The organism is Streptomyces sp. NPDC050164, assembly GCF_044459945.1.
In the GTDB taxonomy this organism is placed as follows: domain Bacteria; phylum Actinomycetota; class Actinomycetes; order Streptomycetales; family Streptomycetaceae; genus Streptomyces; species Streptomyces coeruleorubidus_A.
The window spans coordinates 57,672-113,402 of sequence record NZ_JBITJK010000019.1 but is presented as its reverse complement, the minus strand read 5'-3'; the positions used below and the strand labels follow the sequence as shown (position 1 = coordinate 113,402).

The 55,731-nt window shown below is 71.9% G+C and carries 55 protein-coding genes and 1 pseudogene (2 of these 56 running past the window's edge); 22 read left to right on the top strand and 34 right to left on the bottom strand.

The features are described 5' to 3' along the window. Nucleotides 1–138, bottom strand: partial view of a sensor histidine kinase gene (locus ACIBNA_RS24560; protein WP_399167280.1) — the start only. It extends 1,053 nt beyond the left edge of the window; the window shows 138 of its 1,191 coding nt (coding positions 1–138); its start codon is at nt 136–138; its stop codon lies beyond the left edge, outside the window. Between the two features lie 118 nt (nt 139–256). Here ACIBNA_RS24560 and ACIBNA_RS24555 point away from each other — a divergent pair, with 118 nt between their 5' ends. Next, nucleotides 257–1,261, top strand: a complete 1,005-nt coding sequence (locus ACIBNA_RS24555) for an SAM-dependent methyltransferase (RefSeq protein WP_399167279.1) — start codon at nt 257–259, stop codon at nt 1,259–1,261. Between the two features lie 18 nt (nt 1,262–1,279). Here ACIBNA_RS24555 and ACIBNA_RS24550 read toward each other — a convergent pair whose 3' ends face one another. Beyond that, nucleotides 1,280–2,431 (bottom strand): NADH-quinone oxidoreductase subunit D, encoded by a 1,152-nt coding sequence (locus tag ACIBNA_RS24550; protein ID WP_399167278.1) that lies wholly within the window; start codon nt 2,429–2,431, stop codon nt 1,280–1,282. A 31-nt stretch (nt 2,432–2,462) separates the two neighbouring features. On the opposite strand from ACIBNA_RS24550, the gene ACIBNA_RS24545 reads away from it, so the two are divergent. Further along, nucleotides 2,463–3,029: a PH domain-containing protein gene (locus tag ACIBNA_RS24545; RefSeq protein WP_399167277.1), complete on the top strand. Its 567-nt coding sequence runs from the start codon at nt 2,463–2,465 to the stop codon at nt 3,027–3,029. Continuing rightward, nucleotides 3,026–4,360: a PH domain-containing protein gene (locus tag ACIBNA_RS24540; protein WP_399167276.1), complete on the top strand. Its 1,335-nt coding sequence runs from the start codon at nt 3,026–3,028 to the stop codon at nt 4,358–4,360. Before ACIBNA_RS24545 ends, ACIBNA_RS24540 begins: the two co-directional genes overlap by 4 nt. A 70-nt stretch (nt 4,361–4,430) precedes the next feature. On the opposite strand, the gene ACIBNA_RS24535 is transcribed toward ACIBNA_RS24540, so the two are convergent. Together ACIBNA_RS24535 and ACIBNA_RS24530 are read right to left on the bottom strand one after the other, a co-directional pair. Next, nucleotides 4,431–5,615, bottom strand: coding sequence for a hypothetical protein (locus tag ACIBNA_RS24535; protein ID WP_399167275.1), 1,185 nt, complete (start codon nt 5,613–5,615; stop codon nt 4,431–4,433). Between the two features lie 135 nt (nt 5,616–5,750). Continuing rightward, complete coding sequence (locus ACIBNA_RS24530; RefSeq protein ID WP_399167316.1) at nt 5,751–6,869, bottom strand: alpha/beta hydrolase; 1,119 nt, start codon at nt 6,867–6,869, stop codon at nt 5,751–5,753. Nucleotides 6,870–7,109: 240 nt separating this feature from the next. Between ACIBNA_RS24530 and ACIBNA_RS24525 the strand changes: the two genes are divergently transcribed. The 6 genes from ACIBNA_RS24525 to ACIBNA_RS24500 all read left to right on the top strand — a co-directional run bounded on the left by ACIBNA_RS24525 (nt 7,110) and on the right by ACIBNA_RS24500 (nt 12,152). Next, nucleotides 7,110–8,954, top strand: coding sequence for a phosphatidylglycerol lysyltransferase domain-containing protein (locus tag ACIBNA_RS24525; RefSeq protein WP_399167274.1), 1,845 nt, complete (start codon nt 7,110–7,112; stop codon nt 8,952–8,954). A gap of 63 nt (nt 8,955–9,017) precedes the next feature. Next, entirely contained in the window at nt 9,018–9,899 is an 882-nt protein-coding gene (folP, locus tag ACIBNA_RS24520; protein ID WP_399167273.1) for a dihydropteroate synthase, read from the top strand. After that, on the top strand, nt 9,896–10,399 hold the full coding sequence (locus ACIBNA_RS24515) for a nuclear transport factor 2 family protein (RefSeq protein ID WP_399167272.1): 504 nt from the start codon (nt 9,896–9,898) through the stop codon (nt 10,397–10,399). Before folP ends, ACIBNA_RS24515 begins: the two co-directional genes overlap by 4 nt. A 237-nt stretch (nt 10,400–10,636) precedes the next feature. Next, complete coding sequence (gene folB, locus ACIBNA_RS24510; RefSeq protein ID WP_399167271.1) at nt 10,637–10,996, top strand: dihydroneopterin aldolase; 360 nt, start codon at nt 10,637–10,639, stop codon at nt 10,994–10,996. After that, a complete protein-coding gene (gene folK, locus ACIBNA_RS24505) occupies nt 10,993–11,604 on the top strand; it encodes a 2-amino-4-hydroxy-6-hydroxymethyldihydropteridine diphosphokinase (RefSeq protein WP_399167270.1) in 612 nt (203 codons plus the stop codon). Before folB ends, folK begins: the two co-directional genes overlap by 4 nt. A gap of 59 nt (nt 11,605–11,663) precedes the next feature. Beyond that, on the top strand, nt 11,664–12,152 hold the full coding sequence (locus tag ACIBNA_RS24500; protein ID WP_399167269.1) for a DUF3180 domain-containing protein: 489 nt from the start codon (nt 11,664–11,666) through the stop codon (nt 12,150–12,152). Nucleotides 12,153–12,182: 30 nt separating this feature from the next. Here ACIBNA_RS24500 and folE read toward each other — a convergent pair whose 3' ends face one another. The 6 genes from folE to dacB all read right to left on the bottom strand — a co-directional run bounded on the left by folE (nt 12,183) and on the right by dacB (nt 19,944). Further along, a complete protein-coding gene (gene folE / locus ACIBNA_RS24495) occupies nt 12,183–12,788 on the bottom strand; it encodes a GTP cyclohydrolase I FolE (protein WP_399167268.1) in 606 nt (201 codons plus the stop codon). A 127-nt stretch (nt 12,789–12,915) separates the two neighbouring features. After that, complete coding sequence (gene ftsH / locus ACIBNA_RS24490) at nt 12,916–14,958, bottom strand: ATP-dependent zinc metalloprotease FtsH (protein WP_399167267.1); 2,043 nt, start codon at nt 14,956–14,958, stop codon at nt 12,916–12,918. A gap of 186 nt (nt 14,959–15,144) precedes the next feature. Then, nucleotides 15,145–15,705 (bottom strand): hypoxanthine phosphoribosyltransferase, encoded by a 561-nt coding sequence (gene hpt / locus ACIBNA_RS24485; protein ID WP_274249614.1) that lies wholly within the window; start codon nt 15,703–15,705, stop codon nt 15,145–15,147. Nucleotides 15,706–15,764: 59 nt separating this feature from the next. Then, the gene (gene tilS / locus ACIBNA_RS24480; protein WP_399167266.1) at nt 15,765–16,799 is read right to left on the bottom strand and encodes a tRNA lysidine(34) synthetase TilS; all 1,035 of its coding nucleotides are present in this window, start codon (nt 16,797–16,799) and stop codon (nt 15,765–15,767) included. Between the two features lie 196 nt (nt 16,800–16,995). Continuing rightward, entirely contained in the window at nt 16,996–18,123 is a 1,128-nt protein-coding gene (locus tag ACIBNA_RS24475; RefSeq protein WP_399167265.1) for a zinc-dependent metalloprotease, read from the bottom strand. Between the two features lie 240 nt (nt 18,124–18,363). After that, complete coding sequence (dacB, locus tag ACIBNA_RS24470) at nt 18,364–19,944, bottom strand: D-alanyl-D-alanine carboxypeptidase/D-alanyl-D-alanine-endopeptidase (RefSeq protein WP_399167264.1); 1,581 nt, start codon at nt 19,942–19,944, stop codon at nt 18,364–18,366. Nucleotides 19,945–20,023: 79 nt separating this feature from the next. Between dacB and ACIBNA_RS24465 the strand changes: the two genes are divergently transcribed. Beyond that, entirely contained in the window at nt 20,024–20,515 is a 492-nt protein-coding gene (locus ACIBNA_RS24465; RefSeq protein ID WP_010044289.1) for an inorganic diphosphatase, read from the top strand. 123 nt (nt 20,516–20,638) lie between these two features. Beyond that, nucleotides 20,639–22,336 (top strand): threonine/serine exporter ThrE family protein, encoded by a 1,698-nt coding sequence (locus ACIBNA_RS24460; protein ID WP_399167263.1) that lies wholly within the window; start codon nt 20,639–20,641, stop codon nt 22,334–22,336. A gap of 56 nt (nt 22,337–22,392) precedes the next feature. Here ACIBNA_RS24460 and ACIBNA_RS24455 read toward each other — a convergent pair whose 3' ends face one another. Next, a complete protein-coding gene (locus ACIBNA_RS24455) occupies nt 22,393–23,265 on the bottom strand; it encodes a DedA family protein (protein WP_399167262.1) in 873 nt (290 codons plus the stop codon). Between the two features lie 134 nt (nt 23,266–23,399). Here ACIBNA_RS24455 and ACIBNA_RS24450 point away from each other — a divergent pair, with 134 nt between their 5' ends. Further along, entirely contained in the window at nt 23,400–23,774 is a 375-nt protein-coding gene (locus ACIBNA_RS24450) for a YbjQ family protein (protein WP_399167261.1), read from the top strand. 68 nt (nt 23,775–23,842) lie between these two features. On the opposite strand, the gene ACIBNA_RS24445 is transcribed toward ACIBNA_RS24450, so the two are convergent. Beyond that, nucleotides 23,843–24,604 carry a MerR family transcriptional regulator gene (locus ACIBNA_RS24445; RefSeq protein ID WP_399167260.1) on the bottom strand — a complete coding sequence of 254 codons (762 nt, stop codon included), beginning with the start codon at nt 24,602–24,604 and terminating at the stop codon, nt 23,843–23,845. 102 nt (nt 24,605–24,706) lie between these two features. On the opposite strand from ACIBNA_RS24445, the gene ACIBNA_RS24440 reads away from it, so the two are divergent. Continuing rightward, nucleotides 24,707–25,993, top strand: coding sequence for an ion channel protein (locus tag ACIBNA_RS24440; RefSeq protein ID WP_399167259.1), 1,287 nt, complete (start codon nt 24,707–24,709; stop codon nt 25,991–25,993). A 29-nt stretch (nt 25,994–26,022) separates the two neighbouring features. Then, on the top strand, nt 26,023–27,429 hold the full coding sequence (locus ACIBNA_RS24435; protein WP_399167258.1) for a glutamate decarboxylase: 1,407 nt from the start codon (nt 26,023–26,025) through the stop codon (nt 27,427–27,429). Here the strand turns inward: ACIBNA_RS24435 and ACIBNA_RS24430 are convergent. The 6 genes from ACIBNA_RS24430 to ACIBNA_RS24405 all read right to left on the bottom strand — a co-directional run bounded on the left by ACIBNA_RS24430 (nt 27,426) and on the right by ACIBNA_RS24405 (nt 32,878). Then, the gene (locus tag ACIBNA_RS24430) at nt 27,426–28,187 is read right to left on the bottom strand and encodes an ABC transporter permease (protein ID WP_399167257.1); all 762 of its coding nucleotides are present in this window, start codon (nt 28,185–28,187) and stop codon (nt 27,426–27,428) included. The two genes, ACIBNA_RS24435 and ACIBNA_RS24430, sit on opposite strands and share 4 nt — an antisense overlap. Next, entirely contained in the window at nt 28,184–29,134 is a 951-nt protein-coding gene (locus ACIBNA_RS24425) for an ATP-binding cassette domain-containing protein (RefSeq protein WP_399167256.1), read from the bottom strand. Before ACIBNA_RS24425 ends, ACIBNA_RS24430 begins: the two co-directional genes overlap by 4 nt. Nucleotides 29,135–29,207: 73 nt before the next feature. Beyond that, nucleotides 29,208–29,849: a PadR family transcriptional regulator gene (locus ACIBNA_RS24420; RefSeq protein WP_399167255.1), complete on the bottom strand. Its 642-nt coding sequence runs from the start codon at nt 29,847–29,849 to the stop codon at nt 29,208–29,210. Between the two features lie 10 nt (nt 29,850–29,859). Beyond that, on the bottom strand, nt 29,860–30,411 hold the full coding sequence (locus ACIBNA_RS24415; RefSeq protein ID WP_399167254.1) for a DinB family protein: 552 nt from the start codon (nt 30,409–30,411) through the stop codon (nt 29,860–29,862). A 106-nt stretch (nt 30,412–30,517) separates the two neighbouring features. Further along, nucleotides 30,518–31,981 (bottom strand): aldehyde dehydrogenase family protein, encoded by a 1,464-nt coding sequence (locus tag ACIBNA_RS24410; protein WP_399167253.1) that lies wholly within the window; start codon nt 31,979–31,981, stop codon nt 30,518–30,520. 72 nt (nt 31,982–32,053) lie between these two features. Beyond that, entirely contained in the window at nt 32,054–32,878 is an 825-nt protein-coding gene (locus ACIBNA_RS24405; protein ID WP_399167315.1) for a helix-turn-helix domain-containing protein, read from the bottom strand. Between the two features lie 344 nt (nt 32,879–33,222). Between ACIBNA_RS24405 and ACIBNA_RS24400 the strand changes: the two genes are divergently transcribed. Continuing rightward, nucleotides 33,223–33,738 (top strand): ATP-binding protein, encoded by a 516-nt coding sequence (locus tag ACIBNA_RS24400; protein WP_399167252.1) that lies wholly within the window; start codon nt 33,223–33,225, stop codon nt 33,736–33,738. A 95-nt stretch (nt 33,739–33,833) separates the two neighbouring features. Here the strand turns inward: ACIBNA_RS24400 and ACIBNA_RS24395 are convergent, their stop codons facing one another. The 6 genes from ACIBNA_RS24395 to rpmG all read right to left on the bottom strand — a co-directional run bounded on the left by ACIBNA_RS24395 (nt 33,834) and on the right by rpmG (nt 36,629). Next, nucleotides 33,834–34,052, bottom strand: coding sequence for a DUF397 domain-containing protein (locus ACIBNA_RS24395; protein ID WP_050810297.1), 219 nt, complete (start codon nt 34,050–34,052; stop codon nt 33,834–33,836). A gap of 170 nt (nt 34,053–34,222) precedes the next feature. Beyond that, a complete protein-coding gene (locus ACIBNA_RS24390; RefSeq protein ID WP_399167251.1) occupies nt 34,223–34,429 on the bottom strand; it encodes a hypothetical protein in 207 nt (68 codons plus the stop codon). A 319-nt stretch (nt 34,430–34,748) separates the two neighbouring features. Then, the gene (rpsR, locus tag ACIBNA_RS24385; protein ID WP_020271512.1) at nt 34,749–34,982 is read right to left on the bottom strand and encodes a 30S ribosomal protein S18; all 234 of its coding nucleotides are present in this window, start codon (nt 34,980–34,982) and stop codon (nt 34,749–34,751) included. Nucleotides 34,983–34,988: 6 nt separating this feature from the next. Beyond that, nucleotides 34,989–36,209, bottom strand: coding sequence for a CobW family GTP-binding protein (locus ACIBNA_RS24380; RefSeq protein WP_399167250.1), 1,221 nt, complete (start codon nt 36,207–36,209; stop codon nt 34,989–34,991). A gap of 4 nt (nt 36,210–36,213) precedes the next feature. After that, nucleotides 36,214–36,462 carry a type B 50S ribosomal protein L31 gene (locus ACIBNA_RS24375; protein WP_059419097.1) on the bottom strand — a complete coding sequence of 83 codons (249 nt, stop codon included), beginning with the start codon at nt 36,460–36,462 and terminating at the stop codon, nt 36,214–36,216. Between the two features lie 2 nt (nt 36,463–36,464). After that, nucleotides 36,465–36,629: a 50S ribosomal protein L33 gene (gene rpmG / locus ACIBNA_RS24370; protein WP_010044249.1), complete on the bottom strand. Its 165-nt coding sequence runs from the start codon at nt 36,627–36,629 to the stop codon at nt 36,465–36,467. Nucleotides 36,630–36,692: 63 nt separating this feature from the next. On the opposite strand from rpmG, the gene rpmB reads away from it, so the two are divergent. The 4 genes from rpmB to ACIBNA_RS24350 all read left to right on the top strand — a co-directional run bounded on the left by rpmB (nt 36,693) and on the right by ACIBNA_RS24350 (nt 38,637). Continuing rightward, nucleotides 36,693–36,929, top strand: coding sequence for a 50S ribosomal protein L28 (gene rpmB, locus ACIBNA_RS24365; RefSeq protein ID WP_059419095.1), 237 nt, complete (start codon nt 36,693–36,695; stop codon nt 36,927–36,929). Continuing rightward, nucleotides 36,929–37,234 (top strand): 30S ribosomal protein S14, encoded by a 306-nt coding sequence (rpsN, locus tag ACIBNA_RS24360; RefSeq protein WP_279545171.1) that lies wholly within the window; start codon nt 36,929–36,931, stop codon nt 37,232–37,234. Before rpmB ends, rpsN begins: the two co-directional genes overlap by 1 nt. Before the next feature lie 155 nt (nt 37,235–37,389). Next, nucleotides 37,390–37,944: a hypothetical protein gene (locus ACIBNA_RS24355; protein WP_399167249.1), complete on the top strand. Its 555-nt coding sequence runs from the start codon at nt 37,390–37,392 to the stop codon at nt 37,942–37,944. A 144-nt stretch (nt 37,945–38,088) separates the two neighbouring features. After that, nucleotides 38,089–38,637 carry a DUF4232 domain-containing protein gene (locus tag ACIBNA_RS24350; RefSeq protein WP_399167248.1) on the top strand — a complete coding sequence of 183 codons (549 nt, stop codon included), beginning with the start codon at nt 38,089–38,091 and terminating at the stop codon, nt 38,635–38,637. 7 nt (nt 38,638–38,644) lie between these two features. Here the strand turns inward: ACIBNA_RS24350 and ACIBNA_RS24345 are convergent, their stop codons facing one another. Next, a complete protein-coding gene (locus tag ACIBNA_RS24345; RefSeq protein ID WP_399167247.1) occupies nt 38,645–39,745 on the bottom strand; it encodes a DUF2786 domain-containing protein in 1,101 nt (366 codons plus the stop codon). Between the two features lie 139 nt (nt 39,746–39,884). On the opposite strand from ACIBNA_RS24345, the gene ACIBNA_RS24340 reads away from it, so the two are divergent. Together ACIBNA_RS24340 and ACIBNA_RS24335 are read left to right on the top strand one after the other, a co-directional pair. Further along, on the top strand, nt 39,885–40,628 hold the full coding sequence (locus ACIBNA_RS24340) for a Clp protease N-terminal domain-containing protein (protein ID WP_399167246.1): 744 nt from the start codon (nt 39,885–39,887) through the stop codon (nt 40,626–40,628). A gap of 462 nt (nt 40,629–41,090) precedes the next feature. Then, nucleotides 41,091–42,779: a bifunctional 3'-5' exonuclease/DNA polymerase gene (locus ACIBNA_RS24335; RefSeq protein WP_399167245.1), complete on the top strand. Its 1,689-nt coding sequence runs from the start codon at nt 41,091–41,093 to the stop codon at nt 42,777–42,779. A 6-nt stretch (nt 42,780–42,785) separates the two neighbouring features. Here ACIBNA_RS24335 and ACIBNA_RS24330 read toward each other — a convergent pair whose 3' ends face one another. Further along, nucleotides 42,786–45,905 (bottom strand): BTAD domain-containing putative transcriptional regulator, encoded by a 3,120-nt coding sequence (locus ACIBNA_RS24330; protein ID WP_399167244.1) that lies wholly within the window; start codon nt 45,903–45,905, stop codon nt 42,786–42,788. Between the two features lie 426 nt (nt 45,906–46,331). Then, complete coding sequence (locus tag ACIBNA_RS24325) at nt 46,332–47,225, bottom strand: glycosyltransferase family 2 protein (RefSeq protein WP_399167243.1); 894 nt, start codon at nt 47,223–47,225, stop codon at nt 46,332–46,334. Between the two features lie 208 nt (nt 47,226–47,433). On the opposite strand from ACIBNA_RS24325, the gene ACIBNA_RS24320 reads away from it, so the two are divergent. After that, a complete protein-coding gene (locus ACIBNA_RS24320; RefSeq protein WP_399167242.1) occupies nt 47,434–48,315 on the top strand; it encodes a GyrI-like domain-containing protein in 882 nt (293 codons plus the stop codon). A gap of 124 nt (nt 48,316–48,439) precedes the next feature. Here ACIBNA_RS24320 and ACIBNA_RS24315 read toward each other — a convergent pair. The 7 genes and pseudogenes from ACIBNA_RS24315 to ACIBNA_RS24285 all read right to left on the bottom strand — a co-directional run. Beyond that, nucleotides 48,440–49,503, bottom strand: a pseudogene (locus ACIBNA_RS24315) (amino acid permease); the annotation flags it as partial. Between the two features lie 162 nt (nt 49,504–49,665). After that, on the bottom strand, nt 49,666–50,397 hold the full coding sequence (locus ACIBNA_RS24310) for an alpha/beta fold hydrolase (RefSeq protein WP_399167241.1): 732 nt from the start codon (nt 50,395–50,397) through the stop codon (nt 49,666–49,668). Between the two features lie 35 nt (nt 50,398–50,432). Continuing rightward, a complete protein-coding gene (locus ACIBNA_RS24305) occupies nt 50,433–51,146 on the bottom strand; it encodes a maleylpyruvate isomerase family mycothiol-dependent enzyme (protein ID WP_399167240.1) in 714 nt (237 codons plus the stop codon). Beyond that, nucleotides 51,143–51,976, bottom strand: coding sequence for a fumarylacetoacetate hydrolase family protein (locus ACIBNA_RS24300; RefSeq protein ID WP_399167239.1), 834 nt, complete (start codon nt 51,974–51,976; stop codon nt 51,143–51,145). The genes ACIBNA_RS24305 and ACIBNA_RS24300 overlap by 4 nt, the downstream gene beginning before the upstream one ends. Then, nucleotides 51,973–53,061, bottom strand: a complete 1,089-nt coding sequence (locus ACIBNA_RS24295; RefSeq protein WP_399167238.1) for a cupin domain-containing protein — start codon at nt 53,059–53,061, stop codon at nt 51,973–51,975. Before ACIBNA_RS24295 ends, ACIBNA_RS24300 begins: the two co-directional genes overlap by 4 nt. After that, nucleotides 53,051–54,724 carry a (2,3-dihydroxybenzoyl)adenylate synthase gene (locus tag ACIBNA_RS24290; protein WP_399167237.1) on the bottom strand — a complete coding sequence of 558 codons (1,674 nt, stop codon included), beginning with the start codon at nt 54,722–54,724 and terminating at the stop codon, nt 53,051–53,053. The genes ACIBNA_RS24295 and ACIBNA_RS24290 overlap by 11 nt, the downstream gene beginning before the upstream one ends. 11 nt (nt 54,725–54,735) lie before the next feature. Beyond that, nucleotides 54,736–55,731: the final stretch of an acetate--CoA ligase family protein gene (locus ACIBNA_RS24285; protein ID WP_399167236.1), read on the bottom strand. It continues 1,047 nt past the right edge of the window; the window shows 996 of its 2,043 coding nt (coding positions 1,048–2,043); its start codon lies off the right edge, out of view; it ends in the stop codon at nt 54,736–54,738.

Below are 55,731 nucleotides of genomic sequence, written 5' to 3'. Positions count from 1 at the left end.
CGCGAGCGGAACGGCGACGGCCGGGGAGCCGAAGCCGCCCGACGCTCCGCCGACCACGTAAATCCCGAGGAGGACCACGGCCCAGGAGCCGTCGACCCACATCGGGTGCCTGCGGAGGAAGTCATAAAGACGCTGCACGTAACCCAGCGTAGGGAAGGGGGAAAGGTGCAGGGGTCAACCGGAGGACCGATCCGCACCGGGCGCGCGTACTCCGCAAGGTGGAGTTGCGTTCGTTGTGTGCCCTTAGCCTGGCCCGGTGACAGCAGTGACGAGGGGCGAGGGACCCGGGGAACACGAGGGGCGCGGGTGGCGTGCGGCCGCGCGGGAGGCCCTGTACGGGCCGGGCGGCTTCTATCGCCGGGCCGAGGGTCCGGCCGGACACTTCCGGACGTCCGTGCACGCGTCGCCGCTGTTCGCCGGGGCCGTGGCGGGGCTGCTGTGCCGGATCGACGAGGCGCTGGGGCGGCCCGCGACGCTGGACTTCGTCGACATGGCGGCCGGGCGGGGCGAGCTGGCCGGCGGGGTGCTCGCCGCGCTCCCGGCCGACGTGGCGGCCCGCACGCGCGCGTACGCCGTGGAAGTCGCCGAGCGGCCCGAGGGGCTCGATCACCGGATCGAGTGGCTGGCCGAGCCGCCGCAGGGCATCACCGGGCTGCTGTTCGCCAACGAGTGGCTGGACAACGTACCGGTGGACGTCGCGGAGGTGGACGCCGCGGGCGTGGCGCGGCTGGTGCTGGTCAGGGAGGACGGGACCGAGCGGCTCGGGGAGCCGGTCGACGGGGCGCAGGCGCGGTGGCTGGCGCGCTGGTGGCCGCTGTCCGGCGAGGCGGGACTGCGGGCCGAGATCGGCCTGCCCAGGGACGAGGCCTGGGCCGCGGCGGTCGCCACGCTCGACCGGGGGCTCGCCGTCGCCGTGGACTACGCGCACGCGGCGGACACACGGCCGCCGTTCGGGACGCTGACCGGCTTCCGGGAGGGCCGCGAGACGGCGGCCGTGCCGGACGGCTCGTGCGACATCACGGCGCACGTCGCGCTCGACGCGTGCGCGCTGCCCGGCGGGCGCCTGCTCCCGCAGCGCGAGGCGCTGCGCGCCCTGGGCGTGACCGGCGCACGCCCCCCGCTCACGCTGGCGTCCACCGACCCCACCGCCTACGTACGCGCCCTCGCGAGCGCCGGGGAGGCCGCCGAGCTCACCGCGTCGGGCGGGCTGGGCGACTTCGGGTGGCTGGTACAGCCGGTCGGGATCGGGGAGCCGCTCTAGGGGTGTCCGTAAAGTCCCCTACTTGTCGATGTCGCCCACGACGAAGAACATCGAGCCCAGGATCGCCACCATGTCCGCGACCAGCGTCCCCGGCAGCAGCTCCGTCAGCACCTGGATGTTGTTGTACGAGGCCGAGCGCAGCTTCAGCCGGTACGGCGTCTTCTCGCCCTTGCTGACCAGGTAGTAGCCGTTGATGCCGAGCGGGTTCTCGGTCCAGGCGTACGTGTGGCCCTCGGGTGCCTTCAGGACCTTCGGGAGCCGCTGGTTGACCGGCCCGGGCGGCAGCTCGGCGAGCCGGTCGAGGCAGGCGTCGGCCAGGTCCAGCGCGTTGTGCGTCTGCTCCAGGAGGCACTCGAAGCGGGCGAGGCAGTCGCCCTCCTGCCGGGTCACCACCTTCAGGACGTCGCCCAGCTCCCCGTAGGCGAGGTAGGGCTCGTCCCGGCGCAGGTCGAAGTCGACGCCCGAGGCGCGCCCGATCGGCCCGCTGACGCCGTAGGCGTGTACCGCCTCCGGGGCGAGCGTGCCGACACCCCGGGTGCGGCCCCGGAAGATCTCGTTGCCCAGCACCAGGTCGTCGAAGCGGTCCATCCGGGAACGCACGTCGGCGACGGCGCCGCGCGCGCGCGTGGTCCACCCGGCCGGCAGGTCCTCCTTGAGGCCGCCCACGCGGTTGAACATGTAGTGCATCCGCCCGCCGGAGACCTCCTCCATGACGTGCTGGAGTTCCTCGCGCTCCCGGAAGGCGTAGAAGATCGGCGTGATGCCGCCGAGCTCCAGCGGGTACGAGCCGAGGAACATCAGGTGGTTGAGCACCCGGTTCAGCTCGGCGAGCAGCGTGCGCAGCCACACCGCGCGCTCGGGGACCTCCATGCCGAGCATCCGCTCCACGGCGAGGACCACGCCCAGCTCGTTGGAGAAGGCCGACAGCCAGTCGTGGCGGTTGGCGAGCATGATGATCTGGCGGTAGTCGCGCGCCTCGAACAGCTTCTCCGCGCCGCGGTGCATATAGCCGATCACCGGCTCCGCGTGCCTGATGCGCTCACCGTCCAGGACGAGCTTCAGCCGCAGCACGCCGTGCGTGGACGGGTGCTGCGGCCCGATGTTGAGCACCATGTCGGTGCTCTCCGCGGCGCCGCCGATTCCGACCATGGTCTCCGTCGTAGGAGTCATGGACACAGTCTCTCCTACGTACGCTGGCCTCATGGAGACGGGGAGCCCGCAGGACACGGGGCCGGCGGGGACACAGGGCGCGGCGCAGACGCAGGGCGCGGCAGGGACGCAGCGCGAAGCGGGGGCCGTCGAGGACGGGCCGGTGTGGATCGCGCTGCCGCCCGGGCTGCTGAAGATGCGGCGACTGCTGCTGGTGGTGTGGCTGGGGCTGATCAGCCTGGCCGCCGGGCTGGTGCCGGGCCTGCTGGCCGGCCCCGCCTGGGCCGCCTTCGCACTGCCGCCGCTGGCGCTGATGGCCTGGGGCTGGGTGATGATCGGCCGCAACTGGCGCTCCTGGCGGTACGCCGAGCGCGCCGACGACCTGCTGATCAGCCGCGGGGTGCTGTGGCGCGAGGAGACGGTCGTGCCGTACGGGCGGATGCAGCTGGTCGAGGTCACCTCCGGGCCCGTCGAGCGGCATTTCGGGCTGGCCAGTGTGCAGCTGCACACGGCTGCCGCCTGGACCGACGCGACCATCCCCGGCCTGGACCCGGCCGAGGCGGAGCGGCTGCGCGACCGGCTCACCGCGCTGGGCGAGGCCCGATCGGCGGGGCTGTGACGGCGCCCGAGGCCGCCGAGGCCACCGAGGACGACAACGGCATCGCCGAGCGGCGGCTGCACCCCGTCACACCGCTCAGGCGGGCCTGGGCGCCGGTCGCCGTGGTGATCGGCTGGGCGGTGCACGACCCCGACGGGGCGCAGCGCCATCTGACCCGGCTGAACACGACCACGCTGCTGATCGGCCTCGCCGTGATCGTCCCGGCCGCGGCCCTGTACGGCTTCTCCTCCTGGTGGTTCACGCACTTCGCGGTGACCGAGACCGAACTGCGCATCCGTACCGGACTGGTGTTCCGGCGCACCGCGCACATCCGGCTGGAGCGGCTCCAGGCCGTCGACGTCACCCAGCCGCTGCTCGCACGGGTCGCGGGCGTCGCCAAGCTCAAACTCGACGTCATAGGCACCGACAAGAAGGACGAGCTGGCCTTCCTGGGCGCGGACGAGGCGCGGACGCTGCGGGCCGAACTGCTCGCCCGCGCGGCCGGATTCGCGCCCGAGACCGCGCACGAGGTCGGGGAGGCGCCGTCCCGGCAGATGCTGCGGGTGCCGCCCGGCGTGCTCGCCATGTCGCTGGTGCTGAGCGCGGCGACCTGGGGGTCGCTGGCCGCGGCGCTCGTCGTGCCGCCGGTGCTGTGGCTGGCCACGGAGAGCGTGTGGACGGTCCTGGCCGTGGCCCTGCCGCTGCTGGGCGCGGCGGGCGCGAGCAGCGTGGGGCGGTTCGTCGGCGAGTACGACTGGACGGTGGCCGAGTCGCCCGACGGGCTGCGCCTGGACCACGGTCTGCTGGACCGCGCCCACGAGACGGTGCCGCCGGGGCGGGTGCAGACCGTGCGGATCGTGGAGCCGCTGCTGTGGCGGCGGCGCGGCTGGGTGCGCGTGGAGCTGGACGTGGCGGGCTCCTCCAACTCCGTGCTGGTGCCGGTCGCCCCGCGCGAGATCGCGGAGGCCGTCGTCGCGCGCGTGCTGCCCGGGGTGACCGTGCCGGAGCAGGCGGCCCTGTCGCCGTCGCCGCGCCGCGCCCGGTGGTGCGTGCCGGTGTGGTGGCGCGGGTACGGGTTCGCCGTCACGGACGCGGTGTTCGCCGCGCGGTCCGGGCTGCTGCGGCGGAGCCTCGCGCTGGTGCCGCACGCCAAGGTGCAGAGCGTACGGATGACGCAGGGGCCGTGGGAGCGGGCCCGGGGCGTGGCCGACGTGTGTGTGGACACGGGCGCGAACAAGACGGTGCGGGCACGGCTGCGGGACGCGGCCGAAGCGCGTGAACTGCTGCAGGCACAGGCGGAGCGGTCACGGACCGGGCGCAGGGACGCGCGGCCGGACCGCTGGATGGCGTGACCCACCAGACCCACCGGAAAGCCGAAGGCCCCCCGGCCGCGGCCGGGGGGCCTTTTGGGCAGCGTGGACGTCAGGAAACCGCGCTCCGCAGCCCCTGTACGTCGATCTGCTCCGTCTCGTCGTGCGCCGTCAGGTCGATGACCTGGCCGATCCCGCGCGACTCCTCGTCCGCCGGCTTGAACCGGGCCTCGGTCTCGGCCTTGTGCAGCGCGAGGGCCTCCTGGCCGACGACATCGGCCAGGTCCTCGTTCTGCACGGCGTCCAGGGCGGCCCGGGACGTCCCCTGCTTCGTACCGAAGAAGTCGAACCCGCCTTCGGAGACGTGCCGCCGCACCGGCGTCTGCGGCGCCACGGCCACAGCGGTCGGCACGGTGTAGTGCCCCGAGGAGGCAGGCTGCGGGAGTCGCTCGGCCTCGGCCGTGGTGGAAGTGCCGGCGGTCGCGCGCTCGTGCCCGGCGACCGCCTCGGACTGCCCCTGCGCCTCGTCCTCCTGCGGCTGCTCCCGCCGGTCGTCCTTCCGGTCGTCCCGCGCGGGCTCCGCGTCGTCGCCCTTCGGTACGCCGTCGCCGTCGCCGCCCCCGTCCGGGTCCGGGGCCGGGGCGAAGTCGCCGTCGAGCCGGGCGAGCGCCGCCGCGGCACGCAGGAACAGCCGGGATCCCTCCGGCGAGAACACCGCGGGGATCGCCGTCTGCTCCTCCACGGCAAGGGCCGGCGCCTCGGCGCCAGCCGTCTCGTCCGCGTCCGCCGGAGCATCCGCCGTCTGAGCCGCCCCCGCGGGCAGCGCGGCCCGTACCGGAGCCGTCGCCTCTATCTCGAGCACCCGGCGTTCCTCCAGGACGCTCGCGCGCTCGGTCTCGGCGGTGGCGTACCGGCGCAGCAGCGCTGCGTGCTCGCCTCGCAGTCCGGCCAGTTCCGTGCGCTTGGCGCGCAGTCGCTGCTCCAGCTTCACGCGCAGCTCGCGGGACTCCTCGAGGTCGGCCTCCAGTTCGGCGACCCGCTCCTCGAAGCGCCACTCGTCGCTCGCACGCGCGCGCGTGAGGTCGGCGACGCGTTTGCCCGCCTGGGTGTCCCAGCGGCGGAGCACGACCGCGCCGACGACCGCCGTCGCCGCGGCGGCCGCGGCCAGACCGCGGAGCACCATCGGCTCCGTGAACACCCAGGGCCCCAGGGCGCAGACGAGGGAGACGCCTGCGATCGCCGACGGGGGCAGCAGCCTGTGCAAGGGCGGGGAATGGCGGTGACGTCCACGTGGCATGGCCAGAAACTTACCGCGCGTAGGCGAATCATGGTGACCCACCCCGCAAAAACAAAGCCACACCGAAGCGTTCACACGCCATCGGAACTCGGGAAGAAGCGAAATCGGCCCTCGCCCCAATTCCCAAGATCATTTTCAACGGCCGTTCAGCCGCCCGCCGATCCACTCCAGCGTCGCCGGAATCTCGCGCCGCCAGGTGTTGAAGTTGTGCCCGCCGCTTTCCAGGATGATCGACGAGATCCGCGTCCGCCCGGTTGCCTGCACCCGCTCTATGAACCGCAGCGTGTCCTGGTAGTTGGACTCGCCGGACCTGCTGCTGGTGACGAGCAGTGAAGTGTCGGGAGCGGGCCTGTGCTTGAGGTACCACCACAGGTCGGCGCGATTCCGGAGCCCCTTGTCGCCCTGGAAGAGATCGCCCGTGGTGGCGTCGATCGGCGCCTTGTAGTACGCGGACAAGCCCGCCCCGGCGGCATACACACCGGGATGGTGCATGGCGATCTTCAAGGCGCAGTAGCCGCCCGTCGAGTTGCCGATGATGCCCAGCCCGCCCGGCTTTTCCCCCACCCGGTAGTGCGTGCGCAACGCGTCGGGCAGATCCCTGACGAAGAACGACTCGGTCTGCGGACCGCCCGGGACGTCCACGCACTCCGTGTCCCGGGGCGGGGCCACCGTGGGCCGCAGCATCACCAGGATCATCGGCGGCATCCGGCCCTCCCGGGCCAGCTCCAGTGCCGTACGCGGGTAGTGGAGCTTCTCCACCAGCGCCGAGGCCGTGCCCGGGTAACCGGTCAGCACGACGGCCGTGGGGAACGTACGGGTGCGGTACCGCGGCTGGAAGTACTCCGGCGGCAGATAGACGTACGCGGGCGTGGCGATGCGCGTCGTACGCCCCACGATGTCGATCTGCTGGATCCGGCCGCCCGCCCGGGGACTCACCCCGCCCGCCCCCGGCACCCGGCGTGAGCCGACCACCTCCAAGGGGCCGCCGCCCGGCGTGTGGTCGACGACCACGCCCTGGTCCTTCTCCTGCCCGAACAGATCCGCCCAGCTCGCGTAGAAACCGAAGGCCTGGTTGGCGGCGAGGCCCACCGCGGCGAACAGCGCCACCTGCGTGGCGAGCAGCAGGCCGACCCGCCCGCCCACGGCCCGCCAACTCCGCCGGGCCAGCCGCGGCCACAGCCAGACCGTGCCGGCGAACAGCAGCACGGCGGACAGTACCGCCAGCGCCAGCACCTTGTTGCTCGTGAGACCCAAACCCATCGGTGGTTACCCGTCCGCGCTTTCCGTCCGGGGCCTCACACCGCGCTCACACCTTCGCGAGCACTTGTCCCGGACTTTCCTTGACCTTTGAAACTGCTTTGACGAAGGGAGTGAACCTCTCCCCCTGAGACACCGTCCTAGAGGGCGCAATGTCGCCGGATGCCCGAATCGGCACCGGATCCAAGGTCTCTCGCGGAACTATGGGATGCGATGTCTGTCAGGACAGATGAGGAAATGTCGGGCGAGGTTCCGAGTCGTGGAAGCACCGCGGCCGTTACGAGCCGGGTGAGCCGCCTGCGCCACCGGCTGCCCGGACCACGCCCCGAGGCCGTCCCGGTCCTGGTCGGCAGAGCCTGCGCGCTGGTGGGCGTCCTGGACATCGCCGCGGGCGTCTTCCCGCGCTTTAGGCACAGCCGGATGCACGCCATCGCCGAGGTCCTGCCCGGCGCGCTCGGCCCGTTCGCGGCCGCCCTGTCGCTCAGCGCCGGAGTGCTGTTGCTGCTGCTTGCTCACGGCCTCAAGCGCGGCAAGCGCCGGGCCTGGCGGGCGGCCGTTGCCCTGCTGCCCGCCGGTGCCGTGGCGCAGTTCACGTACCGGCACTCGATCGTGGGCGTGCTGATCTCACTGGCCCTGCTGGCGCCCCTGCTGCTCCACCGCGACCAGTTCTCGGCCCTGCCCGACCCGCGCAGCCGCTGGCGGGCGCTCGCCAACTTCGTGCTGATGAGCGCCGGTTCGCTGCTGCTGGGCCTGCTCATCGTCAGCGTCCACGGCGAGCGCATGGTCGGCGACCCGAGCCTGGCCGACCGCATCACCCACGTCATCTACGGACTGTTCGGCTTCGAGGGCCCGGTCGACTACCAGGGCAACACCTCCTGGACGGTCGCCTTCTCGCTCGGCGCCCTCGGCCTGGTCACCGCCGTCACCACCATCTACCTGGCCTTCCGCCCCGAACACCCGGCCGCCCAGCTCACCGAGGAGGACGAGGCCCGGCTGCGCGCCCTGCTGGAGCGGCACGGCGGCCGCGACTCCCTCGGCCACTTCGCGCTGCGACGCGACAAGGCCGTCGTCTTCTCCCCCAGCGGCAAGGCGGCGGTGACGTACCGCGTCGTCTCCGGCGTGATGCTCGCCAGCGGCGACCCGATCGGCGACGTCGAGGCCTGGCCCGGCGCCATCGAACGGTTCATGGACGAGGCCAAGGCCCACTCCTGGACACCGGCCGTCATGGGCTGCTCCGAGACCGGGGGCGAGGTGTGGACCCGCGAGACCGGGCTCGACGCCCTCGAACTGGGCGACGAGGCGGTGGTGGACGTCGCGGATTTCTCCCTGGCCGGCCGCGCGATGCGCAACGTGCGCCAGATGGTCAAACGCATCGAACGCGCCGGTTACGAGACCCGGGTCCGACGTGTCCGTGACGTCGGCGAGGCCGAACTGGAGCGCATCCGGCGCGCCGCCGACGACTGGCGCGGCACCGACACCGAGCGCGGCTTCTCCATGGCCCTGGGCCGCGTCGGCGACCCCTCCGACGGCGACTGCCTCATCGCCACCGCCCACAAGCAGGACGACCACCCGGGCCCCTACGGCGACCTGAAGGCGATCCTGCACTTCGTGCCCTGGGGCACCGACGGCGTCTCCCTGGACCTCATGCGCCGCGACCGCTCGGCCGACCCCGGCATGAACGAACTGCTCATCGTGGCCGCCCTCCAGGCCGCCCCGAAGCTCGGCATCGCCCGCGTCTCCCTCAACTTCGCCATGTTCCGCTCGGCGCTGGCCCGCGGCGAGAAGATCGGCGCCGGCCCGGTGCTGCGCGCCTGGCGCGGGCTGCTGGTGTTCCTCTCCCGCTGGTTCCAGATCGAGTCGCTCTACAAGTTCAACGCCAAGTTCCAGCCGCGCTGGGAGCCCCGCTTCGTCGTCTACCGGGCCTCCGGCGACCTGCCCCGCATCGGCTTCGCCGCCATGCAGGCCGAGGGCTTCGTCAACCTCGCCCTGCCCCTGCCGCGCTTCCTGCGCCGCCGACGCCCGTCGGGCCGCCGCCCGTGCGCCCACGGCACGACGACGGAACGGAGCGTCAGAGCGGCGTGACCTGTCCGGGGCCGACCCGGGCCGCAGCGCCTGACGGCCCCCGCCGGGGCCTACGCTGAACATATGAGCAACCAGAGCGGACGCGGGCGCGTGGCGGGCCTACCGGAATGGGGCCGCTGCGCGGTCATGGGAGTCGTGAACGTCACCCCCGACTCCTTCTCCGACGGCGGCCGCTTCTTCGACACCACGGCCGCCGTCAAGCACGGCCTGGACCTGGTCACCGAGGGCGCGGACCTGGTCGACGTCGGCGGCGAGTCGACCCGCCCAGGCGCCACCCGGGTGGACGAGGCCGAGGAACTCCGCCGTGTCGTCCCCGTCGTGCGCGGCCTGGCCTCCGAGGGCGTCACCGTCTCGGTCGACACCATGCGCGCCTGTGTCGCCGAGCGGGCCCTCGCGGCGGGCGCCGCCCTCGTCAACGACGTCAGCGGCGGCCTCGCCGACCCCCGCATGATCCCGGCCGTCGCCGACGCCGGCGCCCCCTTCGTCGTCATGCACTGGCGCGGCTTCCTCCAGGGCGGCAACGTCCGCGGCGAGTACGCCGACGTCGTCACGGAGGTCGTCGACGAGCTGCACGCGCGTGTGGAGGCCGTTCTGGCGGGCGGTATCGCTCCCGACCGGGTCGTCGTCGACCCCGGACTCGGCTTCTCCAAGGACGCCGAGCACGACCTCGCACTCCTCGCGGGCCTCGACCGGGTCCTCGGCCTCGGCCACCCGCTGCTCGTCGCCGCCTCCCGCAAGCGATTCCTCGGCCGGGTCCTCGCCGGCCCGGACGGCCCGCCCCCGCCCGCACGCGAACGCGACGCCGCCACCGCGGCGGTCTCCGCGCTCGCGGCGCACGCCGGCGCGTGGGCGGTACGCGTGCACGAGGTACGCGCCACGGCGGACGCCGTACGCGTCGCCCACGCCATCGCAGAGGCACGCACCGGCGCAGAAGGAACCCGGTGAGCGCCCCGCACACCGACGTCGAACAGGTCGAGGCCGCCAACACCGCCTTCTACGAGGCACTGGAACGAGGCGACTTCGAGGAACTGGCGTCGCTCTGGCTGACCCCTTCCGACCTGGGCGTCGACGAGACGTACCACGACCCGGCCGACACCGGCGTGGTCTCCTGCGTGCACCCCGGCTGGCCGGTGCTCACCGGCCGCGGCGAGGTCCTCAGGTCGTACGCGCTGATCATGGCGAACACCGACTACATCCAGTTCTTCCTCACCGACGTGCACGTCTCGGTCACCGGCGACACCGCCCTGGTGACCTGCACGGAGAACATCCTCAGCGGCGGCCCCGCCCCGAAGGGCGACGAGGAGCTCGGCCCGCTCGTCGGACAGCTCGTGGTCGCCACGAACGTGTTCCGGCGCACGCCCGTGGGGTGGAAACTCTGGTCGCACCACGCTTCCCCCGTTCTGGCCGAAACCGACGAGGACGAACAGGACGACACTCCCACCTGAGTGGGTACGTGCCAGGAAGTGGTTGGAATCACGAACCCGCGGGTATGGGCGGCTACCAACCCGTGAGCCGCCGGGTTCCCCAGGGGAAACGCCGGATGAATCCTGCCGGGCCCGGCCCGGACCCACGCCCCCGTGGCCCGGCCCCGTCCAGGCTCGCAGGTAGATTCGACTGAGGCCGGTGTGCCGACCGCACACGGCACGGACCGGCCGTGACCGACGATTGCAGGAGTGATTCGCGTGGATCGTGTCGCGCTGCGCGGCCTGAAGGCCCGCGGGCACCACGGTGTGTTCCCGAGGGAACGCGAGGACGGCCAGACCTTCATCGTGGACCTCGTCCTCGGTCTGGACACCCGACCGGCCGCGGCCGACGACGACCTGGCGAAGACCGTGCACTACGGCATCGTGGCCGAGGAGGTCGTGGCCGTCGTCCAGGGCGAGCCCGTCAACCTCATCGAGACGCTCGCCGAGCGCATCGCCCAGGTATGTCTGAAGCACGACGGGGTTCAGCAGGTCGAGGTCTGCGTCCACAAGCCGGACGCCCCGATCACGGTCCCCTTCGACGACGTGACCGTCACCATCACCCGGAGCCGAGTATGACTGCACCCTTCCTTAAGGGTCCCAGCGACCCGACCGTACAGCCGGTACCCGCCTCCGTCGTCGAGAAGGTCGACGCCGCCGACACCACGCTCAGCAATCCGAAACGGGCCGTGGTCGCCCTCGGCTCCAACCTCGGCAACCGCCTGGAGACCCTCCAGGGAGCCATCGACGCCCTGGAGGACACCCCCGGCGTCCGCATCAAGGCCGTCTCCCCGGTCTACGAGACCGAGCCCTGGGGCGTGGAGCCCGGCAGCCAGCCCGCCTACTTCAACGCGGTCGTCGTCCTGAAGACCACCCTCCCGCCGTCCTCGCTGCTGGAGCGCGCACACGCGGTCGAGGAGGCCTTCCACCGCGTCCGGGACGAGCGCTGGGGCCCTCGCACCCTGGACGTCGACATCGTCTCCTACGCCGACGTCGTCTCCGACGACCCGCAGCTCACCCTCCCCCACCCCCGCGCCCACGAGCGCGCCTTCGTCCTGGCCCCCTGGCACGACCTGGACCCCGAGGCGCAGCTGCCCGGCCGCGGCCCGGTCGCCGGTCTGCTGGACTCCGTCACCCGCGAAGGCGTGGCGCCCCGCGCGGACCTGGAACTCCGGCTGCCCGAGTAGCCGTTAAGGTCGAGACGGCTGCACAACCAGGCCGGAGCCGGGGGAACCGAAGGGACACTGTGAAAGAGCTGCGCATCAGGGTGCTGGCCGGCGTCTTCGTCGTGGCAGGCGTGCTGTCCTGGGCGGGCGCCCGCCTGTGGAACTCGGTCGGGACCCTGCCGAGCGTCCCGCTGGCCGCCCCCATCGTCCTGGCTCTGATCACCGTGGTCCTGCTGGCCACGGCGCTCTCGCTCCGCGCCCGCCTGAAGGCCCAGCGCGAGCGGCAGCCCGACGCCAAGGGCGTCGACCCCATGATGGCGGCGCGCGCGGTCGTCTTCGGCCAGGCCAGCGCCCTGGTCGCCGCCCTCGTCGCCGGCATGTACGGCGGCACCGGCGTCTTCCTCCTGGAATCCCTCGACAACCCCGCCCGCCGCGACCAGGCCATCTCCGCCGGCTTCTCCGTCCTCGCGGGCATCGGCGTCATGGCGGCCGCCATCTTCCTGGAGCGTGTCTGCAAACTCCCGGAGGACGACGAACACGACGGCACGGGGGCGGCCCCGACCGTGTGACGCTGGGCGTCAGCGCGCCGTGAATCGGCGTCAGCGCGCCATGATGAGGCTCATCGCCTCGTTGCGCGTCGCCATGTCCCGCAGCTGACCCCGCACGGCCGACGTCAGCGTCTTGGCACCCGGCTTGCGGATCCCGCGCATCGACATGCACATGTGCTCGCACTCCACGACCACGATGACCCCGCGCGGCTCCAGGATCTCCATGAGCGAGTCCGCGATCTGCGTGGTGAGTCGTTCCTGCACCTGCGGACGCCGGGCGTAGACGTCCACGAGCCGGGCCAGCTTGGACAGCCCGGTGATCTTTCCGCTGGTGGCGGGGATGTACCCGACGTGGGCGACGCCCCGGAACGGCACCAGATGATGCTCACAGGTCGAGTACACCTCGATGTCCTTCACGAGGACCATCTCGTCGTGCCCGATGTCGAACGTCGTCGTCAGCACGTCCTCGGGCTTCTGCCACAACCCCGCGAATATCTCCTTGTACGCCCGCGCCACCCGCGCCGGCGTCTCCCGGAGCCCCTCGCGGTCAGGGTCCTCGCCGACCGCGATCAGCAGCTCCCGTACGGCGTTCTCGGCCCGCTTCTCGTCGAACTCGCCGATCTGGCCCTCGCCGTCCAGCGTCACGGGGTCGGTCATCTGGTGCCTCGTTCCTGTGTCCATCAGGGGGCGGCCTGCGCAGATGGCGAAAAGCCGCGCCCCCCAGGCTAAAACCTGGGGGGCGCGGCATCCATTCCGGGCCCGGTGGGGCCGCCGGGAGCTGTGGTCAGCTCTCGGGGCGTTCCTCCGGGGCTCGCTCGGGCGCCGGGGCGGGCTCCGCCGCGGTGCTCTTCGCGGTGGTGATGGCCGGCGTCGCGCCGTTCGCACCGTTCGTCAGGGCCAGCTCCTTGGGGGAGAGGACCGGCGGGCGGGTGGACGGCGTACGGCGGGAGGAGCCGGTCCAGGCGGGCCGCGGCGGGCGCTTGACGATCGGGGCGAAGATCTCGGCGATCTCCTCCTTGCCCAGCGTCTCCTTCTCGAGGAGGGCCAGGACCAGGTTGTCCAGCACGTCGCGGTTCTCGACCAGGATCTCCCACGCCTCGTTGTGCGCGGTCTCGATGAGCTTCTTGACCTCTTCGTCGACCAGCGCCGCGACCTCTTCCGAGTAGTCGCGCTGGTGAGACATCTCACGTCCGAGGAACGGCTCGGTGTTGTCGCCGCCGAACTTGATCGCGCCGAGACGCTCGGTCATGCCGTACTGCGTGACCATCGCCCGGGCCAGGCCCGTGGCCTTCTCGATGTCGTTGGCGGCACCCGTCGTCGGGTCGTGGAAGACGAGCTCCTCGGCCGCGCGGCCGCCCAGCATGTAGGCCAGCTGGTCCAGCATCTCGTTGCGCGTGGTCGAGTACTTGTCCTCGTCCGGCAGCACCATCGTGTAGCCGAGGGCGCGGCCTCTCGACAGGATCGTGATCTTGTGGACGGGATCGGAGTTCGGTGAGGCCGCCGCGACCAGGGCGTGTCCGCCCTCGTGGTACGCGGTGATCTTCTTCTCCTTGTCCGACATGATCCGGGTCCGCTTCTGCGGGCCCGCGACCACACGGTCGATCGCCTCGTCGAGCATGTGGTTGTCGATCAGCTTCTTGTCGCTGCGGGCCGTCAGCAGAGCGGCCTCGTTCAGCACGTTGGCCAGATCGGCACCCGTCATGCCGGGCGTACGGCGGGCCATGGCCGACAGGTCGACGTCGGGCGCGACCGGCTTGCCCTTCTGGTGGACCTTGAGGATCTCCAGACGGCCCTGCATGTCCGGGCGGTCGACGGCGATCTGCCGGTCGAAGCGGCCGGGCCGCAGCAGCGCCGGGTCGAGGATGTCGGGCCGGTTCGTCGCGGCGATGAGGATCACGCCGCCCTTGACGTCGAAGCCGTCCATCTCGACGAGCAGCTGGTTCAGCGTCTGCTCGCGCTCGTCGTGGCCACCGCCGAGGCCGGCGCCGCGGTGGCGGCCGACCGCGTCGATCTCGTCGACGAAGACGATCGCCGGGGCGTTCGCCTTGGCCTGCTCGAACAGGTCACGGACCCGGGAGGCACCGACACCGACGAACATCTCGACGAAGTCGGAACCGGAGATCGAGTAGAACGGCACACCGGCCTCGCCCGCGACGGCACGCGCGAGCAGGGTCTTGCCGGTGCCGGGCGGGCCGTACAGCAGCACACCCTTGGGGATCTTGGCGCCGACGGCCTGGAACTTGGCCGGCTCCTGGAGGAACTCCTTGATCTCGTGGAGCTCCTCGACGGCCTCGTCCGAACCGGCGACGTCGGAGAACGTCGTCTTGGGGGTGTCCTTGGTGATGAGCTTGGCCTTGGACTTCCCGAAGTTCATGACGCGAGAGCCGCCGCCCTGCATCTGGTTCATCAGGAACAGGAAGAGGACCACGATGAGAATCAAGGGGAGCAGGAAAGAGATCAGCATCCCGATGAACGGGTTCTGCTTGGACGGCGAGACCGTGTAGCCGTCCGGGATCTGCTTGTTCTGGTACTTGTTCTGCAGCGTGTTGGCGATGTCCTCGCCCTGGTTGCCGATGTAGCTCGCCTGGATCTTCGAGCTGCCCTCGATCTTTTGGCCGTCCTTGAGCGTGACCTTGATGGTCTCGTCATCGCCGGTGGTGAGCTTGGCCGACTCCACCTTGTTCTGGTTGATCGCCTGGACGACCTGGCCGGTGTCCACCGTCTTGTAGCCGCCGGACGAGCCGACGACCTGCATCAACACGACCACGGCAAGGACGGCCAGCACGATCCACATGACCGGCCCACGGAAGTATCGCTTCACGTCCATCCATACGGAGCGGTGCCGCCCCGTCCCTCCTGCCATAGTGAGTTTGATAAAGGCTGTTCTTCGGACGGTACCCCAGCATTGTCACCTGAAGCCGCGCGGGACGACTGGCGATCCGTCTACGCATGCTCCAACGGCGGGAAGCACGCTGGGGTTCCCGATCACCGTCACGGCACCCCGGCCGGAGTTTCAGCCGCCGTACACGTGGGGCGCGAGCGTACCCACGAACGGGAGGTTGCGGTACTTCTCGGCGTAGTCGAGGCCGTAGCCGACGACGAACTCGTTGGGGATGTCGAACCCGACCCATTCCACGTCGATGGCGACCTTCGCGGCCTCGGGCTTGCGCAGCAGCGTGCACACCTTGAGGGAGGCGGGCTCGCGCGAGCCGAGGTTGGAGATCAGCCAGGACAAGGTCAGGCCGGAGTCGATGATGTCCTCGACGATGAGGACGTGCTTGCCCTTGATGTCGGTGTCGAGGTCCTTGAGGATCCGCACCACACCGGAGGACTGGGTGCCCGCCCCGTACGAGGATACGGCCATCCAGTCCATGGTGACGGGGGTGGACAACGCCCGGGCGAGATCGGCCATGACCATCACCGCGCCCTTGAGGACGCCGACGATCAGCAGGTCCTTGCCCGCGTACTCCGCGTCGATCTTCGCGGCCAGTTCGGCCAGCTTGGCGTCGATCTCTTCCTTGGTGATGAGCACCTGCTGAAGCTCGGCACCCATGTCTTTCGCGTCCACCCGCATCACTTTCGGTCGTCCCTGACTGAGCGGCCCCTCCACCGACTGCCCGGAGGGGTCGTGATTCAGCCTTGCCGAATCACCAGTCTGCCACCCTGCCGCCGGGCCACGACCTTGCCGGGGAGGTTGATGGCACCCTGACCGCGCCAGCCGGTGATCAACCGGTCGACTTCCTCGATGTGCCGGGCGAACAGCGAACCGGCCGGGGCACCGGCTGCGATGGCGGCCCGGCGCAGGATGCGCCGGCGTACGGCGGGCGGCAGGGCGTAGAGCTTCGCGCACTCCAGGAGCCCGGCGGCGTCGCGGACGGTGGCCTCGGCCCGGGTGGCCCAGGAGTCGAGGGCGTCGGCGTCGTCGCGCGAGAGCTGGGCCGTACGGGCGAGGGCTTCGACGACGCCCTTGCCGAGGGCCTTCTCCAGGGCGGGCAGGCCCTCGTGGCGCAGCCGGGAGCGGGTGTAGGCCGGGTCGGCGTTGTGCGGGTCGTCCCAGACGGGCAGGGACTGGACCATGCAGGCCTTGCGGGCGGTCTGCCGGTCGAGTTCCAGGAAGGGCCGCCGGTAACGGCCGCCGGCCCCCGAGACCGCGGCCATGCCGGACAGGGAGCGGATGCCGGAGCCCCGGGCGAGGCCCAGCAGGACGGTTTCGGCCTGGTCGTCTCGCGTGTGGCCGAGCAGGACCGCGGCGGCGCCGTGGCGTTCGGCCGCGGTGTCGAGTGCGGCGTAGCGGGCGTCGCGGGCGGCGGCTTCCGGCCCGCCCGCGCGGCCGACGGTCACGGCGACGGAGTCGACGGGGTCTAGGCCGAGTTCGCGCAGGCGCAGGACGACTTCCGCGGCCCGCATGTCGGAGCCGGGCTGGAGACCGTGGTCGACGGTCACGCCGCCGGCTCTGATGCCGAGCTTGGGGGACTCGAAGGCGAGGGCGGAGGCGAGGGCCATGGAGTCGGCGCCGCCGGAGCATGCCACGAGCACGAGCGGCGGGGGCGGCGGCTCGTGCGAGGGGGCGTGCGGGAGTGCGGCGGCGGTGCGGTGTTCGGTGAGGAGGTCGTGGAGGACGCGGCGGACCGCCAGGCGTATCGCCGCGACCGCAGGATGGGGACCCATGTCCGGTTCCCTTCATGAAGTTTTCGGGGGGTGAACCCGAGTGTCGGTCACGCAGAGTGTGTAGATGGTGACAGAACCGGGCCGTTCCCCGAGCATTGCACGCCTACCCCTGGCTCACGGTCCCTCGGACGGGTGATTGGAGGGGCGTTCGCCTGCCGTCGGCCCGTTTTCCTTCACGACCTTCTCTCGATGTTCACTACTCGGTCCTGCGATGCACCCGCGCGATCCAGTCCGCCGGTTTGGCGATCTCCGTCTTGGTGGGGAGGGTGTTGGGCGAGGTCCACACGCGGTTGAAGCCGTCCATGCCGACCTCGTCGACGACGGCCCGTACGAAGCGCTCGCCGTCCCGGTACTGCCGGAGCTTGGCGTCCAGGCCGAGCAGCTTGCGCAGGGCCAGGTCCAGGCGGGAGGCGCCCTTGGCGCGGCGCTGCTGGAACTTCTCGCGGATCTCCCCGACGCTCGGTACGACGTCCGGTCCGACGCCGTCCATCACGAAGTCCGCGTGGCCCTCCAGCAGGGACATCACGGCCGTGAGGCGGCCGAGGATCTCGCGCTGGGCGGGGGTCTGCACGATCTCGACGAGGGAGCGGCCGCCGTCGTCCTCCTCGGCCTCGGGGCGGCCCCCGGCCAGGCTCTGGGCGGCTTCGCGTACGCGTTCCAGGACGGTCATGGGGTCCACGTCGGTCTCGCCCAGGAACGACTGGATTTCACCCTCGAGGTGGTCGCGCAGCCAGGGCACGGCCGTGAACTGCGTGCGGTGCGTCTCCTCGTGCAGGCACACCCAGAGCCTGAAGTCGTGCGGGTCGACGTCGAGTTCGCGCTCCACGTGCACGATGTTCGGGGCGACGAGCAGGAGCCGGCCGCCGCCGTGCTCCCCGGCCGGGAGCTGGCGCGTGGCGGGGGCGAAGGTCTCGTACTGGCCGAGGACGCGGGAGGCCAGGAAGGACAGGAGCATGCCCAGCTCCACGCCGGTGACCTTGCCGCCGACGGCGCTCATGACCGTGCCGCCGGGGGTGTTGCCGCGCCGGTCCTGCATCTTGTCGAGCAGGGGCTTCAGGAGTTCCCGGAAGCCGGCGACGTTCGCCCGGATCCAGCCCGGGCGGTCGACGACCAGGACGGGGGTGTCCTGGCCGGCCTCCGTGCCCAGACGGGTGAAGCCCCGGACGTGTCCCTCCGAGGCCTTGGCGTGCCGCCGCAGCTCCGCGACGACGGCCCGGGCCTCGTCGCGGCTGACGTCGGGGCCCGGCCGTACGAGCCGGGTCGCGGTCGCGACCGCGAGATTCCAGTCGACCATGCCGGTTGAAGCACCACCGATGCTCGTCATGCGTCAACCGTACGTGAGCGCCGGCCGCTGGGGCAGGGCGGCGAGGGGGTGGTGGAACCAGGGGTGCGTTTTGGGTGGCGGCGTTGTAGCCGGCGTGCCGGGGTCGGTATGGCCGGGGTTTCTCGGCCGGTGCTCGGCGTTGTCGGCCGTGCCCGCCCTCCCCCAAGCTCTCGGCTTCGCTCGAGCAGGGGGGGACCCCCATCGCCCCAGCGGAACGACTGCCCACGGCCAGGCAGGCAGTTATCGGCAGCCGCACGCCGCCAGCGTCGTTGCCGCCTTGTCCAGGGCCTTCTGGGCCGCCGCCGGGTTTCTCGTGTTGTTGGCCATGAAGGCGAAAGCGAGCAGGCGGCCGTCCTGGTCGACGACCGTGCCCGCGAGGGTGTTCACGCCGGTCAGGGTGCCTGTCTTGGCGCGGACGACGCCGGCTGCGCCGTCCGTGTAGCGGGTGGTCAGGGTGCCGGTGAAGCCGGCGACGGGGAGGCCGGTGAGGGCCGGGCGGAGTTCGGGGTGGGCGGGGTCGGCCGCCTTGGCCAGGAGGGCGGTGAGGAGGTCGGCCGTCAGTCTGCCGGCGCGGTTCAGGCCGCTGCCGTCCTTGAAGGCGGCGCCCTTGAGGGGCAGGCCGAGCTTGCGCAGCCGGGCGTTGATCGCCCGGTCGGCGCCGGCGAAGTCGGCCGGGTGGCCCGTGGCGATCGCCGTGTGGCGGGCGAGGGCCTCGGCGATGTCGTTGTCGCTGTTGGTCAGCATCCGTTCGACGAGGGCCGACAGCGGAGGCGAGGAGACCGTGGCCAGGGTCTTCGCGCGGGTCGTGGCCTTCGACGGGCCGGGGGCCGTGGCCTTGATGCCGCGGGACTTCAGGAGGTCCCCGAAGCGGCGGGCCGCGTCCGCGGCCGGGTCGGTCACGCGGGTGACCGGGCCGCTCGTCGAGTCGTCCGTGCGGCCCTCGTCGGCCATCAGGGGGCTGACGAGTGCGAGGTTGGGGTTGACCCCGATCGGGTGCTTCTGGCTGCCCGCGTAGAGGGTCGTGTCGTAGGAGAGCGTCACGTCGCGGATGCCACGCTGAGCCAGGGCCGCGGCCGTCTTGTCGGCCAGGGCGCGCAGGCTGGCCCAGCCGCCGGGGGCCTCGCGGGCCGTGAGGGTGGGGTCGCCGCCGCCGACCAGGACGACTTCCTTCGTGTCGGGTTCGAGCGCGGCGCGGGTGGTGAGGCGGTGGTCGGCGCCCATCGCGGACAGCGCCGCGACGGTCGTGGCGATCTTCGTCGTCGAGGCCGGGGTGAGCGCGGCGTCCGAGCCCGTGCCGTACAGGCGCCTGCCGGTCGTGACGTCCACGACCGCCGCCGCGGGCCGGAGGCCTAGCTCCGGGTCCTTCAGCAGGGGCGTGAGGGAATTCGCCAGGGCCTTGCCGTCGGGGGCGGACTTCACGGTGCTGACGCCGCCCAGGCCGGTCAGCACGGGCCCGGCGCTGAGGGCGGGCCGGGGCTGCGCGGGCGCGCCGGGGGCACGGCCGTGATCTGTGCCACCCGCGCGGCCCAGGGCCGCGGCCCGGTCCCGCTCGGCCGTACGCTGACCCGAGGAGTCCCAGGGGCCGGCGGCGGTCACCACACCGGCGGCCAGTGCGAGACCGGCGGTGGTGGCGCCCGCGGTGTACTGCCAGGTCTTCGACCGTGTGACCCGCGCGACCTGCGGTTTCCCGGCTCGGGCGAGCCGCGCGATCCGTGGTTTCGCGGCCGCGGCGGCCCTGGCCAGGCGCGGTCGTACGGCATCCGCGATCCGTACCACGTGCGGTCTCGCGGCACGCCAAGGACGCAGCTCCGGCACGACCACCAACCCCTTTCGCGATCACACACCTGCGTGAGGGACACTTAACCACCAGAACTATGTGTTGATCATGGAGGAGCCACCGGTGGAGTTCGACGTCACGATCGAGATTCCGAAGGGTTCGCGCAACAAGTACGAGGTGGACCACGAGACCGGTCGTATCCGCCTGGACCGGCGACTCTTCACCTCGACCGCCTACCCGACCGACTACGGCTTCGTCGAGAACACCCTCGGCGAGGACGGCGACCCGCTGGACGCGCTGGTCATCCTGGACGAGCCGACCTTCCCGGGCTGCCTCATCAAGTGCCGGGCGATCGGCATGTTCCGGATGACGGACGAGGCCGGTGGCGACGACAAGCTGCTGTGCGTGCCGGCGACGGACCCGCGTGTGGAGCACCTGCGGGACATCCACCACGTGTCCGAGTTCGACCGCCTGGAGATCCAGCACTTCTTCGAGGTCTACAAGGACCTGGAGCCCGGCAAGTCCGTCGAGGGCGCCAACTGGGTGGGCCGTACGGACGCCGAGATCGAGATCGAGCGCTCCTACAAGCGCTTCAAGGAGCAGGGCGGTCACTGACCCTCGTGATGCTCACGGGCCGTACGCCTGCGCGTGCGGCCCGTTCGCCTGTATGTGCGCATACTGAGGCTTGGGGGCTTGGGGGGTACTGAGGCTGACGTGTTGTACAGGGAGCGCCAGGCAGTGACGGATGCGGAGGACCGCAAGCCGAAGTCGGACGAGGCGAGGAGCACGTTCCTGCCTCCGGCTGGGGCCGCCGTCGACGGGGACATGTCGACGACGTCGGAGTTCGCGATCCCCGAGGGCCTTGCCGTGCCCAGGGTGACCGGTACGGAGTCCGAGGTGACGTCCGAGTTCGCCCTGCCGCAGGGGCTGGACGTCTCGCAGGTGCCCTCGGCGGAGCCGGAGGGGTCGGCGTTCACCCCGCCGAACACGTACAGCGCGAAGCACGCCCCGTCGGCGTTCACCCCGCCGAGCGGGATTCCCGTGGTCAGCCTGACCAAGGACGTGCCCTGGCAGGACCGGATGCGCACCATGCTGCGCATGCCGGTGGCTGAGCGGCCGGCGCCGGAGCCGAGCCAGCGCGGCGGCGACGACTCGGGGCCGGCCGTGCCGCGCGTGCTCGACCTGACGCTGCGTATCGGCGAGTTGCTGCTGGCGGGCGGTGAGGGCGCCGAGGACGTGGAGACGGCCATGTTCGCCGTCTGCCGGTCGTACGGCCTGGACCGCTGCGAGCCCAACGTCACCTTCACGCTGCTGGCGATCTCGTACCAGCCATCGCTCGTCGACGACCCGGTCACGGCCTCGCGGACCGTGCGCCGCAGGGGCACCGACTACACGCGACTGGCGGCCGTGTACCAGCTCGTGGACGACCTCAGCGACGACGAGACGGCGGTCTCCCTGGAGGAGGCCTACCGGCGGCTCGCCGAGATCCGCCGTAACCGGCACCCCTACCCCGGCTGGGCGCTGACCGGCGCGAGCGGGCTGCTGGCGGGTGCGGCCTCCGTGCTCGTCGGCGGTGATCTGATCGTGTTCGTCGCGGCCGCGCTGGGCGCGATGCTCGGCGACCGGCTGGCGTGGCTGTGCGCAGGGCGCGGGCTGCCGGAGTTCTACCAGTTCACGGTGGCCGCGACGCCGCCGGCCGCGATCGGGGTCGCGCTGACCCTCAGCCATGTGGACGTGAAGGCCTCCGCGGTGATCACCGGTGGGCTGTTCGCGCTGCTGCCCGGGCGAGCGCTCGTGGCGGGGGTGCAGGACGGGCTGACCGGCTTCTACATCACCGCGTCCGCGCGTCTGCTGGAGGTCCTGTACTTCTTCGTGGGCATCGTCGCGGGTGTGCTGCTGGTGCTGTATTTCGGCGTGCAGCTGGGGGCGCGGCTGAACCCGGACGCGGCGCTCGGGGCCTCCGACGATCCGGTGATGATGATCGGTGCGTCGATGCTGCTGTCACTGGCGTTCGCCGTGCTGCTTCAGCAGGAACGATCCACCGTGGTGTGGGTGACGCTGAACGGCGGTGTCGCGTGGATCGTGTACGGCGCGATGCACTTTGCGGGGGACATCTCGCCGGTGGCGTCCACGGCGGCGGCCGCGGGGCTCGTGGGGTTGTTCGGGCAGCTGTTGTCCCGGTATCAGTTCGCTTCGGCTCTGCCGTACACGACTGCCGCGATCGGGCCGCTGCTGCCGGGTTCCGCGACGTACTTCGGGCTGCTGGCGATCGCGCAGAACGAGGTGGACGAGGGGCTGGTGTCGCTGTCCAAGGCGGTGGCTCTGGCCATGGCGATCGCCATCGGGGTGAATCTGGGGTCCGAGATCTCGCGGATGTTCCTGCGGATCGGGTCTGCGGAGAAGCGGCGGGCCGCCAAGCGGACCAGGGGTTTCTAGCGCCCTTTGCCTATGGGCTCGGGGCTTCCTGACCGTTGGCGGCCGCGGGTTGTCCGTCAGTAACCACCGTTGTAAGGCTGCTGGCCCCCGCCCTGCTGGGTGCCGTAGGGCTGCTGCTGGCCGTAGCCCGGGGCCTGGGGGTACTGGCCGTAGTACTGCTGGTCGTTGTAGCCGTTCTGGTTGCCGTAGGGGGGCTGCTGCTGCGGCTGCTGGTGGGGCTGGTCGTCCGGGGTGATGCGGCGGAGCTGGGTCGTCGCGTCGTCCATGACGGGGGGATGAGGCTGGGCCGCCGCGGTCTCGGACGCGGCGCGCTTCTTCTTGGAGCGGTCGCGGAGGTACTCGATGATGATCGGGACGATGGAGAGCAGGACGATCAGGATGAGGATCGACTCGACGTTCTTCTTGATGAAGTCGATCTGGCCGAGCCAGTAGCCGGCGACGGTGACGCCGGTGCCCCAGGCGATGCCGCCGATGACGTTGTACGTGACGAACGTGCGGTACTTCATACGGCCGGCGCCGGCCACGATGGGGGCGAAGGTGCGCACGATCGGGACGAAGCGGGCCAGGACGATCGCCTTGGGGCCGTACTTCTCCATGAACTCGTGGGCCTTGTCCAGGTTCTCCTGCTTGAAGAGCTTGGAGTTGGGACGGTTGAAGAGCTTCGGGCCCAGGAACTTGCCGATCATGTAGCCCACTTGGTCGCCGACGACGGCGGCGATCACGATCAGCGTGCAGACCAGCCACAGGGGTTGCGTGATGTAGGTGCCCTCGGCCACGAAGAGACCCGCCGTGAACAGCAGCGAGTCACCGGGCAGAAATGCGAAGAGGCCGGACTCCGCGAAGACGATCAGCAGGATGCCGGGCAGGCTGAAGGTCTCGATCAGATAGTGCGGGTCGAGCCACTCGGGGCCGAGCGCAAGCGTGGTCACGGGGATGTGGCTCCTGCTGCTGGGGGTACGGGCTGGGGCTGACTGCCTCAAAGTATCAACGCAGCCGTCATGGCCCAGGTTCCATGGGGGTACTCAGGATGCACTGTCGGCCGTCCCGGAGAAAGCTGTGAACCATGGGCATCGATGAATTCGGCGGCGGACAGGGCCCCCAGCCCGACGTCCTCGTCGTCACCACGAACGACGTACCCGGCTACCGCGTGCGGGAGGTGCTCGGCGAGGTCTTCGGCCTGACGGTCCGCTCCCGGCACCTGGGAAGCCAGCTCGGCGCCGGTCTGAAGTCGATGGTCGGCGGCGAGCTGCGCGGTCTCACCAAGACGCTCGTGCAGACCCGCAACCAGGCCATGGAGCGACTCGTCGAACAGGCACGCGCGCGTGGTGCCAACGGTGTGCTCGCGTTCCGCTTCGACGTGACGGCGGCGGCGGACGTCGGCACGGAGGTGTGCGCGTACGGGACGGCCGTGGTGATCGAGCCCGAGGACGCGGGGTGACCACCTTTTGCTTGGCGCGGCGGTAGGGCGCGTTGCCCGACGGCCCCCTACCGCCGGCCGGGCGGGCGTCACGCCTGGTGGCGGTCCGCGTTCGCGCGGATCGCGTCGCGCAGGTGCTCGGCGAGGCCCGGGCGCATCGAGTCGTAGAACGCCTTGAAGCGCTCGTCGGAGACGTACATCTCGCCGAGGCAGCGGTGGAGTTCGTAGGAGCACTCGTAGTACCAGGTGCAGATGTGCTGGCGGTGCTCCTGCGCCAGGGCCATGGCCGCCTCGCCGGCGGGCGGTTCGCCGGCGGTCATCAGGGCGTCGTAGCGCTCGCCCCAGTCGGCCATCTCGGCCTGGATCCGCTGCCAGTCCTCCTTGGTGTAACGGGCGACGCGGCGCTGCGACTCGGCGTACTCCGCCGTGCCGCCCCAGCGCGCTTCCGCCTCGTCGGCGTACCGCTCCGGGTCCTTGTCCCCGAAGACCTCGAACTTCTCCTCGGGCGTGAGGTTGATGCCCATCTTGCGTGCCTCCATGGCGTGTTCCACGGCCGCCGCCATCTTCTTCAGCTTCTCGATCCGGGCGGTCAGCAGTTCGTGCTGCCGGCGCAGATGTGCGCGCGGGTCCGCGTCCGGGTCGTCGAGCAGGGCGGCGACCTCGTCGAGCTGGAAGCCGAGCTCCCGGTAGAACAGGATCTGCTGCAGCCGGTCGAGGTCGGTGTCGCTGTAGCGCCGGTGACCCGCTTGGCTGCGTGCGCTGGGCACGAGCAGGCCGATGTCGTCGTAGTGGTGCAGCGTGCGCACCGTGACGCCGGCGAAGCCCGCGACCTGTCCCACGGAGTAGCTCACTTCCGCTCCCTTCTTCTTCCGTGCTTCACGGTGGGGCCTCACGCCACGTGAGGTGCAAGCGTGTTTCCCGTTTGTCCCCTTTGGCCCGTTTATCGTGTGCCCGTGGTCCAGGACTCCGCGCGGCAGGCGCCCTCCGTCACCCCCGCGACTCCCGCCCGCGCCCTGCTGCCGTCGATCCTGCCCGCCGTGGCCGTGGGGGTGGTGTCCAGCCTGCTGCTGGTGGGGGTGGAAGTCGCCGCCGAGGAGCTGCAGGGCGTGCTGTGGCGGACCGTGCCGGACGCGCTGGGGATCGGCCGGTATTCGGTGGCGTGGATGTTCGTGATGCTCGTCACGACGGGTGTCGCGGTCGGGCTGGTGGTGTGGAAGGTGCCGGGGCACGCGGGCCCCGATCCGGCCACGGTCGGGCTGGACGCCCCGGTCCTGCCGCCCGTCGTGCTGCCGGGGCTGCTGCTGGCGACCGCGCTGATGCTGGCCGGCGGGCCGAGCCTGGGCCCCGAGAACCCGATCATCGCCGTGAACGTCGGCCTGGCGGTCTGGCTGGGCGGCCGGGTCCTGCCCCGCGCGCCGGGCCGGATCTGGCCGGCGCTGGCGGAGGCGGCGACGATCGGCGCCCTGTTCGGCACGCCCGTGGCCGCGGCCCTGGTGATCTCCGAGGTGCTGGCCCGGCAGGAGACGCGCGGGCTGCTGTGGGACAACCTGTTCGCGCCGCTGACCGCCGCCGCGGCCGGTGCCCTGACCGCGACCCTCGTCGACCACCCGAGCTTCGACCTGGACCTGCCGTCCTTCGGTCGGCCGGGCTGGGCGGACCTGCTCGCGGCGCTCGTGGTCGCCGCGGCGGGCGCGCTGCTCGGCATGTGCGCCGTGCGCGCCTTCCCGTACGTCCACGCGGCGTTCCGCCGGCTGCGGCATCCGATGCTGATGCTCCCGGCGGGCGGGGCCGTGCTGGGCTGTCTCGCGGCCCTGGGCGGCCATCTGACGCTGTTCAAGGGGCTCGACGAGATCGCCGAGCTGGCACGCGCCCCGGACGGCTGGTCGGCCGGGGAGTTCGCCGTCATGACGGTGGTGAAGCTGGCCGCGCTGCTCGTCGCCGCGTCCTGCGGGTTCCGCGGCGGGCGCATCTTCCCGGCCGTGTTCGCCGGCACCGCCCTCGGTCTGTGCGCGCACGCCCTGGTGTCCGAGGTGCATCCGTCGGTGGGTGTGTCCGCCGGTGTGCTCGGCATGCTGCTGGCCATCACCCGGCAGGGCTGGATCAGCCTCTTCGTCGCCGCGGTGCTGGTCGCCTCGCCGGGGATCCTCGCCCTGCTCTGCGTCGCCTCGCTGCCGGCCTGGCTGCTGGTCACGGGCCGCCCGCAGATGCAACTGCACCCGGACGGCACACCCGTCCGCTGACACCCCTCTCGAACCCCCTGGAGGCTCACTTGCCGCTCAACGAAGGCCCCCGTCAGCCCGGCGAACGCCGCCTGGCCGTCAACCCCTTCTACGGCCCCGCCAACCCGGTCGGCGACATGGCCGAGGCCCCGCCCACGCACCGGCTCCCTGAGCGGCCCATGGCACCGGCGACCGCCCACCAGCTGGTGCGCGACGAGCTGATGCTGGACGGCAACGCGCGGCTGAACCTCGCCACCTTCGTCACCACCTGGATGGAGCCGGAGGCCGGGGTGCTGATGGCGGAGTGCCGGGACAAGAACATGATCGACAAGGACGAGTACCCGCGCACGGCCGAGCTGGAGCGGCGGTGCGTGGCGATGCTCGCCGACCTGTGGCACGCGCCCGACCCGGGGGCGGCCGTGGGCTGTTCGACGACCGGGTCGAGCGAGGCGTGCATGCTCGCCGGGATGGCGCTCAAGCGGCGGTGGGCGCGGCGCAACACCGACCGGTACCCGGGGGCCCGGCCCAATCTGGTGATGGGCATCAACGTGCAGGTCTGCTGGGAGAAGTTCTGCAACTTCTGGGAGGTGGAGGCCCGGCTGGTGCCCATGGAGGGCGAGCGGTTCCACCTGGACCCGCAGGCCGCCGCCGAGCTGTGCGACGAGAACACCATCGGGGTCGTCGGGATCCTGGGCTCGACCTTCGACGGGTCCTACGAGCCGGTCGCCGAGCTGTGCGCGGCACTGGACGCGGTGCAGGAGCGGACCGGGCTCGACATCCCCGTGCATGTCGACGGGGCGTCCGGTGCCATGGTCGCGCCGTTCCTCGACGAGGACCTGCTGTGGGACTTCCGGCTGCCGAGGGTGGCGTCGATCAACACCTCGGGGCACAAGTACGGGCTCGTGTACCCGGGCGTCGGCTGGGCGCTGTGGCGGGACGCGGACGCGCTGCCGGAGGAGCTGGTGTTCCGGGTGAACTACCTGGGCGGCGACATGCCGACGTTCGCGCTGAACTTCTCCCGGCCGGGCGCGCAGGTCGTGGCGCAGTACTACACGTTCCTGCGGCTGGGCCGGGACGGCTACCGGGCCGTGCAGCAGGCCGCGCGGGACGTGGCCACGGGGCTCGCCGGGCGGATCGAGGCGCTCGGTGACTTCCGGCTGCTGACCCGGGGCGACCAGTTGCCGGTGTTCGCCTTCACGACCGCGCCGGACGTGACGGCGTACGACGTCTTCGACGTCTCGCGGCGGCTGCGCGAGAGCGGCTGGCTGGTGCCCGCGTACACCTTCCCGCCGCACCGCAAGGACCTGTCGGTGCTGCGGGTGGTGTGCCGCAACGGCTTCTCGGCCGACCTCGCCGAGCTGCTCGCCCAGGACCTGGAACGGCTGCTGCCGGAGCTGCGCCGGCAGCCGCGCCCCTTCACGCAGGACAAGGGCGCGGCCACCGGCTTCCATCACTAGCGGCTCAGCCGCCCGAACCTCCGTACCGCCAGCGGGAAGAACACCGCCAGCAGGGCCAGGGGCCAGACGACCGCCGCCCACACGTGCCCGGATTCCGCGCCGGGGGTGCCGAACAGGTCCCGTACGGCTGTGGCCGTGTGGGACATGGGGTTCCACTCGACGACCGTGCCGAGCCAGCCGGGCATGGTGTCGGGGAGGGCCAGGGCGTTGGACAGGAAGCCGACCGGCCAGACCAGGATCTGCACGGCCTGGACCATCTCCGGCTTCCCGGCCACCAGCGCCAGGTGGATGCCGATCCACAGCATGGCGAACCGGAACAGGAGCAGCAGGCCCACGGCTCCCAGGAAGGCCGCCGGACCACCCTGGACCCGCCAGCCGAGCGCGGCGCCCACGCCGATGAGCACCACCAGGGCCAGCGCCGACTGGAGCATGTCGGCGGCCGAACGGCCCACCAGTACCGCTCCGTTGGCCATGGGCATCGAGCGGAAGCGGTCGATGACGCCCTTGTCGAGGTCCCGGGTGACGGCGATCATCGTGCCCTCCAGGCCGAAGGCCATGGTGAGCGCGAGCATGCCGGGGATCAGGTAGTCGCGGTACTCGCCGCTCACGCCCCGGCCGCCGCCGATCAGATAGCCGAACATGAGCAGCAGCATCACCGGGAAGACGAGGTTGACGACCAGCTGGACCGGCTGCCGCGCCCAGCGGGCGAGTTCCCGGCGGGTCATGGTCCAGGAGTCCGTCAGGGCGTAGGCGGTCACGCGGCCTCCTTCACTCGGCGGTCGTCTCCCGTGAGGTGCAGGAACACCTCGTCCAGCGTCGGCCGGCGCAGGGCGACGTCCTCCGCCTCGATTCCCGCTTCCCGCAGGGCCCGTACGACCCCGGCGAGCGCCTCCATGCGGTCGGTCACCGGGGCGCTCAGCAGGCGGCGGTCGGTGTCGACGGTGACTCCGGTGAGCGGCAGCAAAGCGACAGCCGCGCCCAGTTGGCCCGCCTCCCGCAGGACCACGTCGATGCGGTCGCCGCCGGTCTCCGCCTTCAGCTCGTCCGCCGTGCCCTCGGCGATGACCCGTCCGGCGTCGACGACCGAGATGCGGTCGGCGAGCTGGTCGGCCTCCTCCAGATACTGCGTGGTCAGCAGGACCGTCGTGCCGCCGCCGACCAGGGAGCGGACGGAGTCCCACACCTCGGCGCGGCCGCGCGGGTCGAGGCCGGTGGTCGGCTCGTCCAGGAACAGCACCTCCGGTTCGGTGATCAGGCTGGCCGCGAGGTCCAGGCGGCGCCGCATGCCGCCGCTGTACTGCCGGACCGCCTTGCGGCCGGTGTCGGCCAGGTCGAAGCGCTGCAGGAGCTCGTCGGCACGCGCGCGTGCCCGCCTCGCACCCAGGTGGTGCAGCCGGCCGAACAGCTCCAGGTTCTGCCGGCCGCCGAGCTCCTCGTCGAGCGCGGCGTGCTGGCCGAGCAGGCCGATGCGCAGCCGCACGGCGTACGCCTCGCGCACCACGTCGTGCCCGGCCACCTCGATCCGGCCCGCGTCGGGTCGCAGCAGCGTGGACAGGACCCTCACCAGGGTGGTCTTGCCCGCGCCGTTCGGGCCGAGCACCCCGTGCACCGTGCCGCGCGCGACCCGCAGGTCGAGCCCGTCCAGCGCTCTCTTGTCGCCGTATCTCTTCTCCGCGCCTTCGACGGTGATCGCCGTGTCGGCCACAGACACTCCCTCGCTAGTCAAACTTGACTACAGGCTCGAAGGTAACCCGGGGCCATCCATTCGTCAAATTTGATTAGTGATCGTCCCCGGGGTGCCGCTCCCCCGTCGCGTACGGGTTCTCCTCGTCCTCGGCCAGCACGCCGACGAACGGGTCGCCCTCGTCGGCGAAGGTGTAGGCGCCGCCCTCGACGCGCTCGATGAGACCGCGGGTCCACTCGGCCTCGGAGTCGGCCGTGTGGACCCACATGTTCATGATCTCGCCGATGTGGCCCAGCTGCCCGGGCCCCTCCTCGGGGACGTAGTGCTCCAGGACGGAGGCCCGCCACTGCTCGATCCGCAGGGTGCGTTCCTTCAGCAGCGCGACCGCCTCCGCCCGCGGCAGGTCGACGACGAAGCCGACGGCGGCCGTCTTCACGTCCCCCCGCTGGTCGTACGTGACCAGCGCCTCGCGCAGCAGCCGGAAGTACTCATCGGTCCCCTGCCCGGTGATCTCGTACTCCGTGCGCGGCGGGCCGCCGGCCGTGGACGGGGCGACCTCGTGCGCGTGCAGCAGCCCTTGCTTCGCCATCTGCTTCAGGGCGTGGTAGATCGAGCCGGGCTTGGCGCTGGACCACTCGTGTGCGCCCCAGTACTCCAGGTCGTTGCGGACCTGGTAGCCGTGGGCCCGCCCGTGCATGCGGACCGCGCCGAGCACGAGGAGACGGATCGCTGACATGCGGTCCAGATTAGGACGCGACCGCCACCTGCTGTTCCTCGGCCACCAGCTCGAAGGCCGTCGCGCCGTCCAGCGACTCGCGGATGATGTCGGCGTGGCCGGCGTGCCGGGCCGTCTCGCGGATCAGATGCAGGCACAGCCAGCGCATGGAGACCCGGCCGTCGGGCGGGAACCAGGGCTGGGGCGGCAGCGCGAAGGTGTCGTCGAGGCTCGGCACCGAGCGGACGAAGGCCTCCGTCTCGGCGGCGACCTTCTCCCAGTACGCCAGCTGCGACTCGAGGGTCTCGCCCTCGACCAGCCGGAAGCACTCGTGCCAGTTGCTCTGGTCCCGCTCGACGGCCGGCGGCTCGCCCTTGGCCAGCGAGACCCACATCTGCTCGACCTCGGCGACGTGCTTGACCAGCCCGGCGAGCGACAGCTCACTGGCGCTGGGCGTGGTCACGGCCTGCTCGTCGGTCAGCCCCAGCACCGCCCGCCGGATGCCGCCACGCTGCTCCTCGATGAAGGAGAGCAGCGCTCCGCGCTCGTCGCCGTGTGCCTCAGCGGGAACGTGAGTGACCATGACCGCCGCCTTTCGCCGGATCCGGGGGCCTCTCCCCCGACACCGACGAAGCTACGGCCCCTTGCGGTCAGGTTCTGTCCGCAAGGGCCCGGCGCACCGGAAGGATCTAGAACGGGAAGCCGCTCCGGCCGTGCTGCACGGAGATCCACTTCAGCGTGGTGAAGGAGTCCAGCATCGTCTCGCCGTTGAGCCGGCCCAGGCCCGAGTGCTTCTCGCCGCCGAAGGGCACGATCGGCTCGTCGTGGACGGTGCCGTCGTTCACGTGGAACATGCCCGTGTCGATCTGCTTGGCGAAGTGCACGCCCCGCTCGATGTCCCCGGTGTGGACGGCGCCGCTCAGGCCGTACGGGGTGTCGTTGACGAGGCGTACGGCCTCCTCCTCGCCGTCGAACGGGACGAGGAAGACGACCGGGCCGAAGACCTCCTGCCTCAGCAGGGCGGATTCGGCGGGGAGGCCGGTCAGGACGGACGGCTCGACGAGGTTGTCGGCGCGCCCGCCGCGCACCAGGGCCGTGGCGCCCTCGGCGAGGGCCTGCTCGACCGCGCCGGAGACGGCGTCCGCCTGCGAGGAGTTGATGAGCGGGCCGATGACGGTCCGAGGGTCGCGCGGGTCGCCCGCCTTGAGGGTCTTCACCTTGGCGACGAACTTCTCGGTGAACTCCTCGGCGACGGACCGGTCCACCAGGACGCGGTTGGCGGCCATGCAGACCTGGCCCTGGTGGACGTACCGGCTGAAGACGGCCGCGTCGACCGCGTAGTCGATGTCGGCGTCGTCGAGTACCACCAGCGCGCTGTTGCCGCCCAGTTCGAGGACCGAGCGCTTGAACAGCCGGGCGCAGACGGTCGCCACGTGCCGGCCGACCTGGTCGGAGCCGGTGAAGGAGATGACCTTGGGCACCGGGTGCTCGAGGAAGGCGTCGCCGATCTCCGCGATGTCGGTGATGACGACGTTCAGCAGACCGCCGGGCAGCCCCGCGTCCTCGAAGATCTTCGCGACCAGTGAGCCGCCGACGATCGGCGTGTTCTGGTGCGGCTTGAGCACCACGGCGTTGCCGAGCGCGAGCGCCGGGGCGACCGACTTGATCGAGAGCAGGAACGGGAAGTTGAAGGGGCTGATGACGCCCACGACACCGACCGGGACGCGGTAGACGCGGTTCTCCTTGCCGTCCACCGGCGAGGGGAGGATCCGGCCCTCGGGGCGCAGCGCCAGCTGGACCGCCTCGCGCAGGAACTCCTTGGCGAGGTGCAGTTCGAAGGCGGCCTTCAAGCGCGTCCCGCCGAGCTCGGCGATGATCGCCTCGGATATCTCGGCCTCGCGCTCCTCGATGAGCCTCAGGGCCTTCTCGAAGACGGCACGGCGGGCGTAGGGGTTGGTCGCGGCCCACTGCTTCTGGGCACGGGCCGCTGCCTGGTACGCCTGGTCGACCTCGTCGACCGTGGCTATCGTGATCGACGCCAGCTTCTCGTCGTCGTACGGGTTGAAGTCGATGATGTCCCAGGAACCGGTACCCGGGCGCCACTCACCGTCGATGTACTGCTGTGCAAGGTCGGTGAAGTAGGACGACGACATGTGATCCCTCGATCCCTAGCAGACCCTCGATCGCGCCTTCACGATCTGATCACACGTCATCGTACTTCTGTTTCAGGAGAGTTGGAGGAGGCCCCGGAGAAGATCCCGGCTCTCCGAAGGGCCCGGGCTGTCGCTCTGGAGTTCCTTGAGCGCCTTCTCGTACTGGGTGACGTCCTCGGGCTTGTCCAGGTACAGCGCGCTGGTGAGCTGCTCCAGGTAGACGACGTCCGAGAGGTCGGACTCCGGGAAGCTGAGGATCGTGAACGCGCCACTTTCGCCGGAGTGGCCGCCGAGGCTGAACGGCACGACCTGAAGCCGCACGTTGGGCCGCTCGGAGATCTCGATGAGGTGCTGGAGCTGGCCGCGCATCACCTCGCGGTCGCCGTACGGGCGACGCAGGGCGGCCTCGTCCAGGATGATGTGGAAGTCGGGCGCGTTCTCGTCGACGAGGTACTTCTGCCGCTCCAGACGCAGCGCCACACGCCGCTCCACGTCGGCCTCGCTCGCACCCTGCATGCCCCGCCGGACCACCGCGTGGGCATACGCCTCGGTCTGGAGCAGGCCGTGCACGAACTGCACCTCGTACGCCCGGATCAGCGAGGCGGCGCCCTCCAGGCCGACGTAGGTGGGGAACCAACTGGGCAGCACGTCGGAGTAACTGTGCCACCAGCCCGCTACGTTGGCCTCCTTCGCCAGGGACAGCAAGGAGGCGCGCTCCTGCTCGTCCGTGATGCCGTACAGCGTCAGCAGGTCCTCGACGTCTCTGGTCTTGAAGCTCACCCGGCCCAACTCCATCCGGCTGATCTTCGACTCGGAGGCGCGGATCGAGTAGCCCGCCGCCTCGCGCGTGATGCCCCGCGCCTCACGCAGTCGCCTGAGTTGTGATCCGAGCAGCATGCGCCGCACCACCGATCCCGGCTCTCCCGCGCTCACGTTCGCCAGCCTCCCCAACGTCTTCAGGGGCCGAAGTCTGCCACTAAAACACTCCGAGCAGTACTCGTCCGGTTACGGAAACGGAATCGAGCCAGGGGACGCACGCGCGCGTTCATCAAGAAAGAGGCAAGGGAACGGGCGTACAGGGCCGCGAAGATGACGGAAAAATTAACCAACAAGCGGTACGGGACGACTCATTCCGGTCACGTGCACGTGCATCTGCCCTTGCATCTGCTGTACGCATCCGAAACCATGGTCCCGCACCACCGCCGCATCGCACCGACCGCGAATTCCCGGGAGTGCCTCGCATGGGGACGAATGGATCGACCATGCTCGAGCCGTTACGGCAGGGCCTTCCGCCGCTGGACCCCGCGGCCGTGTCCGACGCCGCCTCCTGCGCTCTGCCCGCCCGCTACGAAGCGGTGCGCGAGGCGCGGCGATTCACCCGCGGAACACTCGACCAGTGGGACATGGGCGACCGTTTCGACGACGTCTGCCTGGTCGTCTCGGAACTCGTCACCAACGCGCTGCGACACGGCCTGCCGGCGAGCACTCGCTGCGCCACCGGTCAGGAACCTCCCGTACGGCTGCACCTGGTGCGGTGGACCGAGCGGCTGGTGTGCGCGGTGCGCGACCCCAGTCACGACAGTCCCGTCGCCCGGGAGAGCGACGACTTCTCGGCCGAGTCGGGCCGGGGGCTGTTCCTCGTCGACTCCTTCAGCGACAGCTGGGGCTGGCACCCGCTCGCGGGCGCGCTCAGCGGCAAGGTGGTCTGGGCGCTGTTCCGGCTGCCGCGGCCCGGTTCGGGGCCGAACGCGGAATGAGAAACCGCGGCGCTTCCTGGCGCCGCGGTTCTACGCGCGTCGCGGCGCGTAGAAGTACTGATTGCCCCGTTTTACAGCGGGGGCCTGTCGGGGCGTCAGCCCCCCACCAGGTGGTCGAACTCGCCGTCCTTCACGCCCAGCAGCATGGCCTCTATCTCCGCACGGGTGTAGACCAGCGCGGGACCGTCCGGGAAGCGCGAGTTCCTGACGGCCACGTCACCGCCCGGCAGCCGGGCGAACTCCACGCACGAGCCCTGCGAGTTGCTGTGCCGGCTCTTCTGCCAGGCCACACCGCGCAGCCCGGCGGCCGCCATACCGTTGTACACGTCGTGGTCCACAGGTCGCTCCCCGGTGGTGCACTGGCTTGTGTGGCCATTGATGCGGTGGTCAACTGACCCGGATCATAGCCCTGTTCATGTGCAGATGCATGGGCAGATGCACGTGCACGCGGGGTGGGCGTCCGGTTACAGCTTTGACGACCGCTTTACCGAAAGCTCTTGCCTGTTTGACGGCCCTCCACCGCCGCGCGTTCCCGGATGCCCGTGACGAAGTCGGCGGGTCCGGCGCAGGTGTCGTGGAGGCGGAGCATCCGCTCGGCGGCGGGGACGGGCGCCGGGACGGCGGCGAGGCCGAAGAAGCGGGAGCTGGGGCGTGGGGTCCGGGGCCTCGGGCAGGGCCGGACGGGCTCCATGCGGAGGACGGCCGCAGGGGGCGGGGGCCGGGGAGAAATGGGCCGCGCGGAGGACTGTGACGTCCTCCGGCGGGCCGGTGCCGGAGTCGGACCATCGCCGGACAGGCGGTCGGCCACCCGGCCCTGACGGACCGCCCGGCGTGCGCCTCGTGTGGCCTCGCGACCAAGGCATGAGGTCCCCCACCCGTCAAGCGTGGGGAACCTCACCCGGCCGGAGGCGCTCAGCGGCCGGCGTACGGCGTCAGCGGCCGGTGCGCGGCAGGAGCGGCCGGTGTACGGCAGCAGCGGTTGGAGTACGGCTCAACAGCCGGCGTACGGCTCACCGGCTGGCGTACGGCAGCAGCGCCATCTCGCGCGCGTTCTTGATCGCCCGGGCCAGCTGCCGCTGCTGCTGGGCCGACACGCGGGTGACCCGGCGGCTGCGGATCTTGCCGCGGTCGGAGATGAACTTCCGCAGCAGGTCGGTGTCCTTGTAGTCGATGTACTCGATCCCGGCCTGGTCCAAGGGGTTGGGACGGTTCTTGACGGGCTTGCGGTCGATCTTGCGGGGCATCTCGGGTCAGACCTCCAGGAGGGTGTCGAAGGCGTGTGGCAGCCGCTGCCAGGCGTCGCGCCCGGCCGCGTACTCGGCGTCGGTCAGCAAGCAGGACTCCAGCAGCCGCTCCAGACCGTCCCGGTCGAGGCCGGGCGAGGTGAAGACCAGGTGCTGGCCGCGGTCACCGTGCTCGGGGTGCCAGTCCAGCGCGGCGGCGGCGCGGCGCACCGGCGGGACCATCTCCCAGGCCGCGTCCGGCAGGGAGGCGAGCCACGGCCCCACGCTCTCCACGCACAGGGCCCCGCCCGCCGCGTCCCAGTGGAACAGCGTGTCGGGCTTGTCGGCGAGCCAGAACCGGCCCCGGCTGCGGGCGGCCGCGCAGGTCAGGTCCTCCAGGGCGGCGTAGAGCCGCTCCGGGTGGAAGGGGCGGCGCTGCTGCCAGACCAGGGTGGAGACGCCGTGCGCGTCGGCCTCGGCGGGGAGCAGGGCGCAGGCCGGGTGCTGGGCGGCCGCCGCCGACTCCACGTCGAAGCCGGCCAGGGCGGCCGCGGCCAGCGGCGACAGCGGGCGCCGGCGCGGGGCCGGCACGGTCAGGCCGTCGGCCGCGTCCTGCGCGAAGGCGCCGAGCGAGGGTGCGCCCGCCAGGTCACCGTGGCCGATCGGGACCTGGCGGGCCGTCGGGTGCAGCTGCGCGAGCAGCTCGCGGTCCTCGTCGTCGGCCTCCGGGGACTCGGCGATCGCGAGGACGGGGGCGTACTCCAGCTGGCGGGCGAAGGTGTCGGCGACCGTGCGCTGGTCGGTGGCGGCTGCGGCGAGGCCGCCGTCGGCCAGGTCGTCGCCGTTGCCGAGGTACGGCAGGACCAGGGCCGGGTCGACGGCGGTGATCACGCCGGTGACGGTCAGCCCGCCGGCCGTGACGACCTCGGCCATGGCCTTGGGCTCGACGGAGTCCCACAGCTCGACGACGGCCAGGGGCGCCTGCCCGGCGTCCGCGAGCCGCTCCAGCTCCGGGACCAGGTCCTCGCGCAGGGCGCAGCAGGCACAGTCGTTGACGAGCGGCGCCTCTCCCGCGTCCAGGACGCCCGTGGCGTCCCGGACGGTCCGTACGACCGTGCCGGCCGCGGCCGTCGCCAGGTCGTGGTGGAGTGCGACGCTGCCGGGCACGTCGGCGAGCAGCCGGGCCACGGCCGCCTTGCGGGCGTCGGCGTGCAGCCCGCCGACGATGACGACGGAGAGCTCGGGCACGGCGTCAGCCCTTCTTTCCGTACCGGCGCTCGAAGCGCTCCACGCGCCCCGCGGTGTCCAGGACGCGGGCCGTGCCGGTGTAGAAGGGGTGGCTGACGTCGGAGATCTCGACGTCGACGACCGGGTAGGTGTTGCCGTCCTCCCACTCGATCGTCTTCTCGCTCGTCATGGTCGAGCGGGTGAGGAAGGCGTAGTTCGCGGCACGGTCACGGAAGACGACGGGACCGTAGTCCGGGTGGATGCCCTTGCGCATGGTCAGCGCTCCTCTCGGAAGTCGACGTGGCGGCCGACGACCGGATCGAACTTGCGCAGGGTCAGTCGGTCCGGGTCGTTGCGACGGTTCTTGCGGGTCACGTAGGTGTAGCCGGTCCCGGCCGTGGACCGGAGCTTGATGACCGGTCGGAGTTCGTTGCGTGCCATGCCGCTATGCTACTGAAAATGAATTCCATTTACATCTCCTGAGCCAGAGAGGTACGTCACCACATGTCCGCCCACTGCATGCTGACCGGCACCCAGCCCGGCTTCGGCAACCGCATCTCGCACTCCCACCGGCGCACGTCACGCCGGTTCGACCCCAACATCCAGACCAAGCGCTACTGGCTGCCGAGCGAGGGCCGGTACGTACGCCTGCGGCTGAGCGCCAGGGCGATCAAGACCATCGACACCATCGGAGTCGAGGCGGCCGTCGCCCGGATCCGCGCCCGGGGAGTGAAGGTCTGATGGCGAAGAAGAGCAAGATCGCGAAGAACGACAAGCGGCAGGAGGTCGTCGCGCGGTACGCCGCCCGGCGGGCCGAGCTGAAGGAGATCATCCGGCGGCCCTCGTCCACGGACGCCGAACGGCTCGCCGCGCAGGCGGAACTGCGCAGGCAGCCGCGCGACGCCAGCGCCACGCGGGTGCGCAACCGGGACCAGGTGGACGGGCGGCCGCGCGGTTACTTCCGGACGTTCGGGCTGTCCCGGGTGAGTCTGCGGGAGCAGGCGCATGCGGGGTACCTGCCGGGGGTGCGCAAGTCGTCCTGGTGAGCCGGGGTTTCCCGGCACCGGCGGGCCGGTAAGAGGCCCCTGGGGGTTCGCCCCGGGGCCTCTTGACCGGCCCTGGTAGCTTGCTGCGGTCGTTCCGGCATGGGCCGACGGGCTCCGACCGGGGCCGTCGGCCGGCTACAGCTTGGGAGCTTGCAGTGACTTCGGTGATCTTCTCGCGTCGCCCGGGAGCGCGTCGGCGCGCGCGGGTCGCGGCGGCGGCCGCGGGCCTGGCGGGCGTGCTCGTGCTGTCCGCGTGCAGCGGTGACGGCGACTCCGGGGACGGCTCGGCGTCCAGCCCGGCCCCGTCCGCCGCGGCGTCCGCCGGGACGGGCGGTGACTCCGGCTCCGGCTCCAGTTCCGACGCCGGCTCCGGTTCCGGTTCCGACGGGTCGGACGCCGGGGGGCTCGAGGGCAGCTGGCTCGCGACGACCGGCGGCAAGGCCGTGGCCCTGGTGATCACCGGTAAGCAGGCCGCGGTCTTCGCCACCGGCGGCAGCGTGTGCACCGGCACCGCGGGCGAGGAGTCCGGGACGCGGATGATCCGCCTGAAGTGCACGGACGGCAGCAAGGACCGGGCGATCGGCACGGTCGACTCCGTGAACGGCAAGAGCCTCAAGGTCACCTGGGAGGGCCGCCTCGGCGCGGAGACGTACACCAAGGCCGAGGGCGGGAAACTGCCGACCGGGCTGCCGACGGGGGGCCTCGGGTAGGAGCGTGGGGGTTAACGGGGCGGGGTTTCACGGCGGGCCAGAGGCTGTTCCGGCGGGTGGCCTGCCCGGGTGCGTGACGGTCCCCGCGTCCGAGATGATCCATGCGTCCGGACAGCTCATCGCCATCACGCACCAGAGGACCCCATGCGCACCCTTCCTCCCCTCGCCCTGGCCGCCGCCCTCGCGGCCACGCTCCTGCTGACCGCCTGCGACGACGCCAAGACCAGCACCGACGACGCCAAGAACGCGGACCGGCCGGGCGGTTCGGCCTGCTCGATCGGCGACTTGGGCGTGGAGGTCGGGGCCGGTGCCGCCCCGGCGGCCGGGGACACCGGCAACGTCACCGTCACCCTCACCAACAACGGCGCCCCGTGCGCCCTGAAGGGCTTCCCCGCCGTGGACCTCGCGGCCGAGGACAGCACGACGTCCGTGTCCCCGGAGGAGGGCGCGAAGGCCCAGCCGCTCACGCTGGGGAAGGGCGGCACCACGTCCTTCACGATCACCTACGTCCGGGGCGAGGCCGGCTCCGCGAAGAGCCTCGCCGTGCGGAAGGCGTCCTTCGCCCTGCCGGGCGCCACCGAGGACGCGCACGACCTGACGTGGTCGTACGGTGAGGTCGCCCGGAGGGACGACAGCGGCAGCGGCGGCGCGGCGCAGGCCTCGGTGAGCGGCTTCGAGTCCTCGGGCGACTGACGGCAGGTCAGCGCAACGGCGGGCGGTGTCCGACCTGGGCGCGGTCCGCCGCCTGCGCGCCCTCCGTCCAGCCCGCCGCGTCGCGCACACCGCGCAGGCGGGTCGTGGTCGTCTCCGGGAACATCGAGTCCAGCCGGCCGGTGACCGCCACGTCGCGGGAGGCGAGGACCGGGAGCAGGTCCTGCGTCACCTGGGTCTCGGCGGCTGCCTCCAGACGGGTGCCGATGCGGTGGGCGTAGGCCGCGAGGAAGGACTGCCGGAACGTCTTGGTGCGCTTGCGGCCGGCCGCGCGCTGGGCGGCCTCCGCCTTCGTCATCGCGGTCGTGGCCTGCACGAGGAGTGAGGTGTAGAGGAGTTCGACCGCTTCCAGGTCGGTTTCGAAGCCGACGACGGTGGAGAAGCCGAAGGGCTCGTTCCACACCGCCCGGCAGTGGTTGGCGGCGGCGACGGCGTCCAGCAGCACCGCCTTGGCCTGCTCGTACGGCGGTTCGACACCGATCCGGCAGGCCCCGGGCGTCTCGGGCGAGGGCGCCCGGGCCGCGAGCAGCGCCTCGTCGACACTGTGCCGGGCCATCAGCTCCTGCGCCTTGGCACTGAGCGCCTCCGCCTCCTCCGGGAACCCGGTGGCCTCCGCCTTGGCGAGCAGGGCGCGGATGCGGCCGAGCATCCGGGACTCGGCCTTCGGCTCCCCGGGCGACTCGTCGAGGGCCTCGATGGCCGGCAGGCGCAGCAGCAGGCGGTACAGCTCCAGCACGGCGGTGGCGTACGAGAAGCGGTCGCTGCGGGGCGGGGCGTCGGCGGGGAGCTCCGCGAGCTGCGCGCTCCAGCGGCGGCCGCGCGGACGGTCGTGCGGCGCCTGCGCGCGGATCAGCGCCGCCACCAGGCGTACGTGCACGTCGCCCACCTCGCGCCGGACGGTCCGTACGACATCGGCCGGCTGCCAGCCGCGCCGCCAGGCCGCCGCCACGAACTCCTCACCGCGCCGGGCGAGTTCGGCGTCCGCGGCCGGGTCGGAGGCGAGCAGGGACGCGCCGGTGTCGAGGGCCGTCTCGCTGTTGTCGTACAGGGCGGCCTCGAACGCGCGGTCGACGGTGGTGGGCGTACTCACGGGCCGATGGTGCCACGCCGGCAGGGGCGGCCCGGCACGCGCACGGTGTTCCTCGTCGCTCCCAAGCCGGGCACCGCAGGGTGTCGCAGGTGTCAACTCACGGTTGACACCCTTGAGGGCGCAACCTACGGTTGACACCATGACGACGAACCCCAACATCACGTCATCCGTGCGCCTCGACGACCTCATCGCGGCGATCAAGAAGGTTCACCAGGGACCCCTCGAACAGCTCCAGGACGCGGTGCTCGCCGCCGATCACCTCGGCGAGGTGGCCGACCACCTGATCGGCCACTTCGTGGACCAGGCCCGGCGTTCGGGCGCCTCCTGGACGGACATCGGCAAGAGCATGGGGGTCACCCGGCAGGCCGCGCAGAAGCGCTTCGTGCCGAAGGAGTCGGCGGACCTCGACCCGAGCCAGGGCTTCAACCGCTACACGCCCCGCGCCCGCAACACGGTGATGGCCGCGCACAACGCGGCCAAGTCCGCGCGCAACGCCGAGGGCGTGCCCGAGCACCTCGTCATCGGTCTGCTGGCCGAGCCCGACGGTCTCGCCGCGAAGGCGCTCGTCGAGCAGGGCGTCTCCCTGGACACGGTCCGCGAGGCGGCGACCGCCGCACTGCCGCCGGCCGTCGAGGAGGCCCCGGAGCTGGTGCCGTACGGCCAGGCCGCCAAGAAGGTCCTGGAACTCACCTTCCGCGAGGCCCTGCGCCTCGGCCACAACTACATCGGCACCGAGCACATCCTGCTCGCCCTGCTGGAGCACGAGAACGGCCAGGGCGTCCTCAGCGGCCTGGGCATCGGCAAGGAGCGGACCGAGCGGTACGTGGCGGAGGTGCTGGAGAAGATCGTGCAGGCGCAGAAGGACACGCTGGACGAGGTCTGAGGCCGCCGGGGCGGTGACCGGGGCCGGGGTCGGGATCGGGGCGGTGACCGGGATCTGGGCCAGGGCCGGGATCTGGGCCAGGGCCGGGACCTGGGCCAGGGCCGGGGGACGGCGACCGGGGCCGGGACGGTGACCCGGACCAGGTCCGGGGCCGGGGACAGCGACCTGGACCGAGACGGGGACCGGGGACCGGGGACGGTGACCCGGACCAGGTCCGGGGCCAGGGCCGGGGACGGGCCCGGGCCGGTACCGGGATCGGGCCGGGGCCGGTACCGGGATCGGGGCCAGGGCCGGTACCGGGATCGGGGCCAGGGCCCGGGGTCGGGGGCGGGGCGGCGACCGGGACCGGGGCCGAAGCGGCGAGCGGGACCGGGGCCGAAGCGGGGACCGGGACCGGGGCCGAAGCGGGGACCGGGACGGCGAACGGGGGGCGTTGTCAGACCCCCCTGGCACACTCGCAGCATGGCCGACCGGTGGGCGCTCGCTCCGGCCGAGGACGGTGGCGTGGACGTCGCCCCCCTCGGTCCGGACGGGCTGCCCGCCGGGCCGGTGCGGCGGGAGGCGGATCCCGCCGAGGCCGTGCGGAGCCGTCCCGGCGTCACGCGGTGGGTGTGGCGGTCCACCGCCGAGGTCTACCCGCGCCTGCTCGCCACGGGGGTGCGAGTCGAGCGGTGCTACGACATCGAGACCGCCGAGACGCTCCTCCTCGGCCACGAGGGGCGGTACGGGGAACCACGCTCGGCCGCGGCTGCCCTGGCCCGGCTGCGCGGCGGCTCCGTACCGCCCGATCCGCCGCAGCGCTCCGCCGAACCGGGCTCCCAGTCCTCACTGTTCGAACCGCGGGGCGTCCACCTGCCCCTGCCAGACCTCCTCGCGGTCTACGCCGAGCAGCAGCGGCGGCACGAGCGGGCCGAACACCCCGACCGGATGCGCCTGCTGACGGCCGCCGAGTCCGCGGGCATGCTGGTGGCCGCCGAGATGAACCGCGCCGGGCTGCCCTGGCGCACCGAGGTCCATCGCGCGGTGCTGCACGACCTGCTGGGCGAGCGGTACGCGGGCGCCGGCGAGCCACGCCGCCTGGCCGAGCTGGCCGACGAGGTGTCCGCCGCGTTCGGCCGCCGGGTCCGCCCCGACCTGCCCGCCGACGTGGTCAAGGCCTTCGCCCAGGCCGGCATCAAGGTCTCCTCCACCCGCCGCTGGGAGCTCGAGTCCGTCGACCACCCGGCCGTGAAGCCCCTGATCGAGTACAAGAAGCTGTACCGCATCTGGGTCGCCCACGGCTGGTCCTGGCTCCAGGACTGGGTGCGTGACGGGCGGTTCCGGCCCGAGTTCCTCGCGGGCGGCACGGTGACCGGGCGCTGGGTGACCAACGGCGGGGGCGGACTCCAGATCCCCAAGGTGATCCGGCGGGCCGTGGTCGCCGACCCCGGCTGGCGGCTCGTCGTCGCCGACGCCGACCAGATGGAGCCGCGCGTCCTCGCCGCGATCTCCCGCGATCCGGGCCTGATGGAGGTGGCGAGCCGGGAGACCGACCTGTACCAGTCCGTCTCCGACCGCGCGTTCTCCGGTGACCGCGCCCAGGCCAAACTCGCCGTGCTCGGCGCGGTCTACGGCCAGACCTCCGGCGACGGGCTGAAGAACCTCGCCGCGCTTCGACGCCGCTTCCCCAAGGCGGTGGCGTACGTCGACGATGCGGCCCGCGCCGGCGAGGAAGGCCGGCTCGTGCGGACGTGGCTCGGCCGGACCTGCCCGCCGGCGGCCCGGGGGACGGACGACGCGACCGAGGAGGCCGGCATCCCGGCCACCGACGAGGAGCAGCCTGACGGTGGACAGTGGGTACCCGGGTACGCCTCCACCAACGCCCGCGCCCGCGGCCGCTTCGCCCGTAACTTCGTCGTCCAGGGCAGCGCCGCCGACTGGGCCCTGCTCCTGCTCGCCGCGCTGCGGAGATCCTGCGCGGACATGGCGGCCGAGCTGGTCTTCTTCCAGCACGACGAGGTGATCGTGCACTGCCCCGAGGAGGAGACGGAGGCGGTCGTCGCGGCGATCCGCGAGGCGGCGGCCCTGGCCGGACGGCTGACCTTCGGGGAGACGCCGGTGCGGTTTCCGTTCACGACGGCGGTGGTGGAGTGCTATGCGGACGCCAAGTAGGCAGTGTCAGTCGGTGGGAGCGAGCAGCTCGCGGAGTTCCGTGACCACCGCGTGCTCGTCCGTTCCCTCCAGCGCCGCGAGAGCAGAGCCCCACTCCTCGCGTGCCTCTGCGACATGCCCCCGTGCCCGTAGCAGCAGCCCGTGCTGGTGGCGGGCGAGACCGCCGGTGTAGCGGTCGGCGCGGGCGTCGGCCCGCTCAAGCAGCTCGGCGCACTCGCGGGCGGCCCACTCGGTGCGGCCCAGCAGACGCAGCGCGCGGACCAGGCCGAGCCGGGTCTGGGACTCGCCGTGCCAGTCGCCGTGACCGCCGAGGATGCGCAGGCTCTCCTCGAAGTGCGGGAGGGCGGCGGCCGGTTCGCCGAGCCGCAGATGGGCGTATCCGATGTTGCAGTGCGCGCGGTGCCGCACGATCACGGCGCCGATCTCGTCCCCGATGGCGAGCGAACGCCGGTGCTGCTCGATGGCGGCCCGCGGGTCGGTGTGCTCGTAGAGGTTGCCGAGGTGGCTGTGGGTGACGGCCTCGCCGTACGGGTCGTTCAGCTGCCGCGCGTACTCCAGGCTCCGTGTCAGCGCCTCGCCTGCCTCGGCGTGCCGGCCGAGTCCGTCGAGCAGCAGGCCGCGGTTGTTGAGGCAGCGGCGGATCCAGGACGGGTCGTCGAGCCCTCGCCAGATGGCCAGCGCGCGGTCGTTGAGGTCGAGGGCGTCGTTCTGGCGGCCGGTCAGGAAGTGCAGTCCGGCGAGGTCGACCAGGGCGTACGCCTCCGCCGCCTCGTCCCCGAGCCGCCGCGCCACGCCGAGGCCGGCCCGGCCGAGCACCTCCATCTCGGCGACGCGGCCCCTGCGGTGGGCGTAGGGGAAGATCAGCCGCACGAGAGTGGAGACGAGGCCAGCACGCTGCCGGCACGGTTCGTCCGCGTGCCGCTCGACCACGGTGACGACGTTCGCCAACTCCCTGTCGCCCCAGGCGAAGGCCTCCTCGGGGCTGCCGAAAGGGGCGACGGTGTCGACGTGCGCGGTGTGACCGGGTGGCTGGACCGCGGTGGCGCGACGACGGTCGTCCTGGTCGGGCCCGGGCTCGACGATCGCGGCGAGCACCCGCTCGGCGACGGCGGCGTACCAGCGCAGGGCGGTATCGGAGGCGCGGGCGCCGTCGGCGTCCCGCACTCCGGCCAGCTCACGGGCGAAGTCGCGGACGAGGTCGTGGGGTGCGTAGCGGCCGTATGTCGGCTCCTGGAGCAGGGCCACGTCGACGAGGCGGTCCAAGGCGGCCTCGGTGCGGCGTTCGCCGGTGCCGGTGAGGCGGGCTAGCAGGGGGGCGCCGTAGGTGGGCATATCGAGCGCGCCGATACGGCGGAGGGTGAGGGCCGCGTCCCGGTCGGCCTCGCGCTCGGAGGCGGCGAGCGCGTCGTGCGCGACGGCCAGGGAGCGGCGCACGCTCAGGTCGTCGTACTCAAGGTGCCGCAAGCGCCCTTCCGTCTCGGCCAGTTGCCCGGCGAGGACGTCCGGGGTGAGGGCCTGCCGGGCGGCGAGCCGCGCGGCGACGACGCGCAGGGCCAAAGGGAGGCGGCCGGTGAGTTCGACGAGGCGACGGGCGGCGTCCGAACCGTCCAGTCCGTCACGGCCCGACGCCGCGATCAGGAGGGCCGCGCTCTCCTCGTCCGACAACGGACCGAGCGGAAAGCGGGCCACGCCGTCGAGGGCGGTGAGCGGCGAACGGCTGGTGACGATCACCGCGCACCCGGCACCGCCCGGCAGCAGCGGCCGTACCTGCGCGGCGCTCGCGGCATCGTCCAGCACCAGGAGCGTGCGGGTCGGCGCGAGCAGCGAGCGCAGCAGAGCGGACGCCGCGTCGGGGCGCTCGGGGATACGGCAGGGCTCGGCCCCGAGGTCACGCAGCAGTGCGGTGAGCGCCTGACCGGGGGTGAGAGGGGTCATGCCGGGGGTCGCACCGTGCAGGTCGAGGTAGAGCTGCCCATCGGGGAAACGTTCCGCAAGCTCATGCGCGACGTGCAGCGCGAGTGCGCTCTTGCCGACGCCGGGCATGCCGCTGATGACGGCGGTGGCGGGGATGGTTGGGGCGGTCGGGAGCGCTCCGGGTTCCGTCAGTGTGCGGCGCAAGGAGTCGCGTACGGCGGCGCGCCCCGTGAAATGCGCCGGTGGCGGGGGAAGTTGAGCAGGCGGCGGCTGAGCAGACCATGGCGACGCCGCGCCGGACGGTGTGCCGACGTGCGCGGAAGAAGCGGCGGCAGAGGAACCCCCGTCACCGAAGTCCTCGCCGAAGCCGTCACCGAAGCCACCCCCCGAACCACCGCTCCCCACGGCCCCCCGCAACACCTCCACATGCGCCTCCCGCACCCCGGGCCCCGGCTCGATGCCGAGCTGGTCGACCAGTCGGGTGCGCAGATCGCGATGGACGGCCAGGGCCTCGGCCTGGCGGCCGGTGCGGTGCAGGGCGAGCATGAGCTGACGGTGGTACACCTCCCGCAGCGGATACTCGGCGGTCAACGCCACCAGCTCCGGCACGAGCCCGTCCAGGCGCGGCCCGCCCAGCGCCAACTCGGCGTCGTAGCGCCACTCCAGAAGCAGCAGCCGGGCCTCGCGCAACCGCCGCGCGAAGGCGTATCCGCCCACCTCGGGCGGCAGCCCGGCGAGCGGTGCGCCCCGCCACAGTGCGAGCGCGGCGGCGCACTCCCGCACGACGCGCTCCCACTCCTGCCCGGTGTGCGCCACACGCGCCGCGGCGACATGGGCGTCGAACACATGGACGTCCAGCTCACCCTCGTCGACCCGCAGCACATACCCGGACGGCACCGTCCGCAGCCGCTCGGGATCGTCGAGCAACCGCCGCATCCGGGCTACGTGGTTGTGCAGCGAGGCCTGGGCGGAAACAGGCGGCGCCCCGCCCCACAGCGCGTCCTTGAGCGACTCGACGGAGACGACCCGCCCGGCGTCGAGCAGCAACACGGCCAGCAGCACACGGGACTTGGGGCTTGCGACACCCCGGGCTTCGCTCCGGCGGCACCGGCTGACGTCGTAGTACAGCGCCGGCGGCCCGAGCAGCCCGAACCGCAACCCGCTCCGCTCCCCGGAACCGTCCTCGCTGCCCGAGCAGGCAGATACCCCCATCGCGCCCCCCGTCTCCCCGCGCCACCGCCTTGCCCTTGCCTGCCCTTGACGAGATTCCGCCGTTGACGTGTTTCCGCCCTCGGGGCAGCGGTTTTCCGCCACCTTCGTCTTCACGTTCTCCGCCGGAACAGCCCCGCACAGGCAGTCATCCGTCACGGTTCGGCGACTTCACGCCAATCGGCAGACGACGCAACGGCGAACCGTTGGCCACATGTTAGCGATCTGTTGGCAAAACCTGATGTGATCACTACGTCGGATCTGGCCCGGCGGCGCGCGCGTCTGGACGCGCAACTCGGGGGAGTGTCGCCGCCGCGGCCGGGTCCGGGTCCCGGTCGGCGGAGGTGAACGGCCGGGGCCCCACCAAACTTCCGGCCACCGGGCTTCCGACTACCAAGCTCGCGGCCACCCGGCACACGCCCCTCGGCGTCAGATGACCGGCGGCCGCCCCAGCCGCGTGAGCCGCCACACCGTCCGCCAGCGCATGGGCCGCCGCTCACCCGCCGGCTCCCGTACGCCTTCCACGAATCCGCCGAACCATGCCCGCAGCCCGGCACGCGACCGGTTCCGTACGAGGGTGAGCAGCACCCAGACGCCCAGGTGGACGGGCACGAGCGCGAACGGCAGCCGGCGGCGGGCCAGCCAGACCCGGTTGCGGGCGTTCACGCGGTAGTAGACGGCGTGCCGGGCGGGCGAGGTCCTCGGGTGCTGGAGCAGCAGTTCGGGCGCGTACAGGATGCGCCAGCCCGCGTCGGCCGCGCGCCAGGCCAGGTCGGTCTCCTCGTGCGCGAAGAAGAACTCGGCGGGCCAGTCGCCGACCTCGTCGAGCATGGCCATCCGCAGCGCGTGCCCGCCGCCGAGGAACCCGGTGACGTACCCGCCCCGCATGGGGTCCGAGCTGCCGATCCGGGGCACGTGCCGCTGCTGCGTCTCGCCCAGCTCGTCGGCGATGCGGAAACCGACGATGCCGAGCCGTTCGTCGGCGGCGTACAACTCCTGCACGCGGCGCAGCACATCGGCGTCGACGAGCATTCCGTCGTCGTCCAGATCCACGACGACGTCGATGTCGCCGAACTCCCGCAGCCGCGCGAGGGCCACGTTCCGTCCGCCGGGACAGCCGAGGTTCTCGTCGAGCTCGATCGGGGTGACCTCGCCGGGCAGCGACAGCCGCCGGGCGAACTCGGGCAGCGGACAGCCGTTGCCGACGATCACGATCCGCTCGGGCGGCACGTCCTGCTTGGCCACGGACCGCAGCAGGGCATCGACCTCCTCGGGCCGGTTGCCCATCGTCACCACGGCGACGGCGATCCTGGGCGCCCCCATGTCCTCACCTCGTCCCGGTCGGCAACTGACGGGTTGACGGGCGATGCTAGCCGTTCACGATAAGGACCCTTTAAGTACGCCTGCCGGACGGCGATGCGTCTACGCCGTTCAGTGGAGGCGGCACCCGACCGGATCGGGCACAGGATGTCGGGTGCGGCAGGGTGCGCGCTGCCTAGCGTGGTGATCACCGAAGAGGAAGGAACCGGGCGTGCAGGAGCGGCTCAACCAGGCGATGGAGCACATCGAGCGCCACCTCGGCGAGTCCGTGGACGTCGCCGAGCTGGCGCGGATCGCGGCCACGTCGGAGTACCACCTGCGCCGGATGTTCTCCGCGCTGGCAGGCATGCCCCTGTCGGAGTACCTCCGCCGCCGGCGGCTGACCGTCGCGGGCGCGCAGGTGCTCGCGGGCGGCGAGACGCTGCTGGAGATCGCGGTGCGCTACGGCTACGGCTCGGGCGAGGCGTTCGCACGGGCGTTTCGCGCGATGCACGGCGTAGGCCCGGGCGAGGCCCGGCGCACCGGCGCCGCGCTCGTCTCCCAGCCCCGGCTGACCTTCCGTCTCACCGTCGAAGGGAGCAGCAGCATGCAGTACCGAGTAGTGGACCGCCCGGCCTTCACGGTCGCCGGCTTCAAGTCCCGGGTGCCGCTCGTGCACTCGGGCCCGAACCAGGCGATCGTCGACTTCGTCCGCGGGATCGACAAGCAGGCCCTGGAGCGCCTCGGGAAGCTCTCGGACCAGGAGCCGCACGGCATCGTCGCGGTCTGCGACGACCTGGACCCGAGCCGCGCCGAGGGCACCGAGCTCGACTACTACCAGGCGGTGATCACCGCGACGCCCGCCCCGGCGGACACCCCCGCGGGCATCACCACCCTGCCCGTCCCGCCCGGCACCTGGGCGGTCTTCACCACCTCCGGCCCGGCACCGCAGGCCATCCAGGAGTTGTGGCGGGACGTGTTCACCGAGTGGTTCCCCTCCAATCCGTACCGCAGCCGCCCCGGCCCGGAGATCCTGCGGACCGACCTGTCGGCGGACGGGACGAGGGCGGACGCCGAGCTGTGGCTGCCGGTGGAACGGGAGTCCACCCGCTGACGCCGAAAGCCCCAGGCCGCAATCGGTCCGACCTGGGGCTTCGGCAGAGCCGGGAGTGGGCTCGGGGACAAGCCCCACACCCACCCCCAGCCGCTCACGAGCCACTCACGGCAGTCCGCGGCGACTATCGCGGCGCGACCGCCTCCGCGGTGTCCTTCCGCCGGGACCGCTCCCGGACCAACGAGATCGCGATGACCACCGCGGCGACGAGCACCGAGAGCAGCACCTGGCTGCGGCCGCCGCCCTCCTACTCGTCGGTGAGCATGTAGACGAGCACGAACGCGATCACCGCGATCGTCGCCCACGTCAGATAGGGGAACAGCCACATCCGGCCGATGAGCTTCTCCGGGCTCTCGCGCAGGATGATCCCCGCATCCGCAGTTGCGAGAAGCAGTTGACGAGCCACACGAAGAGCGCGACGGCGCCCGAGGAGTTCAGCAGGAACTGGAAGACCGTGTCCGGCCACAGGTGGTTGAAGGCGACCGCCACGAAGCCGAAGACCACGGAGGCCAGGATCGCGGCCTGCGGGACACCTCGCGCGTTCGTCCGTACGAAGGACCGCGGGGCGTCGCCGCGCTGCCCGAGGGAGAAGGCCATCCGGGAGGCGGTGTACAGGCCGGAGTTGAGGCAGGACAGCACGGCGGTCAGCACGATGAAGTTCATGATCTCGCCGGCGTGCGGGATGCCGATCGAGTCGAGGGCCGCGACGTACGAGCCCTTCTTCTGGATCGCAGGGTCGTTCCACGGCAGCAGGGCGACCACGACGAGGATCGAGCCGACGTAGAAGACGCCGACCCGCCAGATCACGCGCCTGGTGGCCTTGGCCACCGCCCGCTGCGCGTCCGGGGACTCACCGGCGGCGAGGGTGACGATCTCGCTGCCTGTCGCGGCATGGTCGGAGCCGGGCAGCACACCGAAGATCGCCAGCCCGCCGAGAACGATGAAGCCCGTGATGGCGACGACCTTGATGCCGGCGAACCAGAACTCGAACTCGCCGAAGGAGCCGACCGAGGCCAGGTTCGTGGCGGTGAGGACCGTCATCACGATCAGGGCCCAGGCCCACTGCGGTACGGCCTGCACCCACCCTTCCAGGATCACCGCACCCGCGGTTGCCTCCACGGCGAGTACGACGACCCAGAAGATCCAGTACAGCCAGCCGATCGAGAACCCGGCCCAGCGGCCGAGCGCCACCGGGCACGGCGGCACGTGCAGCAATGGCAACAGCCCCTGGAGAGACAGCCCTCTCGGTCGTCGGCCCTCAGGACGCCTGCGCCGGATGCCACGTGGCGCCGAAGGCCGGCCCCGCCTCCCAGGGCACCCGGCAGCTCCGCAGCACGGGTTGCCGCTCGGCTACCGGGCGGCGCAGGCCCGGACGAAGGCGTCGGCCAGTTCGGCGGGGCGGGTGAAGCAGCCCTCGTGGCTGCCCGGGGTCTGGACGATCAGCGGGTTCTTGAGCCGCTGCGGGAAACGGTTGCCCCAGGCCCACTCGCCGGGCAGGGAGAGGTCCTCGGTGGACAGGACGTAGGCGGTAGGGAGGCCGAGCGCGGTGAACGCCGACGTGTCCGGCTTCTCGGTGAAGGTGCCCAGGGGCTGGGGGACGAGGAGGGAGTGCACGATGCGCTGGGTCTCCTCGTCGGCGTCCTGCATGAACGCCTGCTGCCAGACCTCCAGGGGCAGCGTCACCGTGTCGTTGCCGGAGGCGGCCGCCAGGGCGTGGAACATCTCGCCGTAGTGCGGCGGGCACGCGTCGATCAGCGACTCGCCGTCGTTCGGCACGAACGCGCTCCAGAACACCAGGCGCCGTATTCGGGCAGCGAGCCTCGGGGCCGCGCCGGTCAGAACGTAACCGCCCCAGCTGTGGCCGACCAGGGTGATGTCGTTCAGTCCGGCACTCTCGACGTATGCCACGAGGCTGTTGGCGCAGTCGGTGAGAGTGACGCCGCGCGGGTCGTCGTCGGCGCCCAGGCCGGCCAGGGTCGGGGTGTGCACTTCGTGTCCGGCCGCTCTGAGCTCGTTCGCGACCGGGCGCCAGGCCCAACCGCCGTGCCAGGCTCCGGTCACCAGGACGAAGGTCTCGCTCATGCCGATCTCCCTTGATCGAGTGATGAAAGCTGGATTCACAACCAGCGCGGAACGCCCGGGAGTTCACCTGTGACAAGCAGCTCGTCGATGCCGCCCCGGCCGGTGAGCCAGGCGGCGAGGGCGTACGGCGGTCCGGTGACCGTGACACCGGTGGAGGGCGTGCCGAGCACGACGGTGCCGTGGCCCTCCGCCGTGAGCTCGGCCCCGGTGTCCGCCCCCAGGCGGGCCGACATCCACCCGTCCACATCGCGAACGAGGGCCCACGCCAGGTCGGACGGCATGGCGTCCATGCCGACACCGACGTCCAGGTCGACCAGGTGGATCCAGACCTCGCGGACCCGGAGCCAGGGCACTTCCGAGGCCGGGATCTCGCGCCCCTGACCGCTGACGACCGTGGCCGACCAGGCGTCGCCGGACAGGGCCTCAGCGGCTTTCCGGAACCGGGCGGCGGACTCCCGTACGTCCGCCCGCTGTTCGACCAGGGGCCGTCCCGCACCCGCCTCGATGTCCGTGGCGCGCTGGTCCGGCGAGGCGTACATGGGCGTACGGATCCCCGTCCGGGCCCAGGTCAGCAGGTTGACCAGGGCGTCGGCGTTGCGGGCGAGGTGGGTGAGCAGGTGGCCGCGGGTCCAGCCGGGCAGGGCGGACGGCTCGGTCACCGCGTCGGCGGTCAGCGCGTCGACCGCCCGCTGCAGCGCGAGCTGCCCGTCCTCGACCCAGTCCAGAAGTGTGGCGACGGGGACCTTCACGGCTTGTCCTCGACGATCGTGTTCACGCACTCCCCGATGCCCTCGACCACGGTCCGTACGACCTGGCCGGGCTTCAGGAACACCTTGGGATCGCGGGCCGCGCCGACCCCGCCCGGGGTGCCGGTGAGGACGAGGTCGCCCGGCTCCAGGGTCGTGAACGTGCTGAGGTAAGCGGCGATGTGGGCAGGGGTGAAGAGCAGGTCGGACGTGCGCGAGCGCTGCATGACCTCGCCGTCCACCTCGAGGCGGATCTCCAGGTCGGCCGCGTCGTCGATCTCGTCGCCGGTCACCAGCCAGGGTCCGGCCGGCGTACTGGCCTCCCACGCCTTGCCCTGGAGCCACTGCGGGGTGCGCCACTGCCAGTCGCGCATGGAGATGTCGTTGACGACGGTGTAGCCCGCGATCGCGGCCGCCGCCTCCTCCTCGGTGGCCCGGCGGCGCAGCCGGGAGCCGATGACGAAGCCCAGTTCGGCCTCCCAGTCCAGCTCCTCCGTCTCGCCGGGATGGACGATGTCGTCGCGCGCGCCGAGCAGGACGTTGGCGAACTTGCCGAAGAGGGCGGGGTACGACGGCATCTCGCGGCCCATCTCCGCGATGTGGGTGCGGTAGTTGTGGCCCACGCAGAAGATCTTGGCGGGGGTCGTGACGACCGGGGCGAGGTCGAGTGTGGCCATGTCGTGCGCCGGCCCGTCGGCGGCGGCCGCGTAGGTACGCCAGTCGGGTCGGCGCAGCAGGGCGGCGACGTCGGGGGCTCCGGTCTCCACGGCCCGGTCGCCGTCGAGGCGGACGGCCGCCGTGCCGTCGGCCGTGCGGATGGTGGCGAGCTTCATGCGCGGGTGCTCCCGGTCGTCTCGGTGCGGGCGAGGTTGAGCGCCTCGTAGAGGGGCGCGTCGTTGAAGGTGAACAGGTCGAGCTGGGTGTGCGCGGCGATGGTCAGCGCGCACCAGGAGGGCACGGCGATCAGGTCGCCGTCGCTCACCTCGATCGCGCGGTCGTCGAGGGTGACGGTCCCGCTTCCGTGGAAGACCTGCCAGACGGAGGAGCCGACGGTTCGGCGGGTGGCTGTCGTAGCGCCCGCGCGCAGGCGGTGCATCTCGGTGCGCAGGCTGGCCAAGGCGTCACGGCCGGTGCCGGGGTTGGTGAAGCGGATGCCCGCGTGGCCGGGCTCGATGACCCCCGTGTACCCCTCGTCCTCCAGCTCCAGCTGGGCGGTGAGGGCGTCGTCGGTGTCGGCCCGGCGGTAGGCCATGAGCGGGGAGTCGGGGCTGTCCCCGGCCGCGATCGGGCGCAGCCCGGGATGGCCCCACAGCCGCTCGTTGCGCGACCGCGTCGGGGTCGACCGGTCCGACACGCCGTCCTCGCCGAACTCGAAGAACCCGGCGTCGAGGCGGTGCACGAGCGGGATGTCGAGGCCGTCCAGCCACACCATCGGCGCGTCACCGACGTGGTGGTGACCGTGCCAGTGCATCGACGGGGTGAGGAGCAGGTCGCCGGGGCGCATCTCGACCGCGTCGCCGTTGACGACCGTCCAGACGCCCTCGCCCTCCAGGATGAACCGGAAGGCACCCTGCGAGTGGCGGTGCGCGGGGGCGACCTCGCGGGGGCCGAGGTACTGAATGGCCGCCCAGAGGTTGGGAGTCGCGTACGGTCGTCCGGGCAGGCCGGGGTTGGCGAGCGCGATCGCGCGGCGTTCACCGCCGCGTCCCACCGGGACCAGGTCGCCGGACCGGCGGGCGAGCGGCAGCAGGGTGTCCCACTGCCAGACGTGCGGGACGGCCTCGGGCTGCGGGGTGAGCGGCATGAGGTTGCCGATCTCGGTCCACAGGGGGATGAGTCCGGCGGCCTGGAATCCGTCGTACAGCTTGCGGAGTTCGGGGTCCGTCTCCTCCGGGGCGATCACTGTGTCACTGGTCATCGGGGGTTCCTTCGGCGTCGAGCCGGCGCGTGATGTCGGCGCGCAGCGCTTTCTTGTCGATCTTTCCGACCTTGGTGGCGGCGAGTTCGGGGACCGTCACCAGCCGGTCCGGGAACTTGAAACGCGCGATACCGGCGCGCTCCATGACGTGGTGGATGTCGTCGAGGGTCACCGTGCGGCCCGGTTCCGGTACGACGTAGAGGCAGACTCGTTCGCCGAGTTCGGCGTCGGGCATCGCCACGGCGGCGGCGCGGGCGACGCCGGGGGTCTGGTAGGCGAAGTTCTCGATCTCCTCGGCGGAGATGTTCTCCCCGCCCCGGATGATCATGTCCTTGTCGCGGCCCTCGACGACGAGGTTGCCGTCGGGCAGCAGCCGCACGATGTCACCGGTGCGGTACCAGCCGTCCTCGGTGAAGGCGCGGGCGTTCTGTTCCTCGGCGCGGTAGTAGCCGCGCGGGGTGTACGGGCCGCGGGTGAGCAGCACGCCGGGGGTCCCGTCGAGGACGGGGTCGCCCAGCTCGTCGACGACGCGGAGTTCGTCGTCCGGGCACATGGGGCGTCCCTGCGTCGTGCAGATGACGTCCTCGGGATCGTCGAGCCGCGTGTAGTTGAGCAGCCCCTCGGCCATCCCGAACACCTGCTGGAGGGTGCAGCCGAGTTCGGGGCGGACGCGGCGGGCGACGTGGTCGGCGAGCCGGGAGCCGCCGACCTGGAGCACGCGCAGCGAGCTCAGGTCGGCCTCCGCGTGGTCGCGGTGGTGGTCCAGCCAGCGCTGGGCGATGGCCGGTACCAGGGCCGAAGCGGTGACGCCCTCCTGCTCGATCAGCGCGAACGCCTTCTTGGGGTTGGGGGAACCCAGCACCACCCGGCCGCCGTACAACAGCGTGCCGAGCAGGCCCGGGCAGGCGAGCGGGAAGTTGTGGCCGAGGGGCAGCGCGGCGAAGTACACCGTGTCCGCCCCGAATTCACAGACCTCGGCGCTGCGACGGGCGTTGTAGACGTAGTCGTCGTGCGTGCGGGCGATGAGCTTGGGCAGGCCGGTCGTACCGCCGGAGAGCAGGAAGACGGCGATCGAGCGGCTGTCGGGCCTCTGCGCGTCCACGACGGCCCGGTCCGCCGGCGTGCCGGGCGCGGCGCACAACTCCCGCAGGTCCACGGCGCCGTCGCCGACCTTGTCGCCGAGCACCAGGACATGCCGGAGGGTTGACGACTCCTCGGCGATCTCGAACGCCATCGCCCGGTGGTCGTGGTCCTTGAGGAAGTCGGGGACGGCGACGGCGACCGCCTCGCTGTGCTCGACCAGGTAGCCGACTTCGTGCTTGCGGTGCCCCGGCAGCGCCATCACCGGGATGACCCCGAGGCGCAGACAGGCGTACGTGAGGATCACGAACTCGACGGTGTTGGGCAGCTGCACCACGAGCCGGTCGTCGGGGCGGAGCCCGAGCGCGGCCAGGCGCAGTGCGGCGGCGTCCGCGCGCTCGGCGAGCCCCCGGTAGGTCAGGCGGCGGTCGCCGTCCACGAGCGCGACCGCGTCGGGAGACGCGTCGGCGGCGGCGTGCAGCCGGTCGCCGATGGCGTGGCCCTCCCAGTAACCCTTCGCGGTGTAGCGCTCGGCGTACTCCGCGGGCCAGGGGACAGCGCCGTTGCTGCTCGGCCTTGGCATGGTCGTTCTCCTCAGGTGCGATCGGCCGTGCGTACGATCACGGCGTCCAGGGCGATCAGTCCATCGGCAGTCAGCCGCAGCGGGTTGATCTCGATCTCGGCGGTGCCGGGGCTCGCGGCCAGGACGGCGGCGAGGGCGGACACGACCCGCCCGAACTCGGCGCGGTCGAGCACCGGCCCGCCGCGCCAGCCGTCGAGCAGGGCGCGGGCGGCCAGGTCGTCGGGCATCGAGGCGGCCTCGGCCACCGGGAGCGGGGCGAGCCGGATCGCCACGTCGGCGAGCGCCTCGGCAGCCGTACCGCCCAGCCCCGCCAGCACGACCGGCCCGAACACGGGGTCCCGGCGCACGCCGAGCACGAGGTCGACACCGGCCGGGGCCATGGCCTCGACCAGACAGCGCCGGTCGCGTCCGATGGCGTCCAGCGCCGCGTCGAGCTCGTCGGGGGTGCGCACGCCCAGGTGGACCCCGCCGACCTCCGTCTTGTGCAGGATCGCGGCGTCGAGCACCTTGACCGCGACGGGCCCGCCCAGCAGGCGCAGGGCGTAGTGGGCGTCGGCGGGGGTGTCGCAGGCGACACGGTGCGGGGTGCGGATGCCGAGGTCGGCGAGGAAGGTCTTGGCGGCGTCCTCGTCCATCGGGCCGGGGGGAGCGGTGGCGAGCGGCGGCGGCGAAGCCCCGTCCATCGGCAGGGCCCGCTGTCGGGCATGGGTCACCAGCGCCCGTACGGCGTTGGCGGCGGACGCCGGTCCGGTGAGTGCCGGAATCCCCGCCTTGTGCAGCCGTGCCCGCTGCTCGGCCACGTCCTCGGGGAGGCCGCCGACGACCACCACGGCCGGGGAATCGGCACCGAGGCCGGCGTCCTGGGCGGCCGAGGCGAGGTCGACGCTGTCGGGCTCGGTCAGGGCGTAGACGGACAGCAGGTCCACCTCCGGGTCGGCGGCGGTGGTGCCGAGCACGCGGGCGAAGGTCTCGCCGGGCCGGCCGGTGTCGACCGGGTTGCGCTGGTA

Coding starts and splice junctions, on each gene's coding strand:
- ACIBNA_RS24350 (WP_399167248.1), top strand. CDS start 38,089: ATGCGCACCCTTCCTCCCCTCGCCCTGGCCGCCGCCCTCGCGGCCACG.
- folP (WP_399167273.1), top strand. CDS start 9,018: ATGAGCAACCAGAGCGGACGCGGGCGCGTGGCGGGCCTACCGGAATGG.
- ACIBNA_RS24450 (WP_399167261.1), top strand. CDS start 23,400: ATGGGCATCGATGAATTCGGCGGCGGACAGGGCCCCCAGCCCGACGTC.
- rpsR (WP_020271512.1), bottom strand. CDS start 34,982: ATGCCCCGCAAGATCGACCGCAAGCCCGTCAAGAACCGTCCCAACCCC.
- ACIBNA_RS24475 (WP_399167265.1), bottom strand. CDS start 18,123: ATGACGAGCATCGGTGGTGCTTCAACCGGCATGGTCGACTGGAATCTC.
- rpmG (WP_010044249.1), bottom strand. CDS start 36,629: ATGGCACGCAACGAACTCCGACCGGTCATCAAGCTCCGGTCCACGGCC.
- ACIBNA_RS24535 (WP_399167275.1), bottom strand. CDS start 5,615: ATGCCACGTGGACGTCACCGCCATTCCCCGCCCTTGCACAGGCTGCTG.
- ACIBNA_RS24420 (WP_399167255.1), bottom strand. CDS start 29,849: ATGTCAGCGATCCGTCTCCTCGTGCTCGGCGCGGTCCGCATGCACGGG.
- folE (WP_399167268.1), bottom strand. CDS start 12,788: ATGACCGACCCCGTGACGCTGGACGGCGAGGGCCAGATCGGCGAGTTC.
- ACIBNA_RS24340 (WP_399167246.1), top strand. CDS start 39,885: ATGACGACGAACCCCAACATCACGTCATCCGTGCGCCTCGACGACCTC.
- ACIBNA_RS24545 (WP_399167277.1), top strand. CDS start 2,463: ATGGAGACGGGGAGCCCGCAGGACACGGGGCCGGCGGGGACACAGGGC.
- ACIBNA_RS24390 (WP_399167251.1), bottom strand. CDS start 34,429: ATGGAGCCCGTCCGGCCCTGCCCGAGGCCCCGGACCCCACGCCCCAGC.
- ACIBNA_RS24310 (WP_399167241.1), bottom strand. CDS start 50,397: ATGAGCGAGACCTTCGTCCTGGTGACCGGAGCCTGGCACGGCGGTTGG.
- rpmB (WP_059419095.1), top strand. CDS start 36,693: ATGTCCGCCCACTGCATGCTGACCGGCACCCAGCCCGGCTTCGGCAAC.
- ACIBNA_RS24330 (WP_399167244.1), bottom strand. CDS start 45,905: ATGGGGGTATCTGCCTGCTCGGGCAGCGAGGACGGTTCCGGGGAGCGG.
- ACIBNA_RS24550 (WP_399167278.1), bottom strand. CDS start 2,431: ATGACTCCTACGACGGAGACCATGGTCGGAATCGGCGGCGCCGCGGAG.
- ACIBNA_RS24325 (WP_399167243.1), bottom strand. CDS start 47,225: ATGGGGGCGCCCAGGATCGCCGTCGCCGTGGTGACGATGGGCAACCGG.
- ACIBNA_RS24405 (WP_399167315.1), bottom strand. CDS start 32,878: ATGCTGCTCGGATCACAACTCAGGCGACTGCGTGAGGCGCGGGGCATC.
- ACIBNA_RS24400 (WP_399167252.1), top strand. CDS start 33,223: ATGGGGACGAATGGATCGACCATGCTCGAGCCGTTACGGCAGGGCCTT.
- rpsN (WP_279545171.1), top strand. CDS start 36,929: ATGGCGAAGAAGAGCAAGATCGCGAAGAACGACAAGCGGCAGGAGGTC.
- ACIBNA_RS24525 (WP_399167274.1), top strand. CDS start 7,110: ATGTCGGGCGAGGTTCCGAGTCGTGGAAGCACCGCGGCCGTTACGAGC.
- ACIBNA_RS24290 (WP_399167237.1), bottom strand. CDS start 54,724: ATGCCAAGGCCGAGCAGCAACGGCGCTGTCCCCTGGCCCGCGGAGTAC.
- hpt (WP_274249614.1), bottom strand. CDS start 15,705: ATGCGGGTGGACGCGAAAGACATGGGTGCCGAGCTTCAGCAGGTGCTC.
- ACIBNA_RS24410 (WP_399167253.1), bottom strand. CDS start 31,981: ATGTCGTCGTCCTACTTCACCGACCTTGCACAGCAGTACATCGACGGT.
- ACIBNA_RS24300 (WP_399167239.1), bottom strand. CDS start 51,976: ATGAAGCTCGCCACCATCCGCACGGCCGACGGCACGGCGGCCGTCCGC.
- tilS (WP_399167266.1), bottom strand. CDS start 16,799: ATGGGTCCCCATCCTGCGGTCGCGGCGATACGCCTGGCGGTCCGCCGC.
- ftsH (WP_399167267.1), bottom strand. CDS start 14,958: ATGGACGTGAAGCGATACTTCCGTGGGCCGGTCATGTGGATCGTGCTG.
- ACIBNA_RS24415 (WP_399167254.1), bottom strand. CDS start 30,411: ATGGTCACTCACGTTCCCGCTGAGGCACACGGCGACGAGCGCGGAGCG.
- folK (WP_399167270.1), top strand. CDS start 10,993: ATGACTGCACCCTTCCTTAAGGGTCCCAGCGACCCGACCGTACAGCCG.
- ACIBNA_RS24395 (WP_050810297.1), bottom strand. CDS start 34,052: ATGGCGGCCGCCGGGCTGCGCGGTGTGGCCTGGCAGAAGAGCCGGCAC.
- ACIBNA_RS24335 (WP_399167245.1), top strand. CDS start 41,091: ATGGCCGACCGGTGGGCGCTCGCTCCGGCCGAGGACGGTGGCGTGGAC.
- ACIBNA_RS24295 (WP_399167238.1), bottom strand. CDS start 53,061: ATGACCAGTGACACAGTGATCGCCCCGGAGGAGACGGACCCCGAACTC.
- ACIBNA_RS24375 (WP_059419097.1), bottom strand. CDS start 36,462: ATGCGCAAGGGCATCCACCCGGACTACGGTCCCGTCGTCTTCCGTGAC.